The 57,671-nt window shown below is 43.1% G+C and carries 48 protein-coding genes and 1 pseudogene (2 of these 49 running past the window's edge); 19 read left to right on the top strand and 30 right to left on the bottom strand.

What is annotated here, in order from left to right; all coding sequences use genetic code 11:
• A protein-coding gene (gene carB / locus KKZ03_RS01115; protein ID WP_243219449.1) for a carbamoyl-phosphate synthase large subunit crosses the window boundary here: on the bottom strand, nucleotides 1-2,027 show its 5' portion. It extends 1,192 nt beyond the left edge of the window; only the first 2,027 of its 3,219 coding nucleotides appear in the window; the start codon lies at nucleotides 2,025-2,027; the stop codon falls past the left edge of the window.
• A 20-nt stretch (nucleotides 2,028-2,047) separates the two neighbouring features.
• Nucleotides 2,048-3,181 (bottom strand): glutamine-hydrolyzing carbamoyl-phosphate synthase small subunit, encoded by a 1,134-nt coding sequence (carA, locus tag KKZ03_RS01120; RefSeq protein WP_243219457.1) that lies wholly within the window; start codon nucleotides 3,179-3,181, stop codon nucleotides 2,048-2,050.
• Between the two features lie 374 nt (nucleotides 3,182-3,555).
• Between carA and argH the strand changes: the two genes are divergently transcribed.
• Complete coding sequence (gene argH, locus KKZ03_RS01125; RefSeq protein WP_243219459.1) at nucleotides 3,556-4,950, top strand: argininosuccinate lyase; 1,395 nt, start codon at nucleotides 3,556-3,558, stop codon at nucleotides 4,948-4,950.
• 801 nt (nucleotides 4,951-5,751) lie between these two features.
• Here the strand turns inward: argH and KKZ03_RS01130 are convergent.
• A complete protein-coding gene (locus KKZ03_RS01130; RefSeq protein ID WP_243216937.1) occupies nucleotides 5,752-7,248 on the bottom strand; it encodes an ISNCY family transposase in 1,497 nt (498 codons plus the stop codon).
• 247 nt (nucleotides 7,249-7,495) lie between these two features.
• Here KKZ03_RS01130 and KKZ03_RS01135 point away from each other — a divergent pair, with 247 nt between their 5' ends.
• Together KKZ03_RS01135 and KKZ03_RS01140 are read left to right on the top strand one after the other, a co-directional pair.
• Nucleotides 7,496-9,346, top strand: a complete 1,851-nt coding sequence (locus KKZ03_RS01135; RefSeq protein WP_256452038.1) for a S8 family serine peptidase — start codon at nucleotides 7,496-7,498, stop codon at nucleotides 9,344-9,346.
• Between the two features lie 138 nt (nucleotides 9,347-9,484).
• Nucleotides 9,485-9,985: a protease complex subunit PrcB family protein gene (locus KKZ03_RS01140; protein ID WP_243219462.1), complete on the top strand. Its 501-nt coding sequence runs from the start codon at nucleotides 9,485-9,487 to the stop codon at nucleotides 9,983-9,985.
• A gap of 78 nt (nucleotides 9,986-10,063) precedes the next feature.
• Here the strand turns inward: KKZ03_RS01140 and KKZ03_RS01145 are convergent, their stop codons facing one another.
• From KKZ03_RS01145 to KKZ03_RS01170, 6 genes are all read right to left on the bottom strand, one after another.
• Nucleotides 10,064-10,768 (bottom strand): TIGR00266 family protein, encoded by a 705-nt coding sequence (locus KKZ03_RS01145; protein ID WP_243219464.1) that lies wholly within the window; start codon nucleotides 10,766-10,768, stop codon nucleotides 10,064-10,066.
• Between the two features lie 198 nt (nucleotides 10,769-10,966).
• Nucleotides 10,967-12,640 carry a pyridoxal-dependent decarboxylase gene (locus KKZ03_RS01150; protein WP_243219468.1) on the bottom strand — a complete coding sequence of 558 codons (1,674 nt, stop codon included), beginning with the start codon at nucleotides 12,638-12,640 and terminating at the stop codon, nucleotides 10,967-10,969.
• A gap of 778 nt (nucleotides 12,641-13,418) precedes the next feature.
• A protein-coding gene (locus tag KKZ03_RS01155) for an IS630 family transposase (protein WP_243217008.1) occupies nucleotides 13,419-14,554 on the bottom strand; the annotation gives its coding sequence in 2 pieces (ribosomal slippage) (nucleotides 13,419-14,125 and nucleotides 14,125-14,554; 1,137 coding nt in all).
• 442 nt (nucleotides 14,555-14,996) lie between these two features.
• Entirely contained in the window at nucleotides 14,997-15,170 is a 174-nt protein-coding gene (locus KKZ03_RS01160; RefSeq protein ID WP_243219469.1) for a hypothetical protein, read from the bottom strand.
• 49 nt (nucleotides 15,171-15,219) lie between these two features.
• Entirely contained in the window at nucleotides 15,220-15,981 is a 762-nt protein-coding gene (locus KKZ03_RS01165; protein ID WP_243219470.1) for a hypothetical protein, read from the bottom strand.
• 671 nt (nucleotides 15,982-16,652) lie between these two features.
• Complete coding sequence (locus KKZ03_RS01170; protein WP_243219472.1) at nucleotides 16,653-18,917, bottom strand: DNA internalization-related competence protein ComEC/Rec2; 2,265 nt, start codon at nucleotides 18,915-18,917, stop codon at nucleotides 16,653-16,655.
• Nucleotides 18,918-18,992: 75 nt separating this feature from the next.
• On the opposite strand from KKZ03_RS01170, the gene KKZ03_RS01175 reads away from it, so the two are divergent.
• Nucleotides 18,993-19,553: a DUF2062 domain-containing protein gene (locus KKZ03_RS01175; protein ID WP_243219473.1), complete on the top strand. Its 561-nt coding sequence runs from the start codon at nucleotides 18,993-18,995 to the stop codon at nucleotides 19,551-19,553.
• A 187-nt stretch (nucleotides 19,554-19,740) separates the two neighbouring features.
• Here the strand turns inward: KKZ03_RS01175 and lolD are convergent, their stop codons facing one another.
• The 3 genes from lolD to fur are packed head-to-tail and all read right to left on the bottom strand — an operon-like array spanning nucleotide 19,741 to nucleotide 22,103.
• Nucleotides 19,741-20,421, bottom strand: a complete 681-nt coding sequence (gene lolD, locus KKZ03_RS01180) for a lipoprotein-releasing ABC transporter ATP-binding protein LolD (protein WP_243219475.1) — start codon at nucleotides 20,419-20,421, stop codon at nucleotides 19,741-19,743.
• On the bottom strand, nucleotides 20,414-21,661 hold the full coding sequence (locus KKZ03_RS01185; RefSeq protein WP_243219477.1) for a lipoprotein-releasing ABC transporter permease subunit: 1,248 nt from the start codon (nucleotides 21,659-21,661) through the stop codon (nucleotides 20,414-20,416). The genes lolD and KKZ03_RS01185 overlap by 8 nt, the downstream gene beginning before the upstream one ends.
• Nucleotides 21,662-21,686: 25 nt before the next feature.
• Nucleotides 21,687-22,103, bottom strand: coding sequence for a ferric iron uptake transcriptional regulator (gene fur / locus KKZ03_RS01190; protein ID WP_243221725.1), 417 nt, complete (start codon nucleotides 22,101-22,103; stop codon nucleotides 21,687-21,689).
• 150 nt (nucleotides 22,104-22,253) lie between these two features.
• Here fur and KKZ03_RS01195 point away from each other — a divergent pair, with 150 nt between their 5' ends.
• The gene (locus KKZ03_RS01195) at nucleotides 22,254-22,766 is read left to right on the top strand and encodes an outer membrane protein assembly factor BamE (protein ID WP_243219478.1); all 513 of its coding nucleotides are present in this window, start codon (nucleotides 22,254-22,256) and stop codon (nucleotides 22,764-22,766) included.
• A 193-nt stretch (nucleotides 22,767-22,959) separates the two neighbouring features.
• Here KKZ03_RS01195 and KKZ03_RS01200 read toward each other — a convergent pair whose 3' ends face one another.
• The 3 genes from KKZ03_RS01200 to KKZ03_RS01210 are packed head-to-tail and all read right to left on the bottom strand — an operon-like array spanning nucleotide 22,960 to nucleotide 25,030.
• Nucleotides 22,960-23,244, bottom strand: coding sequence for an RnfH family protein (locus tag KKZ03_RS01200; protein ID WP_243219481.1), 285 nt, complete (start codon nucleotides 23,242-23,244; stop codon nucleotides 22,960-22,962).
• Complete coding sequence (locus KKZ03_RS01205; protein WP_243219482.1) at nucleotides 23,237-23,668, bottom strand: type II toxin-antitoxin system RatA family toxin; 432 nt, start codon at nucleotides 23,666-23,668, stop codon at nucleotides 23,237-23,239. The genes KKZ03_RS01200 and KKZ03_RS01205 overlap by 8 nt, the downstream gene beginning before the upstream one ends.
• Nucleotides 23,669-25,030, bottom strand: coding sequence for a sodium-dependent transporter (locus tag KKZ03_RS01210; protein ID WP_243219484.1), 1,362 nt, complete (start codon nucleotides 25,028-25,030; stop codon nucleotides 23,669-23,671).
• A gap of 101 nt (nucleotides 25,031-25,131) precedes the next feature.
• Here KKZ03_RS01210 and smpB point away from each other — a divergent pair, with 101 nt between their 5' ends.
• From smpB to rimI, 8 genes are all read left to right on the top strand, one after another.
• Nucleotides 25,132-25,617: an SsrA-binding protein SmpB gene (gene smpB / locus KKZ03_RS01215; protein ID WP_243219486.1), complete on the top strand. Its 486-nt coding sequence runs from the start codon at nucleotides 25,132-25,134 to the stop codon at nucleotides 25,615-25,617.
• A 95-nt stretch (nucleotides 25,618-25,712) separates the two neighbouring features.
• On the top strand, nucleotides 25,713-26,279 hold the full coding sequence (locus KKZ03_RS01220) for an isochorismatase family protein (protein WP_243219487.1): 567 nt from the start codon (nucleotides 25,713-25,715) through the stop codon (nucleotides 26,277-26,279).
• Nucleotides 26,280-26,353: 74 nt separating this feature from the next.
• Nucleotides 26,354-26,725, top strand: a complete 372-nt coding sequence (locus KKZ03_RS01225; RefSeq protein ID WP_243219489.1) for a HopJ type III effector protein — start codon at nucleotides 26,354-26,356, stop codon at nucleotides 26,723-26,725.
• Between the two features lie 7 nt (nucleotides 26,726-26,732).
• Nucleotides 26,733-27,203: a hypothetical protein gene (locus tag KKZ03_RS01230; protein ID WP_243219491.1), complete on the top strand. Its 471-nt coding sequence runs from the start codon at nucleotides 26,733-26,735 to the stop codon at nucleotides 27,201-27,203.
• 129 nt (nucleotides 27,204-27,332) lie between these two features.
• Nucleotides 27,333-28,073, top strand: a complete 741-nt coding sequence (pssA, locus tag KKZ03_RS01235; RefSeq protein ID WP_243219494.1) for a CDP-diacylglycerol--serine O-phosphatidyltransferase — start codon at nucleotides 27,333-27,335, stop codon at nucleotides 28,071-28,073.
• Nucleotides 28,074-28,361: 288 nt separating this feature from the next.
• Nucleotides 28,362-29,906 (top strand): 2-isopropylmalate synthase, encoded by a 1,545-nt coding sequence (locus KKZ03_RS01240; RefSeq protein ID WP_243219498.1) that lies wholly within the window; start codon nucleotides 28,362-28,364, stop codon nucleotides 29,904-29,906.
• A gap of 119 nt (nucleotides 29,907-30,025) precedes the next feature.
• Entirely contained in the window at nucleotides 30,026-30,724 is a 699-nt protein-coding gene (locus tag KKZ03_RS01245) for a uracil-DNA glycosylase (RefSeq protein ID WP_243219499.1), read from the top strand.
• A 3-nt stretch (nucleotides 30,725-30,727) separates the two neighbouring features.
• Entirely contained in the window at nucleotides 30,728-31,267 is a 540-nt protein-coding gene (gene rimI / locus KKZ03_RS01250) for a ribosomal protein S18-alanine N-acetyltransferase (protein WP_243219501.1), read from the top strand.
• A gap of 120 nt (nucleotides 31,268-31,387) precedes the next feature.
• Here the strand turns inward: rimI and suhB are convergent, their stop codons facing one another.
• Nucleotides 31,388-32,182 (bottom strand): inositol-1-monophosphatase, encoded by a 795-nt coding sequence (gene suhB, locus KKZ03_RS01255; protein WP_243219508.1) that lies wholly within the window; start codon nucleotides 32,180-32,182, stop codon nucleotides 31,388-31,390.
• Between the two features lie 86 nt (nucleotides 32,183-32,268).
• Between suhB and KKZ03_RS01260 the strand changes: the two genes are divergently transcribed.
• From KKZ03_RS01260 to KKZ03_RS01280, 5 genes are all read left to right on the top strand, one after another.
• On the top strand, nucleotides 32,269-32,994 hold the full coding sequence (locus tag KKZ03_RS01260) for an RNA methyltransferase (RefSeq protein ID WP_243219510.1): 726 nt from the start codon (nucleotides 32,269-32,271) through the stop codon (nucleotides 32,992-32,994).
• A 219-nt stretch (nucleotides 32,995-33,213) separates the two neighbouring features.
• Nucleotides 33,214-33,714 carry a Fe-S cluster assembly transcriptional regulator IscR gene (gene iscR / locus KKZ03_RS01265; RefSeq protein ID WP_243219514.1) on the top strand — a complete coding sequence of 167 codons (501 nt, stop codon included), beginning with the start codon at nucleotides 33,214-33,216 and terminating at the stop codon, nucleotides 33,712-33,714.
• Nucleotides 33,701-34,810 carry a cysteine desulfurase family protein gene (locus KKZ03_RS01270; protein ID WP_243219515.1) on the top strand — a complete coding sequence of 370 codons (1,110 nt, stop codon included), beginning with the start codon at nucleotides 33,701-33,703 and terminating at the stop codon, nucleotides 34,808-34,810. The genes iscR and KKZ03_RS01270 overlap by 14 nt, the downstream gene beginning before the upstream one ends.
• A gap of 10 nt (nucleotides 34,811-34,820) precedes the next feature.
• Complete coding sequence (locus KKZ03_RS01275) at nucleotides 34,821-35,147, top strand: iron-sulfur cluster assembly accessory protein (RefSeq protein WP_243219518.1); 327 nt, start codon at nucleotides 34,821-34,823, stop codon at nucleotides 35,145-35,147.
• 466 nt (nucleotides 35,148-35,613) lie between these two features.
• Entirely contained in the window at nucleotides 35,614-37,014 is a 1,401-nt protein-coding gene (locus KKZ03_RS01280; protein WP_243219519.1) for a diguanylate cyclase domain-containing protein, read from the top strand.
• Between the two features lie 297 nt (nucleotides 37,015-37,311).
• Here the strand turns inward: KKZ03_RS01280 and KKZ03_RS01285 are convergent, their stop codons facing one another.
• The 6 genes and pseudogenes from KKZ03_RS01285 to KKZ03_RS21935 form a co-directional block, all read right to left on the bottom strand.
• Nucleotides 37,312-37,785, bottom strand: a complete 474-nt coding sequence (locus KKZ03_RS01285; protein ID WP_243219520.1) for a Crp/Fnr family transcriptional regulator — start codon at nucleotides 37,783-37,785, stop codon at nucleotides 37,312-37,314.
• 310 nt (nucleotides 37,786-38,095) lie between these two features.
• Nucleotides 38,096-40,822: a preprotein translocase subunit SecA gene (gene secA / locus KKZ03_RS01290; protein WP_243219522.1), complete on the bottom strand. Its 2,727-nt coding sequence runs from the start codon at nucleotides 40,820-40,822 to the stop codon at nucleotides 38,096-38,098.
• 248 nt (nucleotides 40,823-41,070) lie between these two features.
• Nucleotides 41,071-42,138, bottom strand: a complete 1,068-nt coding sequence (gene lptG, locus KKZ03_RS01295) for an LPS export ABC transporter permease LptG (RefSeq protein WP_243219524.1) — start codon at nucleotides 42,136-42,138, stop codon at nucleotides 41,071-41,073.
• Complete coding sequence (gene lptF, locus KKZ03_RS01300) at nucleotides 42,139-43,272, bottom strand: LPS export ABC transporter permease LptF (RefSeq protein WP_371744788.1); 1,134 nt, start codon at nucleotides 43,270-43,272, stop codon at nucleotides 42,139-42,141.
• 423 nt (nucleotides 43,273-43,695) lie between these two features.
• On the bottom strand, nucleotides 43,696-44,178 hold the full coding sequence (locus KKZ03_RS01305) for a protein-L-isoaspartate O-methyltransferase (protein WP_243219525.1): 483 nt from the start codon (nucleotides 44,176-44,178) through the stop codon (nucleotides 43,696-43,698).
• A 90-nt stretch (nucleotides 44,179-44,268) separates the two neighbouring features.
• A pseudogene (locus KKZ03_RS21935) lies at nucleotides 44,269-45,628 on the bottom strand (IS4 family transposase).
• Nucleotides 45,629-46,186: 558 nt separating this feature from the next.
• Here KKZ03_RS21935 and KKZ03_RS01325 point away from each other — a divergent pair.
• A complete protein-coding gene (locus tag KKZ03_RS01325; RefSeq protein ID WP_243219535.1) occupies nucleotides 46,187-46,510 on the top strand; it encodes a hypothetical protein in 324 nt (107 codons plus the stop codon).
• A gap of 107 nt (nucleotides 46,511-46,617) precedes the next feature.
• On the opposite strand, the gene KKZ03_RS01330 is transcribed toward KKZ03_RS01325, so the two are convergent.
• From KKZ03_RS01330 to KKZ03_RS01365, 8 genes are all read right to left on the bottom strand, one after another.
• The gene (locus tag KKZ03_RS01330) at nucleotides 46,618-47,904 is read right to left on the bottom strand and encodes a transposase (protein WP_243219537.1); all 1,287 of its coding nucleotides are present in this window, start codon (nucleotides 47,902-47,904) and stop codon (nucleotides 46,618-46,620) included.
• Nucleotides 47,905-48,257: 353 nt separating this feature from the next.
• Entirely contained in the window at nucleotides 48,258-49,679 is a 1,422-nt protein-coding gene (locus tag KKZ03_RS01335; RefSeq protein WP_243219538.1) for a sigma-54 dependent transcriptional regulator, read from the bottom strand.
• On the bottom strand, nucleotides 49,676-51,127 hold the full coding sequence (locus KKZ03_RS01340; protein ID WP_243219540.1) for a sensor histidine kinase: 1,452 nt from the start codon (nucleotides 51,125-51,127) through the stop codon (nucleotides 49,676-49,678). Before KKZ03_RS01340 ends, KKZ03_RS01335 begins: the two co-directional genes overlap by 4 nt.
• Before the next feature lie 161 nt (nucleotides 51,128-51,288).
• Nucleotides 51,289-52,314 carry a lipopolysaccharide assembly protein LapB gene (locus tag KKZ03_RS01345; protein WP_243219541.1) on the bottom strand — a complete coding sequence of 342 codons (1,026 nt, stop codon included), beginning with the start codon at nucleotides 52,312-52,314 and terminating at the stop codon, nucleotides 51,289-51,291.
• Between the two features lie 643 nt (nucleotides 52,315-52,957).
• Complete coding sequence (locus tag KKZ03_RS01350) at nucleotides 52,958-53,902, bottom strand: cation diffusion facilitator family transporter (protein ID WP_243219542.1); 945 nt, start codon at nucleotides 53,900-53,902, stop codon at nucleotides 52,958-52,960.
• 375 nt (nucleotides 53,903-54,277) lie between these two features.
• Complete coding sequence (locus tag KKZ03_RS01355; RefSeq protein WP_243219543.1) at nucleotides 54,278-54,787, bottom strand: NADH-quinone oxidoreductase subunit B family protein; 510 nt, start codon at nucleotides 54,785-54,787, stop codon at nucleotides 54,278-54,280.
• Between the two features lie 8 nt (nucleotides 54,788-54,795).
• Nucleotides 54,796-56,436: an NADH-quinone oxidoreductase subunit C gene (locus tag KKZ03_RS01360; RefSeq protein ID WP_243219544.1), complete on the bottom strand. Its 1,641-nt coding sequence runs from the start codon at nucleotides 56,434-56,436 to the stop codon at nucleotides 54,796-54,798.
• A protein-coding gene (locus tag KKZ03_RS01365) for a hydrogenase 4 subunit F (protein WP_243219554.1) crosses the window boundary here: on the bottom strand, nucleotides 56,433-57,671 show its 3' portion. The gene runs 225 nt beyond the window's last position; 1,239 of the gene's 1,464 nt are visible here — the last part of the coding sequence; its start codon lies off the right edge, out of view — the gene reads right to left on this strand; its stop codon occupies nucleotides 56,433-56,435. The genes KKZ03_RS01360 and KKZ03_RS01365 overlap by 4 nt, the downstream gene beginning before the upstream one ends.

Below are 57,671 nucleotides of genomic sequence, written 5' to 3' on the forward strand. Positions count from 1 at the left end.
CGTTCCCTGTCCTCGGCCAAATCAATTGAATCCGGCGATGTACCAATAATCGGGACTCCGGCAGCTTCCAAGGCTCGCGCAAGTTTCAACGGCGTCTGACCACCGTATTGAACAATCACGCCCTTTGGCTTTTCAAGATGAACAATTTCAAGTACATCTTCCAAGGTTAATGACTCAAAATATAAACGATCCGAGGTATCAAAGTCGGTTGAAACCGTTTCAGGATTACAATTAATCATGATGGTTTCATAACCATCCTCACGCAAAGCCAACGCCGCGTGCACACAGCAATAATCAAACTCAATACCCTGCCCGATCCGGTTAGGACCGCCACCAAGAATAATAATTTTTTCTTTATCAGAAACCCGTGCTTCACACTCTTCTTCGTAAGTGGAGTACAAATATGCCGTATCTGACGAAAATTCAGCCGCACAAGAATCAATACGCTTATAAACAGGACGAATATTCTGCTTGTGGCGCACATTACGCACCTCAATTTCAGAAGCATCGAGCAGTTTCGCGATACGAATATCAGAAAAGCCCTTGCGCTTTAGCTTATAAAGCTCACCGTCTTTCAAGGTTGATAAGGTTTTGGTTGCCAGAGATTGCTCGGTAATAATTAAATCTTCAATTTGCGCCAAAAACCAGGGATCAATTTTGGAAGCATCATGAATCTCATCCAACGTCATACCGATACGAAAAGCATCAGCGACATATAACAAACGATCCGGCCCTGGATGGCGCATTTCCCGCTGCATTCTTTCTCTGGCATCATCGGCGGTCAAATCGATTATCTCATCAAGACCGCTGATACCAATTTCCAGGCCACGCAAGGCTTTTTGTAATGATTCCTGAAAAGTACGGCCAATCGCCATGACTTCTCCGACTGACTTCATTTGTGTCGTCAAACGATCATCGGCCTGCGGAAATTTTTCAAAGGTAAACCGTGGCACTTTAGTTACCACGTAATCGATAGTCGGCTCAAATGATGCCGGAGTTGCACCACCGGTAATTTCATTCTTCAACTCATCCAACGTAAAACCAACCGCTAATTTGGCAGCTACTTTAGCAATCGGAAAGCCCGTTGCTTTGGAAGCCAGCGCTGACGAACGTGACACACGCGGATTCATCTCAATAACAATCATTCGTCCATCAGCCGGATTAATCGCCACCTGAACATTGGAACCGCCGGTATCTACACCAATTTCACGCAACACCGCCAAAGAAACATTACGCAGAATTTGATATTCTTTATCGGTTAATGTTTGCGCGGGGGCTACGGTAATTGAATCGCCGGTATGCACGCCCATCGGGTCAAAATTCTCAATTGAGCAGACGATGATGCAGTTATCTTTGGAATCACGCACCACTTCCATTTCATATTCTTTCCAACCCAATACCGATTCTTCAATCAATAATTCATTGGTGGGAGACAAATACAAGCCGCGCTCACAAATTTCAAGAAATTCTTCTTTATTATAAGCAATACCGCCGCCGCTACCGCCCATAGTAAAAGACGGACGAATAACCGTCGGATAACCGACTTCCTTTTGAGCCGCCAAGGCTTCTTCTATGCTATGCGCGGTTTTTGATTTTGCAACTTCATAACCAATACGCTTCATGGCATCGTTAAACAACTGACGATCTTCGGCCATATTAATGGCTTCTTTGGTCGCGCCTATCATCTCAACGTTATATTTCGCCAGTACACCATTAGCATCAAGATCCAGCGCACAGTTCAACGCGGTTTGACCACCCATGGTTGGCAAAATGGCATCAGGGCGTTCTTTCGCTATAATTTTTTCGACCGTTTGCCAATCAATAGGCTCGATATAAGTTGCATCGGCCATATCAGGATCAGTCATGATAGTTGCAGGATTGGAATTTACCAAAATAACACGGTAACCTTCTTCTCTTAGCGCCTTACAGGCTTGCGTACCTGAATAATCAAATTCACAGGCCTGACCAATAACAATTGGTCCGGCACCCAGTAGTAAAATCGATTTTATATCCGTTCTTTTTGGCATTTTATGATTTTCTAGTCTAATTATTGTTTGCTTGCATGATTCATCATATCGATAAATCCATCAAATAAGGATTCCACATCATGCGGCCCGGGCCCGGCTTCAGGATGGCCCTGAAAACTCATGGCGGGACAATCTGTCCGTTTGACGCCCTGTAAACTACCATCAAATAAAGATCGATAAGTGGCTACCAAATTAACGGGCAAACTGGCTTCATTAACGGCAAAACCATGATTTTGACTACTAATCATCACGCGCCCCGTAGCCATTTGCTGAACAGGATGATTGGCGCCGTGATGACCAAACTTCATCTTTTCAGTTTTTGCACCACTCGCCAAAGCCAACAGTTGATGACCCAAACAAATACCAAATACCGGGATTTTATTTTCCAATATTGTTTTGATAGCCTCGATGGCATAAACACAGGGTTCAGGATCACCAGGGCCATTCGATAAAAACACGCCATCGGGATTCATTGCCAATACCGTTGCAGCCGGAGTTGTTGCCGGAACAACTGTCACACGACATCCGCGATTAACGAGCAACCTGAGAATGTTACGTTTAATGCCAAAATCATAGGCAACCACATGCCTGGTCAGATTCTCGCCTTGGGTATGGCCGTTTTGTAAATCCCAGATATTTTCAGTCCATTCATAAATTTCGGCCGTAGTGACTTCTTTGGCCAAATCCATGCCCTTTAAGCCGGGAAAGCTCTCAATAGCCGCTTTTGCCGTATCCACACAAACCGTCTCACCGGCCATAATACAGCCACGTTGCGCGCCCTTGTCACGTAACAAACGCGTCAGTTTTCGCGTGTCTATATCAGCAATAGCGACCACCTTGTTATCCAGTAAATACTGTTGCAGCGTTTTTTCGCAGCGCCAGTTACTGGCCAATAACGGTAAATCCCTAATAACCAAACCACTGGCAAAAACGCCAATGGATTCATCGTCTTCACTATTTGTTCCGACATTACCGATATGGGGATAGGTTAATGTTACAATTTGCCGGGCATAAGAAGGATCGCTGAGAATTTCCTGATACCCCGTCATTGCGGTATTAAAAACCACTTCGCCTACAGAACAGCCGTCTGCACCTATAGATACACCGTTAAATACGGTTCCATCCTCTAACACCAATATTGCCGACTTAGTCAAACACGTTACCTCAAATGTACAAAACGGGATGAACCTTTAAGGACTCATCCCGTTATAAAAAATCAAACTACATCACTATACAAAATTATGGGGCTTTGGTCATTAACAATTTTTTAAATCGGCTGAGTTATGCCTGCTATTAAAATTGTTTCAGAGAGTCTTCAATACCTGCTCAGACCTTATTATAGCCGCTATATATCAGCCATAACCGACTCTCATTTACAAAAGTCCACTCGATATCTGAATCTTTCAGACTTTTTTAAAAACCCCTGATCTAGAGATGACATCCCGTTTATTTGGCCGCTTTTAGATTCATTCGCTCATGTTTTACCTGTATAATTTAGCTTCTTCAGTTAATCCGCATAAAAATCATCATGACCACAGTTAATTCCGAAAAACTTTCCAGCGCCCGCTTTGCTCAGGCAACTGATGCTTTTGTTGAAGTATTTACCGCTTCTGTTGACTTTGACAAACGCATGGCCGGGCAAGATATTCAGGGATCAATTGCCCATGCAACCATGCTGGCTCACTGTGGCATTCTGACTGACAACGAGCGTGACTTGATTATTAGCGGCCTGCATCAGATCAGTGACGAAATCATTAATGGTGAATTTGTCTGGTCGGTAAAACAGGAAGATGTACATATGAACATTGAAGCCAGACTGACTGACTTAATCGGCGTTGCCGGTAAAAAACTGCATACCGGTCGCTCTCGTAACGATCAAGTAGCCACTGATATTCGTCTTTATCTGCGCGCTGAAATTCAACACATTACCGCTCAGCTCACACGCCTGCAAACCGCTATTCTGGATTTGGCAGAACAACACACCGACACCATCATGCCGGGCTTTACGCATTTACAGGTCGCCCAACCGATTACTTTTGGTCATCATTTAATGGCCTGGTTTGAAATGTTGGTGCGTGACCACGAAAGACTGCAAGATTGCTGTAAGCGCGTTAATATCTTGCCTTTGGGAGCTGCTGCCTTAGCAGGAACCAGTTACCCGATAGACCGCTTTATGACCGCTGACCTGCTTGGGTTTAGCCGACCCTCTGCCAATTCCCTGGATTCAGTCAGTGACCGTGATTTTGCCATTGAATTTGCCGCCGTAGGCAGCATCATCATGATGCATTTATCACGTTTTTCAGAAGAATTAATCTTGTGGTCCAGCGCGCAATTTGATTTTATCGATATGCCCGATGCCTTCTGCACCGGCTCGTCAATTATGCCGCAAAAGAAAAACCCCGATGTCCCAGAACTGGTACGTGGCAAATCAGGACGGGTAACGGGGCATTTAATGTCACTATTAATGCTGATGAAAAGCCAGCCTTTAGCGTATAACAAAGATAATCAGGAAGATAAAGAACCCCTGTTTGACACGGCAGATACGTTAATTAATTGTTTGCGGGCTTATGCCGACATGGTGCCGCATCTTGCCGCCAAAAAAGCCAATATGTACAATTCTGCTAAACGCGGCTTTGCCACAGCAACCGATCTTGCCGATTATCTGGTTCGTAAAGGCATGGCTTTTCGTGATGCCCATGAAGTTGTCGGCTTGGCTGTGCGTGCCGGAATAGAAAGCGGTCGTGATTTATCGGAAATATCATTACCCGAATTACAACAATTTTCAGCGTTGATTACTGAAGATGTCTTTGGGTTTCTAACCCTGGAAGGCTCGGTTGCTGCGCGTAAACATATCGGTGGCACCGCCCCTGACACAGTCAGAACGGCTATTAAAACAGCACGTATGGCACTGTCAGCTTTATAACTTGTTTGCTTGGTTTTAATAGCGCCCTATAATCTCCGGCTTTTTCATAGTGCAATCTGTCAAAAGTATTAACAAATATTACCTAAATAATTAGGTCATCAACTTTAGTTGATTGGGTTCTATCTCCCGAAATCGAGATACTTTTCTTTGCTTGGTCAAAGAAAAGTATCAACAAGAAAGCCCTACCCCCGATTACCTCTTAATCCTTCGCGTTTTTCTTTTAACAAGCGATTGACAAAAAAACTTTACCCCTTTGACATCGTAGTAAGTCCTTCCCATACCGCTGACACGAACTTGTCCTGTTACAAATTTCGGTGCTCTACACAGTAAATGTGATGACAAGGAACCATTACGTAACATCAAGTATCAATCCATATAATTGCAAAATAATGACAAAAAATAATCTTTAATGTATATTAAATATTAAAAATTCGTATACATTTCTGCAGATATAAAGGTTTATGTTAATATTCAAAGATACACGAAAAGTTTTAAACCTGGTTGGCTCAACCGCTATTATATTAACTTGTATGCCGGCTTTTGCTGAAAAACCCAAAGTACCTCACAGCTACAGTGAAATCCAAAAGCAAACATCAAAAGTACTTAGTGCCTGAACGAAAAAGCCACTTTTCAAAAAAACCAGCTCAACATCCGGAAATATTTTTTGGAAAAATCTTTCCGGAGTGGAACAAACGACTTATTTTCTGATTTACCATCAGTTTTTCAGAATTATTTCTAATAATCACAAATTATAAGCGCACCTTTCCTGTGGATAACCTGTTGGCTGTTCTCAAAAAAGCGTCAGGCAGCTAGTTTTTGTTGCTCGTTAACAAGCCTTAGCCGTTCCATGTCGCGTTTAATTGTGCCGAGCTTTTGAATGTTACGCGATAACACGGCTAAGCCAACATAACGCTCGAAGGCTTCAATGCCATGATCAAGGCACTTATCCAGCCCATGTACTTCTAACGCATTAATAGCCGATTCTACGGCGGAATGTTGCTTTTTTGCCTGTTTAAATTCCGCGGTGTATTCACGATTCTGGTCGGCTTTGGATAGCTTGCCTTTTTTGGGTAAAACGACTTGCTCAAGGAGGGCTTTCAGGTCGGTTTGATTGGCCGGACTGTGGAAACCTTTGTCAAAGCTACAGGCGTTAAAACTTGGGAATTTTACTTGAGTCGCTTTAACCATCGGCACGGCGACTTTGTCGTCGGTAGTCTTTTGCATGACTTGACTGTGCAATATAAAGCCCTGATGGTCTTCCATGATACAGACCCGCAAGCCCAGTTCAACCGGGACTCCGGCTTTGCCTTTGCTGATCCATTCGGTGTGGGTCTGGAACAGGGAAAAGACTTTTTCATCATGGGGAATGGTTTCTCCTTGAATAGCGCGACGTCTAATCTGCTCGATTTGACGTTCGGCATGCAGGCTAAAAGTGCTCAGATCGGTAAGCAACACTTCTGGTATGTGAAAGTGATTTTTTAACGTCAACATACTGGCTTTAGTGCGCTCAAGATAAAACCCTGCCAAATCAATATAGTCCTGGTAGGCCTGTTTGATCTCAAGTGCTTTGGCGGCCTTGATAGCGTCATTTTTTGACGTGGAATGTTTGAGTTTTTGCAGCGTGCGATACCGCCTTTTAAATTTAGACAGGTTGTGCTTATGCAATCGCCATTCAGGCAAGGCATGTTGCAAGCTCCATTTGACGCACGTCCGAATCAGAATCCGGATCGCATCATGCAGTAAACTGATATCGGTTGGAAAATGCACGTTGGTTTTTAACACAAAAGAATCGCAACGGCCTCTGATCAGCGCATGAATATCCAGATCCAGTAATTGATAGCCGGCTCGAATAACTTCAGTACTAATACGCGCCATGATCGCTGGCGTAAACAGCTTGAGATTGTCTTTCAAGGTTTGCAGGCGATAGCGTTTGTCGGCATCAAAGCAACCAAGACCGAGCATTTCACGTAGGGTGTTATGCTGATTGGCCAACTCCAGAATGCGATCATAGTCTGTATTCAGTCCTACGCGTAGCGATCCTAACACCAAAATCGACCATTGATTCATACCGGGGCGGCCTTTGTCGATGGCAACGATTTTTGTCACTTCGGCGTCAATTTTAGTAGGCACCACATCCTCCAGTATTTTAAAAACAGCATCCCTTAATGGCTGAGTCGTATAAATGTGTTGCAAGCCCAGCAAGATGATCGGAATGTCATCACGGGAGGAAACATCTATTTTGATATCAGCAATATCGCGTTGACCGATGCTCATTTGTGGAGAAAATACCTTTCTCATCGGGAGTTTTCCAACGAGAATTTGAAAGCTGAGGCGCTTATCCGGGAGGTAGCTTTTGCCAAGCCCTTTTCGATGAAAATAATAATCATAATTATCAGCAAGTTACTTAAATTCAGCATTTTATACGCCAATAGGCTGTTATTTGATTTTCAATAGCCTATTTTATCGCAACTTATTGTTTTGTATTAAATAATTTATTACCGTTCAAACACTACTTAAAACCGAGGAACATATCCCCGATCAGTATATAGTCGTTTTTAGAAATAATGCTGTCGGTAAAAAATCAATTTATTCTACCGGTAACCTTGCTGCTGATGTGGATGACTTGGCAGATACTCTGACTTACAGACACGGTGGTTCACGCGGTAAAACATGGAGTCGTGCCCTTAAAGGCATGGCAGTTCATATGTCTGCCCGACAAGCAGCAAAGCTTGCCAATGATCCCGATGTTGCTCTGGTTGAGCAAGACGGTGTTGTTCACGCTGATACAACTCAAACAACCGCAACATGGGGCCTGGATCGCATTGATCAAACAAACCTACCCCTGAGCACTGATTATAGCTACGCTAACTCGGGTACTGGCGTTACTGCTTTTGTTATCGATACCGGCATTAGAATTACCCACCAGGAATTCGGTAGCCGCGCAACTTGGGGAACCAATACGACAGACACTACTAATACGGACTGCAATGGGCATGGCACACATGTTTCTGGAACCATAGGTGGCACAACTTACGGCGTTGCCAAAAACGTGAAGTTGGTAGCCGTTAAAGTACTTGACTGCACAGGCTCTGGATCCTGGTCGGGCGTGATAGCGGGTATCGACTGGGTAACCAGCCATAAAACTTCAAATTCTGTAGCCAATATGAGCTTGGGAGGCAGTTACTCAGCCGCCATCAACACGGCAGTATCCAACTCTATTGCCGCAGGTATTGTTTATGCTGTTGCTGCCGGCAACGATAGCACGACTACTGTTAATGCTGATGCATGTCTTGCATCACCGGCCTCTACACCTAACGCAATCACAGTAGGGGCTACTGACACAACCGATGCTCGTTCCTATTTTTCAGACATAGGAACCTGTCTTGATATTTTTGCTCCCGGCAGAAACATAAGCTCTGCCTGGAATACTAATGATACCGCAACCAACACCATCAGTGGCACATCAATGGCCACGCCGCATGTTACCGGGGCTGCTGCACTTTATCTGTCTTCTTATCCAGGAGCAACACCCGCCCAAGTTACAACAGCACTAACACAAAACGCCAGCGTCAATAAAGTGACCAATGCCGGAACGGGATCGCCTAATAAGTTACTTTACACCACTATAACGCCTCCTGATTTAATGCCTCCAACGGTAATACTGGATACCCCGACTACAAACTCAACTTTGATGGGCATCACTACTCTTTCAGCAACTGCCAATGACAACATTGGAGTTACCAAAGTTGAGTTTTATGCCAACACCTCGCTGCTGGGCACCTTCACAACAGCCCCTTATAACTTAAACTGGAATTCTCAGTTATTAGCCAATGGCACTTATAATTTAACCGCGAAAGCTAGTGATGCCGGCGGCAATGCTACTTTTTCAATACCTGCCTCTGTTACCGTAGCAAATACTGTTACAGCTTGCACTACCATTAGCCAACAGATTATTGATGGGGACTTCGAGTCAGGATCGACATCCTGGGTACAAACCAATGTAATTTGGAATTTAGGAGCCGCTAAAGCTTACGGCGGCTCTTGGCTGGCTTGGCTAGGTGGATATGGAGTCACTAGCGTCGACAACCTGTATCAAAGCGTTACCATCCCTGCTAATGCTTGCTCAGCAAACTTCAGCTTCAGGATAAAAATTACCACGACCGAAACAACCAAAACAGCAACTAACGACACTATATCAGTCAATGTGACTAATAGTTCAGGCGTTGTATTAAGAAAGCTTGCAACCTACTCCAACTTGAACAAGTCCACTGGCTACGTGCTGAAAAACTTTAACTTATTAGCATACAAAGGCCAGACTATCAGGCTACAATTGCGTTCAATTGAAAATTCTTCTCGTGCAACAAATTTTTTTATTGATAATGTTTCTTTGAATTAAAAAAGTCCACATGTTAAACATGTGGCGCAATATTTTCGCGCCTATGTTTAACTACAGACTTTCAGAAATTAAATTGCCAATTTACGTTGCTGTAAACTCATACAGATAATAATGACTCTTACATTACCTTGAGAACTCATGATGAAGCTCTATTGGATCCCTGCTTTACTAGCGGCAATAATATGCGCAACAAACACTGTATTGGCTCAAGGAAACCAAATCCCTCAGTCAGAAACTTTTACTGTTCTGGCACAAGGAAGTGACAGTCATATTGAGCAGCAACATTTCCAAATTTTACGAGACAACACCGACTTACAAAAACTCTGGGATTCACACTTGGAAGGTGTTTCACCTAAACCTTCTGCACCCGATGTTAATTTTTCCAATGAAACTATTATCGCCGCTTTTGCCGGCACTAAAAATACCGGTGGATATGTATTAAATATTACAGGAATTAACGTATATCCGGATCGAGTCCAAATAGATTTATCATTGATAAAACCTGGTGATAATTGCATGGTTTCGACAGTGCTTACACAACCCTTTGTATTGGTTAAAACCGCGCAATTGACCGACAAACCCGTTAATTTTAATCTTCAGTTAAAAGCCAAAAATTGCGAGACCGGAAATATACAATAAGCCAAAATATTTACTGCTGATGTTGGCGATTTTTTTTAACCTTGAAAAATTTGGTTAAAGCCCGCGTATAAAGTTGTTCTAAGTATTGCTTGGCATTCCTTTCAGTAACCACGAAATAAAGTTTTCACGGTTACGCGAGCAGATAATAACCTTGCCTTTACCTGAAAACTTTAACACCATGCCTTCACCACTGGTAACACTGTTGACCAGCGACCCCAAAAAACCACCCGATTGTTGCGTAGCGACGGAAATCTCATGATGTAACGCACTATCCCAAGCGACCACATGGGCATTATCAATAATAATATCTTTACCAGGCTCCACATCCAGAACAAAACTGGAGCCAAAACCCGATACTGCCAACTTGCCAACTCCCGATGCTTCACAAATAAAAAAACCACCAGTTTGACCAAACATGGCTGTACCCAGACTTTGTGTGCGGACATTCAAAGTAACGCCACTTTCAGCCGCAACAAAGGCACCATCAGTGATGCTGTAACTGGTTGCGCCAATTTCTAAAACCTGAATGGCACCCGGCAATGTTGGTGACAACAAACAATCACCATCACCTCGAACAGCTTCAATATGTTGCTGAAAAAACGATTCCCCATTGGCAAAGCGACGCATCAAGGCACTACCCAAACCGCCCGTCATTTTTCCCTTTAGCTCCAAAGCGCTTTCCATCATCACCATGGCATTAGATTCACAATAAATCTTTTCGCCACGTAATAAACTGACATGCAAAAAGGGATCAATTTCGCCCGTTACTGTAAATTGCGCCACACATTCTCTCCATTAAAAATCAACCAGCCAAAGGGCAAATCGTCGATTTACCTTATTATTTAAAGCCATGATACAACGAAATAGACCTCCGACCTGAACCAGGCTAATTTTATTGACCACGAAGACACAAAGTTTTTCTTCGTGCCCTTCGTATCTTCGTGGCGGCATTCTTTTAAGATTTATCTGTTATTACGGTTTTCAAGACCCCGATAATTGTTCACGAACTTCCATGACCTGATTGACGACGGCATCAATGGCTTTCAGGTCAGTCCACGGACTCATGATAAAAGACTTTAAAGCGGCGACTGCCGGGCCATTCGGGTAATTTGCATACCGATAAGCCAATGTCCAGGAAAGTAATACACCCTCGCCTTGCATGACGCGCTCACAAATCAAATCAAATATTTGGCGATTATACTGATTATGTTCCATTAACTGGCTACGATAATCAGGATCATTAAGCTCGCAATGCAAGGCTTTTTCAGCATCCACACCAGGGGGGTAAACCCGAAACAGGGTTACCGGTCCATAGTTGTAGTCGTTTAGCACCTGAATACAGTCATGTCGCTCCAAACGCTCGCGCAGCATTTCCGCCATTTCTATATTATGCCCAATAAGTACACGATAACCTTGCTTACCCAATAGCGTCATACTGGCCAATGCTGCAAGCGCTCCGGCACCGGAACGGGAGCATTCCAGCGTATAGATGCCGGGATGATAATGTCCGCCCTGATAAAGATACGGCATTTGTTCCGGCTCACGACTAAGTAAAGCCAGTGAACTACGATCTTTTATCAAAATTACACTTGAAATATAAGGCGCATAACCGGTCTTGTGTAAATCAATGCCAATGCTGTCAGCCATCTGCAAGCTGTCAATACGTTCCAACGAATCGGTTAATGATCGTAAGGTTCGGGCATGAAAACCCAAAGGATTATCTTCAAAATTGTAATCCCGAAATACCGACCATGCCCAACCAATCACAGCATCCGCATGCACATGTGGAATGTAATCCAGACCATATTCATCGACCAGATTGTCACGCAAATGCACAATGGCCGCCAAATCATCGATACCAAACGCATCAGTCGTACCGAGCGTGGCAATAATTACGGCGACTTTTTCCCCACGACTTAACGCCGCACGCAGAGCATCCTCCAATGCCGACAACGACATCTCGTTATTTGAGGTCGACGCAACGGCTATCAGGTTTTTTGTTCCCAAACCTAACCATCCTGCAACATTTAATCGTGAATAATGGGATACATCAGAGGAGAAAATTTTAAAATCTTCGCGAATACCTTCCTGCATACCCCGCCCTCCCAATATTTTTTCGATACCTAATTTACAGCCATAAAGAATGGTACCGGTACCACCGAAAGTGAACAAACCACCTGCTTGTTGAGGGTCATAACCGACCAAATTGGAAAGCATCGCAATAGACTCAATTTCCGCTTCAGAAAATCGTCCGGCATATTCATCAGTAATAATGTTGGGATTATAAATCGCCGCCGCAACAAATGCGGTAATACTCGGAATGGTTGGTGGTGGTATAACATTAAGTTGAGCGTTGGGATGAGACCAGATTGTCATGCCCTGACAATAATCGGCCAATAACCCGATCATGTCCTCAATAGAACTGATGGCCTCAGGGAATACCGCCTGCTGACTGGCCTCGTAATGACTATTTTTGATACCGTTACCCAGCAGTGGCTTGGCCGATTTAAGGCTGTCAACCTGATCCAGAAAACGTGAAATAGAATGGACAAAATAACCATCCATAATAGGATCAGATACGGGAGATGGAAAGTAAGTCTTTAGATGCTCAAGCACATCAGCATAATGATGCCATTGTTTTCTCTCAATTGCCATCGTAACCTCCTATTTATTTATTAACCTGGCTAGCCTCTATTGAGAGTTTACCTGACGAATTTGGTTTGAAACAACCTTCTTGTTTCAATATTGTCTTTCAGAAATTAAACTTCCATTCCCGTCGTTATAAGCTCATACAGATAACATCCATTGAAGGGTTGGTATCTGTTGGCATCGAAATTATTTATCTGAAAATCTATAGTAACGGCTTACACTCAAGCTCATCAGAGAGTATGGTGTTTTTTATCCGGGTATTTCTGTTGCAAAAACATCCTGTTAGGGATCAAAAAGAACGCTCCTTGTCTATCACCGCTAAAAATATGCTTGGCTGTTTGCGAAACATAACTGGCTATGGATCATCATTTTATGTTTTAAAACCGAACAACAAGACATTGCGATTTGTTAATTCAAAGCTAAGCTTCGCTTGAACTTTTTGAGTTAAAACGGGGTTGTAATTTGTTGGGGTTCGTAAACCCAACCACGCTGTATCGGAACGAATGTAAGTTGGGCTAAACAACTTACAGCCCAACATTTCAAAGCTTGTTGGACTTGATATATAGATTGCTCTGAAAATCAAATAATCCTGATTTGAATGTTGGGCTTCCTGTCGTCAGCCGAACCTACGGCCTGCCCGAGAATAGCAACCGTAGCGAGGGAAAGCAATTTTGGTCATTTGAGGCAAATAGTTGTTCTATTTAACGAAAATGAGCAGGAAATCTGGCAAAAATAGCTTTTCCGCAGTAGATTTTCTATTCTCGGACAACCTCCTAGTACTCAGTCAATCTGATAATGTCGGATAAAGTTTCTTCAGTTTTATCCGTGCATCCTCCGTGGTAAACCGCCATTTCATAGGCCGAGCAATAGTATTTCTTTTTTCTTGCCACGCTAAAATTTCTGTTTTTAACATTTCTTGATCTGGAATGCGGCGATCCATACATTGCCGTGACAGGATGCTTAATTCTATCTCGGCCATATTTAACCAACTGCCATGCTTGGGCGTGTAGTGTATTTCTAGTTTTTCAAGAATTCTTCTCGCCTCTTTTGGCTCAAATGCCTTATATAAAGAGGCACCAGTATGGGTATTCAGATTATCCATAACCAGGGTAATACGTTTAGCCTGCGGGTAATGGACATCAACCAGGTTACGAATTTGATGCGCCCAATCAATGGCCGTTCTTTGATCGGTTACCTCAACAAACCGTTTGCCCTGCAAGGGTTCAAAAAACATAAAAATATTGCTCACTCCATTACGCTCATATTCCGTGTCGTACCGAGCGACCGTGCCAGGCTTTGCCGGTATTGGTGTTCGCGTGTCTTTAATCTGTTGCTTGCTGCTTTCATCCATGCAAATCAGTGGTTGCGCTTCATCATAAGGTCGCTTGTAAACCTCAAGCGTATCTTCCATAGCACAAACAAACTCAGCATTTTTTTTAGCCGGAATACACCACTCTTTATTTTGCCAGGGTTTTAATTCGTTTTTTTTAAGGTTTGCCGGATAGTTTCATGCGATACACTTTCAATATAACCCAGCTCAACCATCTGCTGTCCAAGTAAACGTAATGTCCAGCGACTACGCCCTTCAGGTGCATCGCCACAACTTAACGCGATCAAACGGGCTTCATTCTCTCCATCAATAGTACGACTTCTAACCCGAATTGACTTTGCCCGGTTTAAAGCCGATTCCAAGCCTTCTTGAACCAGTCGCTCCCGGACTCGTTCAACGGTACGTCTTGAAATACCAAAAGCTTCACTTATTGGCCGGTCCAGCCATTTTTCTCCTAACTCGCTAACATCCGCTTTCAGCAGTATTTCAGCGTGTAACCTTTTATGAGCGGCCACTTTTCCGGTATGAATCAAACTTCCCAAATAAGCGCGTTCATCTTCCGTTAGTCGTACTATGTATTTCTTTTTCAATGGTGTTTATTAATGGCAATGTAAAGACATTATATGGGGGCTATCATTCGACATATCAACGCTGACTGAGTACTAGCTTACGAGTTGCCTTGGTTTAAGTTGATAGCCAAGAATAGGATGGGTAGAGCAATGTGAAACCCATCGCATAAGGAATCAATTATGATGGGTTTCGGCTATCGCCTCTACCCATCCTACAGGCTAACTAATTGAGATAAAAACGTAAAGTACCAACCATTTTTTCAAAAAATACCGAAAGCGGTTATAGGACAAGTTTCCCGTATTTTGAATTCTTTCACAGTCTCTACCGCTAATACGCCCTACTTTTAATCCGTCTTACGGCCTTGCTTTATTGGCATTATAGAAACTTCTATACTCCGTGTGGTCGAAATTGCAAAAAAATAGAAATACATTAACCCATTGTAAAATATGGTGTTAAATGTTTTTAAAAATCAGCAGTAGTAACCACACGTAGTATAACCAGTTGCACGGCACCCCGTTTGATATCCTGCCCCAAGGTGTACTTATACTCTTTGGAGAAATCTTTGGTTATTTCAGAAATTTTCAGAATCAGTTTATAGGTATCCCGGTAAACCGGCGAGTCGTAGTAAAATGCCATCACTCAAAAAATCGCCTGCCTGAAGCGGGAACAGGAAAGGGTTAAATAGTTAAAAAGCTCGAATCGCACGCACTGGGAGCTTGCCGAATTTAGAGCCGCTCCACTGAAAGCCGCCTGGGGTACCAATGGTAAAAAACTGGCGCCACGCACTGTTGTACTCGAACTCAGTAGAACTCCAGTAGCCCATATCAGAAAAACCACCCACAACTTGGTTCATTTTGGCCGCATATAATAAATTTAATTCCTTCATTGACGGCAAATACCAGTCGCCATAGCAGGTTTCAATGAATGATCCAAAATAATCACAAGGTGTAACACCATCGTCTTGTACCCTATAATCAGCAGCCACTTTGGCCGCAAAATTACCGGGTTTACTATCTCCGATTTGAGTCGCCACTATGATTGCTGTATTCATTACGCCAGCACCTATGCCGTCACCGGTAGCACCCGTTACTCTATCAATTCCGTTACACCATTGTATGCCAGCACTTTGATCCCTTTTGGCTGCAATTAAACCATGTTGGCCGTCATCATCTACCCAAAACACAATCCCGCCTTGATAGGTTTCGCCAATAACATGGAATGAACAGCTGGTGCCGTCGGCACCTTTTGGTCCTGCTGGACCAGTTGCTCCGACAGGACCTGCTGGACCTTGTGGGCCTATTTGTCCCTTGTCATCTTTATCGCCCTTATCGCCTCTGCCTCCTCTGTCACCTTGATTAGTTTGAGTAGCTTGAGCGGTGCCTATAGATAACGGCACTAGCATCAATGCTATTGCGATCACCAAGGGTTTTAACATTTGGTTTTTCATAAAATGCATCCTCATCAGTTTTACAAAGATGCAATTCAAGCATTAACTTACTGCGCACAGAACCCAGATTTACTAAAGCATGTAAATTTCCGCAAGCATTGCATAAGTCTCTCAGTCAGCTAATTTATAGTGGAGTTAACCAGATTCGTAACTATGAAAGATAAAAACAAGTCAGAATTTATTAACAGAAAATTAAGCGAACTGTGAGTTGTGTGAAAAAAGATCCCATATGCCATCGTTAGAAAAAACGGCTTAGGTATCATTAAGAACTGGGCTAGGTATCATTAAGAACTGGGCTAGGTAAGAAGTATGATGCTTAAAATAAAAAATACAATCCGTATAAATACCTATAATAACTAGCTAGCAAATTAAGCGGCTTTAATATTGAGCATCGTTCCTACGGTATCCGAAAATTTAGCTACAAAGAGGTCATCACTCCAAAAAAACTGTAGTATAAAATAATTCGCCACGAACATTTACCCATCTACCAGATGCTTCTAATCTGAAGGTGTATTAGAATAATTTCTACCTACAGACCATGAAGGTCTGCTATGGGTAAATGACCTGCACAAAGCCACACTTTCTTTCTTCGTGTTCTTCGTGTCTTCGTGGTGAAAGCATTTAAGCTTTTGCAGATTTACCTGGTGATGCTGCAAGCAAATCTTTGCCGCTTATTTAAAATTCCAATATTTACTGTCTGTATCACGCTGTGACTGCACCAGCCAGAAACCCTCTGCTACGCTAATCGTAAGCGCACCACTGTCAGCGCTGTTGAACCATTTTGCTTTTATTCGCTGATAATGCGCCAAAACATCCTGATGCGGATGGCCAAACTGATTGCGATAGCCTGATGAAATTAACACATAGTCTGGTTGAACAGCCTGAAGAAACGACAGTGTCGATGACGTTTTACTACCGTGATGAGGGGCAATTAATATGTCGGCCTTTAACTTATTGCCATAAGTCTCAACCAGCCAAGATTCCGCTGCAGCCTCTATATCACTGGTCAGCAACACAGCCCCCTGTTTAGACTGAATTTTTAATACACAGGAGTTATCATTTTCCGAAACAAACGGATGCTGTGGCGATAGTAAAGTGAACCTGACACTATCCCATTCCCAGGATTGCCCGGTAGCACAAACAACTGGAGAATAATCGCTTAACTGTTCGGGAGCACTGGTTAATACCTGCTCTGTGGGCATCCCAGCTAATAAAGATACCGCTCCACCAATATGGTCATTGTCACCGTGGCTAATAATAAGTTTGTTAATTTTGCTTACCCCTTGCTGCCTTAAGAAAGGCAATAACGTATTCTTGCCAATATCGCTTTCCTCTGAAAATTTGGAACCGGCATCATAAACCAACCAATGATTGGTCGTTTGTACGACTATAGACAAGGCTTGCCCGACATCCAGTAGAGTCATGTTAATAGCGCCTGATTCAGGTTTTTTTGATGCGGTAAAAACCAAAGGTAAAAACATGACCAGACTTAACCACCGCGCTGGAATACCGCGAGGCGCAAGCAATAATAAAACCCCGGGGATGGCAAGTACCAAAGCCCATAATGGGGGTTGGGCGTGATTTATGATTGCTAACGGCAACTCTGCCAAATGAACTAACAGCCACCATAAGCCTTGCAAGATAATATCAACAACCATAAACAGCTTGCCGGCCAATAACTGCGAAGCAAACATAATAATGACCCCCAGTAATGACAAAGGCACTACCAACAGACTGATAACGGGTACAGCAATAAAATTGGCTAATGGCGAGCAAAGTGAAACCTGTTGAAAAAAGAACAGTAACAATGGCGATAATCCCACCGAGGTTGCCCAATTGATTTTTATCATTTCAAGAAGATAACCCGGATTGCCCAAGCGCCCGGCAACGGTATAAACAATCAAGCTGACAGCAAGAAAGGATAGCCAGAAGCCAACGGATAAAACTGCCAAAGGATCAAATATCAATACGGCAAACAAGGCAACAGCCAGGGTATTAAAGGGCCGGGTATTACGCTGAAGAAAAATGGCCAGCATAACAATGGCAAGCATGATTACCGAGCGTTGGGTTGGCACCGAAAACCCCGCCAACCCGGCGTAAAAGACAGCCATAACCATCGCGGCAACGGTAGCAACTCTTTGCGGTGACCACCCCAGCAGCCCTGTTCTGGCCCACAGGTTAAGTACCAAAAAATAAACCAAACCGGCGATCAGCCCAACATGCGAACCGGAAATAACAACCAGATGCGTCGTTCCGGTTTTACGAAAAACGTCCCATTGATTTTGCGTAATACTACTGCCATCGCCAATAGTTAATGCCTTAATTAAAGCAAGACTTGGACTGTCAGGTAAAGTAAGCGACAGACGGTCAATAATGCTTTGCCGCCACACAGCAATACTGCTCCAAGCTGACTTCCGCCCCAGTAAAACCGGTATTTGACTGGTAGGGCGCACATAGCCGACAGCACTAACACCTTGGGTAAATAACCAGCGTTCATAATCAAATCCACCCGGATTTAAACTACCATGAGGCTGCTTTAATTTAACAGTAAAAGACCAATGCTCACCGGCTTTAATGGTTTGATCAGGAAAATACCAACTTAATCTTATTTTGGAGGGTAACTTTTGTGCTGAGTGGGTCACGACAAAATCAAAACGCGTACTTCTTTCATCCTGCTCAGGTAAATCAACAATAAAACCGTTAACGGGAATATCAATGCCCTCAAGAGATTCAGGCAACCGGTCGGCTAACCGACTCATTGCAAACACTATTGCCCACAATAAGCCGATAACAAAAAACAGCCACCGCCAATACCTCAACCATGCCATAATGCCGGCAGAAGCAGCGACGACTATTAGCCACTGAATTCCCGGCAATGCCGAAAACTGCTGAACGACTAAAAGTCCGGCTAGAAATGACAGGGCAGAAACAATCATTTAGCTCCTTGGCATTTTTTAGGCTGACAAAAATCTGATAAACTGTTTTATAAACAACTTTAACTTTAAAATACGATGGCCAAAAAACTGTTACAAAAACTATTAAATAAGTTTGTCCCTGACCATAACGTAATTAAACAGCACAAAAATCTGCAGTTTCTGGGCGATAAACTGCACGATCCCAATCTCTGGCATTTAAATAGAAGCTCAGTCGCTATGGCTTTTGCCGTAGGTCTTTTTTGTGCCTGGATTCCAACCCCCGGTCAAATGGCAATTGCGGCGGTAGGCGCATTTTATTTAAGGGGGAATTTACCGATTGCTATCGCGCTGGTTTGGATAACCAACCCTGTCACCATGCCGCCATTATTTTACTTTGCTTATCTGGTTGGACTTTCGGTGCTAAATCTCCCCGCCACCTCTTTTTCACTGGATGCCGTATTATCGGGTGACATATTGTTTCCGTTTCTGACTGGTTGCCTGCTTATAGGTTTAGTGTGCGCTACTACAGGCTATTTCGGCATTAACTATTTCTGGCATTATCATGTCGCCAAAAAATGGGCCGACAGGAAACAAACACGCAAGAATCCTTCTTCAAAAAAGAATCCGTTCAAAGCCGTTAGTTACGATAAACAGTAACTTCTGGATAAATTCGCAAAGATATCTTAAAAATTTCTCACCACGAAGACACGAAGAAAAAAATTTAAAGCCTGCCCGACTTGGCTGTTTTCGACTCCGCTCAGCGAAAGATTTAACCTTAAACTGCCCAATTTAGGTAACCCAAAAAAGACCAATTATTTTCTTCGTGTTTTCGTGGTGAATAAAATTAACCAACAATCAAGCCATCTTCCATGTGCAAAACCTTGCCCATACGTGACGCCAGGTCATGATCATGAGTCACTACCAAAAAGCTGACATTCAGTTCCTGATTTAACTCCAGCATTAACTGATAAACCTGATCGGCAGTTTTACTGTCAAGATTGCCGGTAGGTTCATCGGCCAATATCAAACTTGGTTTGTTAATTAATGCCCTTGCCACGGCTGCACGCTGCCTTTCGCCACCGGATAACTCACCCGGTTTATGTTCAATACGATGACCTAAACCTACCCGCTCCAATAATTCACTGGCACGAATACGTGCTTGCTTTACCGTCTCTCCGCCAATCAATAAAGGCATCGCCACATTTTCCAGAACCGTAAACTCGCCTAATAAATGATGCGACTGATAAATAAATCCTAAGGATTTATTCCTTAATTTAGCCAGCTTTCCGGCACTAACTTGATTAATGTTAACCCCATCCAAAACGACCTCGCCACCACTGGCTTTTTCCAGACCGCCCAAAAGGTGCAACAAGGTACTTTTACCTGAACCTGACGCGCCCATAATGGCAACACGCTCACCAACGCCAATATTTAAATTAACGCCTCTCAGAACCTCAACATCCAAACCACCTTGGTCATAGCGCTTGGTTAGTTGGTGACAATGTAAAATGCTGGTTTTATTCATATCTAAGAACTTCCGCTGGATTTATTCGGGATGCCTGCCAGGCAGGATAAATCGTCGCCAATAAGGACAGAAAAAAGGCCATGCCGGCAATCGCATAAACATCCGACCATACCAACTTGGAAGGCAATTCACTAATGTAATAAACATCAGCAGCCATAAATTGAACATGAAATAATTTTTCAATGGCCGGTACGATGGTTTCAACATTTAACGCCAGCAATACTCCACCTAGTGTTCCCAGTGCCGTACCCACTACTCCGATAATCGAGCCTAACACCATAAAGATACCCATCACTGAACCCGAGGTCAGCCCTTGGGTTTTTAGAATAGCGATATCACCGCGTTTATCAGTGACTACCATTACCAGCGTAGAAACAATATTAAACGCAGCTACCGCGACTATCAATAACAGGATAATAAACATCACCCGTTTTTCTGTCTGAATGGCCTTAAAGAAATTGTTATGCGCCAGCGTCCAATCACTGACCTGATATTCGTCATAAAGAGCCGTTGCCAATGAGCGCGTAATTTGCGGCGCATTAAACAAATCATCCAGCTTAATACGCAGGCCTGAAACTGAACCTTCCAAACGAAATAACTTGGACGCATCCTCAATATTAATCAGTGCCATGTTACGATCATACTCATACATTCCGACCTGAAAAACACCCACCACAGTAAAGCGCCGCATTCTTGGCACAATACCTGCCGGTGTAGAATTAATTTGTGGACTGATTACAGTGATTTTATCCCCCGTCATCACCCCTAAATACTTGGCCAGTTCAACACCCAAAACAATACCGTATTGACCGGCAACCAGATCGGAAAGCTTGCCTGACTTCATTTTATCGGCAACCTCGGAAACCCTGGATTCATAATCCGGCAGTATCCCGTTAAGCATGGTTCCACTGACACGCCGATCGGCGTTAATCATAACCTGTCCACTAATAAAGGGTGCTGCGCCCTCTACATGGGGGTAACCTTTTAATTTCTGATCCAGTTCATGCCAGTTATCCAACTGCCCGTATTTACCGGTGACCGTAGCATGTGAAGTCATGCCCAGAATTCGCTCGCGTAATTCAGCTTCAAAACCATTCATCACTGACAAAACGGTAATTAGCGCAGTAACGCCCAACGCAATACCAAGAACAGAAGTTAAGGTAATGAAAGAAATAAACTGGGTACGACGTTTAGCCCGCGTGTAACGCAAGCCTATATAAAAAACAAGAGGTTTAAACATGAAAGCTATAAGTTAGAGAAAAAAATCAGGAGGCCTTGCACTGAGGGCAAAATCCATATAAATAAAGGCCATGATCTGTTAATTCATAACCCAGTTTTAAAGCAATTTCTTTTTGCCGAGTTTCGATAACTTCATCCGTAAACTCATCCACTTTGCCGCATTTCATACAAAGGATATGGTCATGGTGAGAACCGGTATCCAATTCAAAGACCGAATTACCGCCTTCAAAGTGATGCCTGGTCACCAAACCTGCGGCTTCAAACTGGGTTAAAACCCTATAAACAGTGGCCAAGCCAATTTCTTCATCTTCACTCAGCAAAATTTTATAAACTTTTTCAGCCGTTAAATGACGCTCGTTAACCTGTTTTTCTAATATTTGCAGGATCTTAACCCGAGGTAAAGTAACCTTCAGGCCCGCGTTCCTTAAATCATGCATTTCCATCATTAATCTCCGCTTAAGCCAATCTGCAAGCAACTAAATACAAAATAGCGCACATTGTAGCCTTTTTAGATCGCATAAGCATGACAGTTTTATAGGATAATGATTTAACATCCTGTATGATTTTACATTTTGACACTTCCACCGCCTCTAATGAGAAAGTCGCTTTATTATTTAAGCTTATTGACAAGCCTGACACTGGTCTCTTGCTCTACCATCCTGAACAATTTACCAGGCGTCTACAACCTGGAAATTCAACAAGGCAATATTATTGATCAGGGCATGGTTGACCAGCTCCGACCGGCCATGAACAAGCGCCAGGTACTTTACATCATGGGTTCACCTATGCTGGATAATGTTTTCCACAAGAATCGCTGGGATTATATTTATTCAATCGAGCCTGACGGTGAAGACAGGATACAAAAACAAATCTCGTTATTTTTTGAAAATGACCAAATAGTCGGCATTCAGGGAGATTTCAGGCCGGGAGCGGCACCTGCCATTAGGTCATTGGGTGAAATATCCATCAACGTGCCCAAACGTGACCTTGATAGAACATTATGGGAAAAAATCACCGGCCTGTTTGGCTATGATGACGTTGAGGACGCCCCTAAACCTGAGGCAAAATCATCACCCGGACCAGAATCCGTTAAATTACCACTTTAACAGCTTGGGCAATACCAGGGATTGGCTTATCTAATCTCCGGTGTAGAATGGGTAAAGTGCAGCGTGCCCATCAAACGTACACCCTACATTTAGTCTTCACCACACAATATTGATGGGCACGGCATAGCCTTTACCCATCCTTATATCTATACATTACACGGGTTTATCTGAATACTGCTTATCAAAAAACAGCTCAGACCTTTACTGCCCGCTGCCTTCTGGCTTCCTTTGGGTCATGAATTAAAGGTCGATAAATCTCTACCCTGTCGGCCTGTCTCAATAGTTGATCAAGCTTGCAAACACTACCAAAAATACCGACTTTTAGATCAGTTGCCGTTATTTCCGGGAAACGGCTCAACAAGCCGGATGCCTGAATGGCCTGTTCGGCGGTAGTACCGGTCGGCATGTTCAGAGCAACAAGCACTTGTTGTTCATCATTTGCATAAGCCACTTCTATAGCAATCAACATTTCATCCATAGACTTGCTTGGCCCTGGCGGTAAAAGAGCTGACCATGGTATTACATATCTGGTTAAAGACCACACCAAAGGCCAGACTGGCCAACATTCCCGACATTTCAAATTCCAAATCAAGGGAAATCTTGCTGGCATCTTCGCGTAAGGGCATAAAAGTCCATACACCTTCCAGATAAGAAAAAGGCCCATCCAGTAAAGATACCGTTATTACCCCTCCCCCATCAACGGTATTTCTTGTTGAAAAAGACTTTTTGAAACCACCCTTGGAAATAAGTAATTCTGCTTCAACGATATTGTCTTCACGCTTGATAATTCGACTGCCACTACACCAAGGCAAAAATTTTGGATAATCTTCAATATTATTAACCAAATCAAACATTTGCTGTGCAGAAAACTTAACCAGTGCACTTTTTTGAATAACCGTCATTTAAAGCACCCCAATGACATGCAAAAAGACAAAAAATACAGCGGCTGGTGCCACATAGCTAATTAAAATTTTCCATAGCTGATAACTTTCTGCATTAGGCATATCCAGCTCTTCTTCGCTATGTTGCTGCTTCATAATCCAACCGGCAAAAATCGCAATACAAAAACCACCGATGGGAAGCATTAAATTAGCCGTTAAGTAATCCAGCAATTGAAAAATACTTCTATCAAAAAACTTAACCTCAGACCAACTATTGAAAGAAAATGCCGTACCCAAACCAAGTAACCAGACTGTTAACCCCGACCAAACACAGGCTTTTTGCCGACTAAAACCCTTACTTTCAACCAGCCAGGCAACGGCAGGTTCAATCAAGGAAATGGATGAGGTCAACGCTGCCGTAGTCAGCATCACAAAAAATAATATCCCCATTAACCAGCCGCCAGTCATCGTGCCAAAAGCAACAGGCAAGGTTTGAAAAATCAGTCCCGGCCCGGAATCAGCCTCCAGATTATTGGCAAAAACAATAGGAAAAATAGCAATACTCGCCAATAAAGCCACTACCGTATCCGCACCTGCAATCAAAATTGCAGTTTTGGCAATCGATATATTTTTAGGTAAATAAGAGCCGTAAACCATAATTGCCCCCATACCTAAACTGAGAGTAAAAAATGCATGACCCATCGCCGACAATACCGAGTCGCTGGTCAGCTTGCTAAAATCAGGCACGAATAAAAAATATAGCCCTTGATTATAGCTTTTTGTAGTCATCGCATAAGCGACCAATAACAGCAGCAAGACAAACAAAGTCGGCATTAAAAACTGCACAGCCTTTTCCAGACCTTTATTAATGCCGCGAACCACGATTAACATCGTTGTCACCATAAATAGCGAATGCCAGAAAATCAACTGCATCGGACTGGCAACAAAATCATCAAAAATCTTTTTTATGGCAACACCATCGGCATCAAAAAAACTACCTGTAAAAGCTTTTAATACATAAGCCGAAGCCCAACCGGCAATGACACTGTAGTACGATAAAATTATCAAGCCTGCGATAACACCCATCCAACCTAAATAATGCCAGTTTTTATCTGCACCCGCTTCTTCAGTTAACAAGTCCATCGTCTCAACAGGATTTCTCTGACTGCGTCGTCCCAGCATGGTTTCCGCAATCATGATTGGAATACCAATTAGCAATACACAGAAAATATAAACGATAACAAATGCGCCACCACCATTTTCCCCGGTAATATAGGGAAACTTCCATATATTACCCAAGCCCACTGCTGAACCGGTTGCTGCCAGAATAAAGGCAATACGTGATGACCACGCCCCATGCTCTGATTTTTTTGTATCCGTCATTTTTTATTGCCCATTAAAAACTCACCTTATTAGTAATATCGAGTAAAATAACAAAATTATTCCTTTACGTCAGTTTTAAAATTAAAAACCAGCCCACTATTATGGCCGAAAAAAATCCTAAAAAAAATAAAACCCAGCAAAATGCAACGATTGCCGTTAATCGCCAAGCCAGGCATGAATATTTTATTGAAGAGCGATTTGAAGCCGGAATTGTTTTAGAAGGCTGGGAAGTTAAAAGCCTGCGAGATGGTCGTGTTCAACTTAAAGAAAGCTATGTCATATTAAGACGTGGCGAAGCATGGTTATCTGGTGCTCATATTTCTGCGCTGTTATCAGCTTCCACGCACATTAAACCGGATGCTATCCGCTCTAAAAAATTATTACTAAACCGTCATGAGCTGAATAAACTGATTGGCTCGGTAGAACGCAAAGGTTACACACTGATTCCCTTATCCATGTACTGGAAAAACGGACGAGCCAAGCTGGAAATCGGCCTGGCAAAAGGCAAACAGTTGCACGATAAACGCGCAACCTCAAAAGACCGCGATTGGCAACGAGAAAAAGGCCGTATTCTGAAAAAGGGTTAAATTGCTGTCATAAGGCATTTCCTGCCGAGAATATAAATCCCAAGCATTTTGTATAGATTTTTTGTGAACTGCCTTATAAAAAAGACCATCCAGCAATGAATAAACTACCTGCCCTATTGTCCGCAGCAAACAGCCTGTTAATTATCGTCGATTTACAGACTAAATTATCAGCGGTTATGCCTGCAACTGAAGCAAAACTGATAACAGAAAATGCCGGTAGCCTGGTTGAAGCTGCAGCAATACTTAATATTCCGATATTGGTAACCGAGCAATACCCCAAAGGTTTAGGCACTACCGATACATCCATCATCCAAAAACTGCCTGAAGCAACACCGATTTTTGAAAAAACCGGTTTTTCTTGCTGCCTGGCTGAAGGTTTTTGCAATGCCTTGGAAAACAGTGAACGTAAACAGATTATTCTAACCGGAATTGAAGCGCATGTTTGCGTCTTACAAACCGCACTGGAGTTGCGCCATAATGGCTATCAGGTTTATGTCGTCGAAGATGCCATTTGTTCACGTAAAAGCGTTCATAAAGTCTATGCTTTGCAACGTATGCAACAACAAGGCATTACCATTATCAATTACGAGTCAGTCTTGTTTGAATGGCTGAGAGATGCCAACCATCCTGATTTTAAAAATATTTCAGGCTTGCTTCGGTAAATTAAACCGGTTTAAGCTCAGCCGTCAAAAAAACTGCTGCTTAAACTTTTTATCCTTTTTTTAAGCTTTCATCCATGTCACTTAATTCATTCCTTGAAAAAATAAACCAGTCTGACGCCGTCAGTTTTGATGAAACCATCGCTGTTATTACCGAAAACTATCATTATCAAGCCACTGAATTTAGTAATGGCCTCAATGAACACACCTTGATCAGCAAAGCCGGAACTAATGAGGGCTCGTGTAAAATTTTCGCTTTTGCCGAGATTCACCATCTGGATCCACAAAAAACGTTAAACCTGTTTGGCGATTATTATCGGCTGGATGTTTTAAGCAATCCACAAGGCTCGGACCACAAAAACATCAGAAATTTCATGATCTGTGGTTGGGAGGGTATTTGTTTTAAAGGTGAGGCATTAACCTCAATTCCGGCAGTAGCTAACCATTAAAACAACCATGACTGACATCACGATAAAGACAACTGAATCATCAAAACAGGTAGTAAATAGCCGCCAAAAACCCGACACATCTCGAGCTGATCAGAAAATTATCGCTATGCCTGCAAGCAGTTTTCTGGTGCCGTTAACGAGTAGTAAAAAATTGGCCGCCATTCGTAAGCAATCGCAATCAGTACAGGTGCTTGAAAAAAAACCTGTGCCAAGCAGTCAAATCAAGCTTTCAGGGCAGCATAAAGACACGGACGCATTGTTAGTCGAAGCACAAGAGCAAATTAATGCCAAGATAAATGAACTTATGGCTATTTATCCGCAAGGCAGGAAAAATAAAATGTTCGCCATTAAATACGGCACTCCTGAAAGTATCAAGCAAATGACCATAAAGGCCATCTTTACACGCTTGGCTATGGTTAAACCCAAAAATTTTGCAGCCATTGAAAACCTGGATTATTTTGGTAATGCTACGTTATAAGTTGAGATACTTAATCCAGTCCGAAATACCTGAAGAACAAAACGTGAAACAATAGGTACAGTTACACCCTCATTGTATAATTTAAACCCACGCTCTTATTGTCTATAACAACTAAGGATTAATTGAGATATGACTCCAGAAAAACGCTCTATTCGCCGTCGTGGCATTTATTTATTACCCAATTTATTTACTACCGGAGCCTTGTTTGCGGGTTTTTATGCCATTACTTCAGCAATGGGCGGGCATTTTGAAACAGCGGCTATTTCAATTTTTGTAGCGATGATTCTGGATGGACTGGATGGTCGTGTGGCCCGATTAACAAATACACAAAGTGAATTCGGCGCGCAATACGATAGCTTGTCGGATATGGTCTCCTTTGGTGCAGCGCCTGCTCTGGTCATGTATTTGTGGTCATTTTCCACTTTGGGGAAATTAGGTCTTTTTGCCGCCTTTGTCCACATGGCTGGCGGCGCATTAAGACTGGCCCGTTTTAATACACAATTAACTTCCGCTGATAAACGTTATTTTCAAGGCTTGCCCAGTCCTGCAGCCGCCGCTATTCTTGCCGGATTTATCTGGATTTCTCTGGAGCACAATTACCCTGTTGAAATAGTAAGATATATCGGTATCGTATTAACCATCAGTACCGGCTTGTTAATGGTCAGTAATTTCAGGTATTCCAGTTTTAAAGAAATTGATTTAAAAGGTAAAGTGCCATTTTTTGTCGCTATTACCGTTATGCTGGGTATCGCTTTTGTAATGGCGCAACCACAAACCATGCTGTTCCTGTTGTTTCTTGCTTATGCAATTTCAGGTCCGGTTGTCACTCTGGTGATGCGTAAACGTAAATGGCAAGGACGTAAATCTTAAAATCTGCTTGAGGGCAAATTATCATTCGCGTATAGTCAACGCCATGATTATTCAATACACCCCGCATTTTAAAAACACGCTTGCCGGCACAATAACTGCCAAAGCAAGCTTGTGCGCGTGGCTGCCCTGCTTTTTAAGATTCCTGCCCTGAGGGCATACAATCTTTTTCATTTATATTAGTTAAATCCCCCCTTATTTATATCAACCCAAACGTTGATATCTTTTCATCGACTGCAAGGATGCAGAAAGAAGAATAATGCAGGAGCACAAACCGAGAATGGAGTTTTTATGAAAGACAAGTTAATTATATTTGACACTACCTTGCGCGATGGCGAGCAAAGCCCTGGTGCATCAATGACCCGCGATGAAAAAGTCAGAATTGCCAAAGCACTGGAACGGTTAAAAGTTGATGTTATCGAAGCCGGATTTCCTGCCGCCAGCCCAGGTGATTTTGAATCCGTTCAAGCCGTTGCCAATGTTATAAAAGACACTATCGTCTGTGGTCTGGCCAGAGCCTTGGATAAGGATATAGATCGTGCCGGCGCTGCACTTAAAGGTGCTAATCGCTCACGAATTCATACCTTTATCGCCACGTCGCCAATACATATGCAAATGAAATTGCAAATGTCGCCCGAGCAAGTGATTGACTATGCAGTTAAAGCCGTTAAACGTGCACGGCAATATACTGATGATGTCGAATTTTCACCTGAAGATGCCGGGCGCTCTGATGAAGATTTTTTGTGTCGAATACTGGAAGCCGTCATTAATGCCGGCGCTACCACACTGAATATACCCGATACGGTAGGTTATAGCGTACCCCAGCAATTTGGCGCAACCATTGCCAATTTGATGAACCGCATCCCTAATTCAGATAAAGCCATTTTTTCTGTGCATTGCCATAATGACTTGGGGTTGGCAGTGGCCAATTCCTTGTCTGCAGTGATGAATGGTGCACGTCAAGTTGAATGTACCATCAATGGTTTAGGGGAGCGTGCCGGCAATGCTTCTTTGGAAGAAGTGGTGATGGCTGTCCGTACCCGTCATGATGTCTTTAGCTGCCAAACCGGTATAGATACCCGTGAAATTTTAACCTGCTCAAAATTGGTTTCTTCCATCACCGGCTTTCCCGTGCAACCCAACAAAGCTATCGTCGGTGCCAATGCGTTTGCTCACGAGGCAGGCATTCATCAGGATGGCGTATTAAAAAGCCGCGAAACTTACGAGATTATGCGTGCTGAAGACGTAGGTTGGAGTGCCAACCGCATGGTATTGGGCAAGCATTCCGGTAGAAATGCCTTTAAAAGCCGGATTACTGAATTGGGTTTTGAGTTTACCTCGGAAGAAGAATTAAATGATGCCTTTTCACGCTTTAAACAATTAGCCGATAAAAAACACGAAATTTTCGATGAAGATTTGCAGGCACTGATTTCAGAAGCCGGTTTTGAATCAGAAGATGAATATGTCAAGCTTATCTCTTTAAAAGTCTGCTCCGAAACCGGAGAAATACCCAACGCAAAAGTCACCTTACGAGTAGACAATAAAGAAGTTGTCGGTAGTTCTGATGGCGGCGGCGCTGTTGATGCGAGCTTAAAAGCCATTGAAAAGCTGGTTAAGTCCAAGGCTACCCTGGAACTTTATTCGGTTAACAATATCACCAATGGCACCGATGCCCAGGGAGAAGTCACTGTGCGCCTTGAAAAAAATGGCCGTATTGTTAATGGTTTGGGGGCTGACACCGATATAGTCATCGCCTCGGCAAAAGCCTATATCAACGCGGTAAACAAGCTGAACAGCCCTGATCAACGCCGACATCCACAGAAAGGTGATGTCTAGCCTTAAGATGCAAACAATGAATAAAAAGACCAGCGACTCTGGTATATTCTTCGCAAGAAATTGCTTAAGTTAATGGATCTTTATGTTTGTCCGACTATCAGGCAGTCTGGAGTTTGATTTTGGATAATATACTGCGCTTGCAATATTTAGAGGCTATGGGTATTGATGTCTGGCTACCCAGAGCATCAATACCGGATGGACAAACGCCGGAATTTGAAGCGGCTGTTGATAATATTGGATCAGAGACAATAACATCGGCAACCGATAACTGGGATGACTTACAAGCCGAAATTACTAACTGCACAAAATGTGCTTTGTGTACCACACGATCACAAACAGTATTTGGCTCAGGAAATAAACAGGCTGACTGGATGTTGGTGGGTGAGGCTCCCGGACAACATGAAGATAAACAAGGTTTACCTTTCGTCGGTAATGCAGGCTTATTATTAACAGAAATGTTGCGGGCTATTGGGCTGAACCGGGAGGAAGTCTTTATTACCAATGTAATAAAATGCAGTCCGCCCAATAACCGCGACCCTCATGTTAATGAAATTGAAAGCTGCAGCGATTATCTGTACCGGCAACAACAACTTGTTAAGCCGAAAATCATTGTCGCACTGGGTCGTGTTGCCGCACAAACCTTGTTAAAAACAAATGAACCTTTAGCCGAATTAAGAGGCAAAGTACACAACTTCAATAACACACCCGTTGTTGTCGTTTATCATCCAGCCTATTTGCTACGGTTCTTGCCGGAAAAGCGCAAAGCCTGGTTGGATTTAACACACGCTATACAAACATTTAAAAATAACGAAGGTTGATTTATGCGGGGATTGATGGACAAAATAAAAAACTTGGTGATTTATGATGCCGATAAGGAATTCTATGCCAAAGTATTTCCCGACTCCGTGACCAAAAAAGATTTGCTACGCATGCGAATAATGACGCATGGGGATTTACCCCGTGTGCTCGAAATTGAAAGAAAAAACTATCCCTTTCCTTGGGAAGAAGACATTTTTACCGACTGTTTTAAAGCAGGGTATAGTTGTTGGGTCTGCGAGTTGGACAATAAAGTATTGGGCTACTGCCTGCTTTCAATGGCAGTTGGTGAAGCGCATATACTTAATATTTCCGTAGACCCTGCCGAGCAGAAACAAGGCTTGGGCCGTAAAATGCTGGAGCACTTGATTGAAGTCGCACGGGGACGCGCAGAAACAGTTTTCCTTGAAGTCAGACCCACTAATACTTGGGCTATCGCACTTTATGAAGATATGGGTTTTAACGAAATAGGCATTAGAAAAGGCTATTACCCCGCCGAAAACGGCCGAGAAGATGCCATCATGCTGGCGTTGCAGTTGTTTTAATAATAATCAAAGACTTTCCAACATTTACTATTCACCACGAAGACACGAAGTTTTTAACTTAGATTTCTTCGTGGTGATATAACCTTAAGTTGAGCTTACTGCCCGCCCCCTAAAGCAAGCTTATTTCAAGTTATCAGTGACATGTGGCTCAATAAGCTGATACATGAGCTGATGCATCTTTGGACTGCCGACAATCACATTGCCTGATTCCAGGTAATTGTCATTAAAAGAAAAATCCGTGATAACACCGCCAGCTTCTTTAACCAACAAGATGCCTGCTGCCATATCCCATTCCATTAAACCGATTTCCCAAAAACCATCCAACCGACCGGCGGCAACATAAGCCAAATCAAGTGCCGCTGAACCGGCGCGGCGAATCCCTGCACATTCGGGCGCTAATGCTTTAAACATACCCAGATAAGCGTCAAGGTGTTTATCGGTTTTAAAAGGAAAACCGGTACCAATTAGTGAGCCGTTTAAACTATTTTGATTAGTTACTCTAAGGCGACGACTGTTTAACATGGCTCCACCACCACGCTTGGCCGTGAATAACTCATCACGCAGAGGATCATAAACCACAGCTACCTCAATCTTGCCTTTATGTTTTAAAGCAATGGAAACAGCGTACTGAGGAAATCCATGCAAAAAATTAGTAGTACCGTCCAGCGGGTCTATTACCCAAACAAAATCGTTACCTTGATGTTCGCCACTTTCTTCCGCCAAGATAGCGTGGTCAGGATAGGCAGCTCTGATAATGCCAATTATTTCTCGCTCAACGGTACGATCAACCTCGCTGACATAATCATTTTTACCTTTTTGATCGACGTGCAGACGGCTAACATTATCAGCTGAGCGAAGGACTAAGTCACCCGCGCTTCTGGCAGCACGGACGGCAATATTTAACATGGGTTGCATAAGCGAATTTACAATGAGCAGATAAAGTGTCAATGATAGCAAATCTTTTGGTAAAATTGGCTTATTTTTAACAAAGGACGATACCATTGCTGTCACATATAAAAATTGTTCTGGTCGAAACATCGCATCCCGGCAATATCGGAGCGGTTGCTCGCGCCATGAAAAACATGAACATAACTGATCTTTGCCTGGTTTCGCCTAAACTTTTTCCCAATGCCGAAGCCACATCCAGAGCATCAGGTGCCGATGATATTTTAGCGAAAGCTACCGTATGTGACAGCTTGCAAGAAGCCATCGCTGACTGTGAGATGGTCATCGGAGCCAGCGCCAGATGCAGAACCATTAGTTGGCCGGAAATGACGCCTCGGGAATGTGCAGAGGCAGTCGCGATTAATGAATCTGACAATAAAGTCGCCATTGTTTTTGGCAGGGAAAATTCAGGTTTAAAAAATCATGAGCTGGATTTATGTCATTTTCTGCTACGAATCCCCTGCAACAGTGAGTATAGCTCTCTGAATATTGCCGCTGCAGTACAAGTCATTTGTTATGAGTTATTTGTTACAGCCGGTATGCAAGAAGCTATTAATATTGGCGATAAAGGTAAAACACCGAAAGCGACAGCCATTCAAATGGAATCTTTTTACACACATTTATACGAAGCGTTAACTGATATCGGCTTTATGCACCCTGATAAATCAAAATCTATTATGCGGCGTTTGCGACGAATTTATAATCGCGTACAACTGGATATTAAGGAACTGGATATACTCAGGGGTATTTTACGAATGTCCCAAGACCATCAAAAAAAGTAACTTATATTTAGAGTCATCTATATTAATTTTCTGCTAATTCATCCTGTTAGAAAGCCATCTTTTAATAAAGTTGAAAATCTCCAGCCAACAGCAACAGAGAATTAAACCATAAAATCATTAGATGATCGTTACTTTGTAATCCATTAGCATAATAGTTGACTATTTTGGTAGGTTAAGTATAGTAACGCTAATATACTTATTTTTTTGAGGGATTATCTAGTGCGATTAACTACTAAAGGCCGTTATGCTGTAACAGCCATGCTCGACTTGGCTTTTCACAGCCAGACAAAACCCGTTACTTTAACCGATATTGCGGCCCGCCAAACTATTTCCCTGTCTTATTTGGAGCAATTATTTGCACGCTTACGTCGCGCCAATATGGTAAAAGGCATTCGTGGACCCGGTGGCGGTTATACTCTGGCAGGTAAGGCTTGTGACATCAATATTGCAGATATTATTGCAGCTGTCGATGAACCGATTGATGCCACCAAATGTGGTGGTGAATCCAATTGCCAAAATGAAAAGGCGTGTTTAACTCACGATCTTTGGATGGGCTTGAGTGAACAAATCAGGGATTATTTAAAAGGCATCACTCTGGCTCATCTCCTGGAAAAGCATCGTGTTCAGGAAATTGTCAAAAGACAAGAACAGGATGCTCTTCAGGTTATTGAAATACATCGCCAGACAAAATCAATCACTAACCTGAATGATCTACTTTGATCATAACGCAACAACACCCATCGATGATCGGGTACTGGAAGCAATGTTACCCTTCCTGACGTCTTTTTACGGCAATCCTTCCAGCTTATATCGTCACGGCAGAATAGTGCGAAGCGCCATTGATACTGCCCGCGAGCAGGTTGCATCACTGGTCGATGCCCCCATATCGCAAGTCGTTTTCACCAGCGGTGGTACTGAGTCAAATAATCTGGCATTAGCCATATTACCGGCCCGAGGCAGACTCGCTATTTCTGCGACTGAACACCCCTCCATTACTGAACCTGCCCTGCGTTTAAAGCAGCTTGGCTCGACGTTAAGCATCATCGATGTCGATGCCAACGGACTTGTCACGCAAGCGGCCATTGAAGAACTGATTAACAAAAAACCGGACCTGGTTTCAATTATGATGGCAAATAATGAAACCGGAGTTATTCAGGACTTGGCGCCCTGTGTCCAACAGTTAAGAACAAACGACATTATTATTCATACCGATGCCGTACAGGCATTGGGTAAAATACCGGTCTCATTTAACCACCTTGGGGCTCATTTGATGTCACTATCCAGCCACAAAATTTATGGGCCTAAAGGCTGTGGCGCCCTACTATTTGAAAAAGGCCTGGAGATAACCCCGGTCTTTCTTGGTGGTGGACAGGAACAAGGACTAAGAGCTGGCACTGAAAATGTAGCCGCTATTGTCGGCTTTGGCAAAGCCGCAGAACTTGCAAAGACAGAACTGAGCAAACGCAGTGAACAACTATTAGCTTTACGAACACTACTGGAGGCGCATTTAGCCACTATTCCAGGCTTAACTATTTTTGCCCGACAGGCAAACAGATTACCGAATACCATCCAGTTTGGCATCCCTGAAATTGATGGTGAAATGCTGCTAATGAAACTGGATCAAAAAGCAATTGCCGTTTCCAGTGGCTCGGCCTGTGCCAGTGGCGGTAGAATACCCAGCCCGATACTTATCGCGATGGGTGTAGAAGCCGAACTTGCAAAAAGCGCCATACGCATCAGTTTAGGTATGGCTAATACTGAAATTGAAGTACTTGAATTTATTAATCAATTAAAAGCCTTGGTTTACCAAGCATAAAGAGGATGTTATGTCTGTTTCATTAACTGAAAGTGCAGCTCGTCAAATAAAAAAACAGCTGGAAAAACGTGGACAGGGAATCGGTTTAAAATTAGGTGTAAAAAAATCCGGTTGCTCGGGCTATGCCTACGTACTGGATTATGCCGACGCACTAAATGAAAATGATGCCGTATTTGAAGGTTTTGGTGTTAAGGTCATCGTACCGGAAAGTGACCTGGAATTTGTTGATGGCATAGAACTGGATTATCGCAGAGAAGGTATTAATGAAGCTTTTAAATTTAACAACCCGAATGTTAAAGGTACCTGCGGCTGTGGCGAGAGCTTTTCGGTAGGGTAAAAAATCCCTGTAACGCTGACCCTTTACGGGAATTTTGATCGTAACAAGTAAGCCGCTATGGACCATCACAAAATACATAGGGGCTTCAGTGTAAAAAGACCTGAATTCCATATACTCCATCCAGACCTCTCACTGCTTTCATAAAACGTTCATTGGATAACTCAAGAACGTGAAAAAACTGCACTTATCCTTTCTGCTTCCTGTATCATCTCAATTAATTTGAAATTAACACACCAGTGCTAATCGACCAGAAAAGCCAGACGATTACTTAGTCTTTTCAGGGATACGAAACAGTGGCCACAAAAAAAGAAAAAACGACTTGCTAAATATATTCAAGATAAAATCCTTCTGGATTTATGGCCTCGTCTTTCTGGGATGGACTTTAGTAACAGCCGTCACTATAAATATAGCATCCAAATTTGTATTAGATGAAGCTGAAGTCGCTTTCAATCAAAGAATCGTACAATTGCACGATAGTATCGAACTCATCGCCCGTGACAATGAGTCAATTTTGGAGGGTTTTAGTGCATTTCTTAGCGCCATTGAATATGCCGATAGAGAAAGCACATCCCGTTACGCACGACTAATTCTTGCCCGCTACCCGCATGTTTATGGACTCGAGGTTGCGCTTACCGTAAAACAAATTGATTTAGCCGAATTTATCGCCAGACAAAAAAAATCCTGGTTTCCCCAATTCAAAGTGAAAGCGTTTAGTTATATGGCTGATCCCCGCATTTGGGAATCTGTTAAAAAAAAGCCTGTATATAATCCGATTATTTTTATTGAACCAATGTCACCTGATACCAGGCAACTAATTGGTGCAGATATGGATTCAGCTAAGTTTATGCGCGAGGCATTAAATCAAGCACAAAAACTACATTCCCCAGTTGCTACCATCCCGTTTAACCTAGTCGAGGGGCCTCGCGGCTATATTCTCTATCACCCTGTTCCCGATCCTCCCAGAGGGGATAATTCCAAGCGAAAACAAGCGCTGGCGCTATTAATAGTCAGCGCAGAAGCAATCCAAAAGAAGATCGCTGTTTTGGTAGAAAATCTGGATTTTCGTCTTTACCACTCGAACTATTCAAGTGATGATCCTGAAGGCTTGTTATTACATATTTCAGCATCTTTGCCACCGAATGAATTAGGAGCCAGCTTATTCCCCAAACTCACCTCCGAAAGAAAACTGTACAGCAAAGGCCAGCCGTTCGCCATCAGTGTTGAAAAAAAACTGGGCTGGTCTGATCTCGACTTGCCACTGGTAATATCAACAGGCAGTACTTTGCTTCTGTTCCTGATGCTCATGCTACTTTTTCTAAACATCTATCTACGCAAGGAAGAACAAAGGACCCTGTCAGCCAATCATTTGCTTTATATGGCAACACACGATGCCTTGACAGGACTACCGAACAGGTCCTTATTGACTGATCGATTTAGCCAAGCCTGTTCGCGAGCACAGCGTCGCAACTTAACATTTTCGACCATGTTTCTCGATCTGAATGAATTCAAAAAAGTCAATGATACTTATGGCCACGAAGTTGGTGATCAGCTACTTAAGACTTTGGGCACTTTGCTAAAAAATTGCATCAGAAATGAGGATACTTTAAGCAGAATCAGCGGCGACGAATTTGTAATCCTGCTGGAAAACACGTCTTACGAAAATGCGCAAAAAATTGCGCAGAAAATTCAAGCCCAGTTTACACAGCCGGTCTTTATCCAAGGCATTGAATTAAACGTTGGTATCAGCTTGGGAATTGCCGTTTATCCTGACGATGGCACAGAAATGAGTGAATTGCTTATAAAAGCGGATACAAGAATGTACAACGCAAAAGAACAAAGTAAAAGCATGATGAAAAAAAGCACATAAGAACCTAATTTTATTTTTGAACTTACCGGTAACAGGCTTGCTATGCCAGAACCGCCTCCTAAGGTGGTATCCAAGAATTAATATACCCAAGTGGCGCAGAATTTTTGTTTATTTACAATGACTGCAAGGATACAGGCGTTAGAGCACCAACAGTAGGCCCCTTAAGAGTAAGAGACCCAGGAGCAGTTGCCGAGGCAGAAAAATAAGCGCGTAGGTAGCTGACTACATAACTATTTTGACAACGCAGTCAATGAATAAAAGACTAGCAAGCTGGGTATATTATTTGCAAGAAATTTCCTAAGCAAACCCCGCCGGATTCCATTCCTCCATCATCTTCTGACGAGCAGCATTAAGGCCCACCGACATTAATACGGTAAATCTCTTTAACAACTGGTAGCCGAATTTTGGTTCCTGCTCGCACTTTGCCAATATGGCTGCCCCATCAAACTGGAATAATTCGGAATCCTCTTCAGCCTTGGTTTGAAAATTCCACTTATAGGGTGATATCAGCCAAGACCATCCCAATACCTCACCCTTACCCAGAGCTTGTATCTCAAGAGCCGGACCTATTATTGCCGGTATTTGCATGGAGATACATCCACGGTAAATTACATAAAAATTGTTTGCGTTTTCGCCTGGTCGAAACAGAATATGCCCTTTTTTAAGCTCACAGGTGCTCGAACATTCACACAAAAATTTCAGGACATCATCGCTGAGCCCGGAGAAAAACTCGTGGGCCGACAGGTACTCGGAAATTGATTGATTATTCATGGCTTACCCCACAAATCAAGTTTTGGTGTCGATGGCAGCAAATTCTAACGTACATTTTCAGGTAACGAAAGTACTTTGACCGATGACAGCTGTTCGAACCGCCATTATTGTGATTGCAACAGTATTCGCCCAATTCAACAGGTTCCTGCAATATTAAAACAAACACGCATATTTGCCGTCTACAGTTAATTCAACTATTTAACCCAACCATCCCACAAACAAAAATGGCCGGAAACAACTGGTTACCCTGATATTAACGAAAGGGTAACCAGCTGTTTCCGGCCACTATATTGACCGCTGGTAAAGCTTTTTAGCTTAATTTACCATGGCATTGCTTGTACTTTTTACCTGAACCGCAAGGACATGGGTCATTACGACCCACTTTATCGCCATCCCGGACAAAAGGTTGCTCTGCTACAACCTCATTTTCAGGCGCTGCAGCATTAATCAATGCTTCATCATAATTCTCCGGAACAGGTGCAGCTGCATGTTCAAAATGCATTTCTTTAGGCGCCTGCATTTGCTCATCAATTGCCAGAACGTCTTCTTCCTGCCGAACCTGCACTTTAAACAGAATCCCGATCACTTCATATTTAATATGTTCCAACAGATTGGTAAACATCTCAAAGGCTTCGCGTTTGTATTCCTGCTTGGGGTCTTTCTGCGCATAACCTCTAAAGTGAATACCCTGACGCAAATAATCCATCGCTGCCAGATGCTCTTTCCAACTGGTATCCAACACTTGCAACATCACTGATTTTTCAAAATGCTGCAATACATCCTGAGTAATTTGCTGCTCTTTTTCTTTGTGATTCTGTTCCAGAATGCCAATAACTCGGGTACGTAAAGAGACTTCCTGCATATTATGATCGTCATCCAGCATTTTTTGGACGGCGACTTGAACATTAAATTCCTGCTGCAAATGCTCTTCCAAACCTTTTATATCCCATTGCTCAACCATGGTTTTTGCAGGAATGTACTGGGTAATCACGTTATTAACGACATCTTCGCGGATGGCCGTAATAATGCCGGAAATTTCTTTGGCTGCCATCAACTCGTTACGCTGAGTGTAAATCACTTTACGCTGGTCATTGGCGACATCATCATAAGCCAGAATTTCTTTACGTATGTCAAAATTGCGCCCTTCAACCTTACGCTGCGCATTTTCAATAGACCGTGTCACCCACGGATGCTCTATCGCCTCGCCATCGCCCATACCCAGTTTCTTCATTAATCCTGCGACACGGTCAGAGGCAAAAATGCGCATCAAATCATCTTGCAGGGATAAATAAAATCGTGTTGAACCAGGATCACCCTGGCGACCGGAACGGCCTCTTAATTGATTGTCGATACGACGCGACTCATGACGTTCCGAACCAATAACATGCAAGCCGCCATTGGCAAGTACCTGATTATGTCTGTCCAGCCAGATGCCACGCACTTTTTGTTTTTCAGCATCACTGGCATCTTCACCTAAAAGCTTAAGCTCGGCATCCAGATTACCACCCAAAACAATATCGGTACCTCGCCCTGCCATATTAGTAGCGATAGTGACTGCGCCCGGCATACCTGCCTGCTCAATAATATGGGCTTCACGTTCGTGTTGCTTGGCATTAAGTACTTCGTGGTTAATACCCTGTTTTTTTAGCAACTCAGACAAGAGTTCAGAGTTTTCAATGGAAGTTGTTCCCACTAAAACAGGTTGCCCACGACTAACACAACTTTTAATGTCATTGGCAACAGCGATGTATTTTTCATCGGTAGTCAGATAAACCAAGTCACCCAAGTCTTTACGAATCATGGGCCGATGCGTTGGTACAACAACGACTTCAAGACCATAAATCTTGTTCAGCTCAAACGCTTCAGTATCGGCAGTACCGGTCATACCTGAAAGCTTATCGTACAAGCGAAAATAGTTTTGGAAAGTGATTGAAGCCAGTGTTTGGTTTTCACTGTTAATGGCCACATGTTCTTTCGCTTCAATGGCTTGATGCAAACCTTCAGACCAACGCCGTCCCGGCATTATCCTTCCGGTAAACTCATCAACGATAACCACTTCATTATTTGCGACAATGTAATCGACGTCTTTCTTGAATAAGACATGGCCGCGTAAAGATGCATTAAGATAATGCATGAGACGAATGTTGGCAGCATCATAAAGACTGGTTCCTTCAGCCATCAAACCATGCTCAAGCATTAAACGTTCTACACACTCATGACCGGCTTCAGTCAAATAGACCTGACGCGTCTTTTCATCAACCGTATAATCACCAGGATGCTCGTCATCATCCTGCTTTTTTAATAACGGGATGATTTCGTTGGCTTTGATGTATATTTCTGTGCTTTCTTCCGTTGGCCCGGAAATAATTAGCGGCGTTCTCGCTTCATCGATAAGAATGGAATCCACCTCATCAATAATAGCAAAGCTTAAATCGCGCTGGACTTTTTGCTCCAGGCTAAAAGCCATGTTATCGCGGAGATAATCAAATCCAAATTCGTTATTGGTACCGTAAGTAATATCTGCCGCATAAGCATCGCGCCTTGGTCCATTATCCATCTGGCTAATGATAACGCCTGTAGTCATGCCAAGAAAAGCGTAAAGCCTGCCCATCCATTCAGCATCACGCTTGGCCAGATAATCGTTCACCGTAACAACATGCACACCACGCCCCGGCAGGGCGTTTAAATAGGCTGCCAACGTTGACATCAAAGTTTTACCTTCACCGGTTTTCATTTCGGCAATTTTGCCGTCATGAAGTATCATGCCGCCAATAAACTGAACATCAAAGTGACGCATGCCAAAGACTCGTGAAGAAGCTTCCCTGACCGCTGAAAATGCTTCCGGGATCAGATTATCCAGCTTTTCACCTTCCACCAGACGATCACGAAACTCCTGAGTTTTTGCTTTTAATGCCTCATCAGATAGCTTTTCATATTCTGAAGCTAAAGAATTGATCTTTTTGACCAGTTTCTTTTTCTTCTTTATTAGCCTGTCGTTACGGCTCCCTACAACAAATTTAACCAGCTTACCCAGCATGTTTTCTTCCGGTGTGAATTTAGTAAATGATTGACTAAAAACATTGGATTATATACTGTCTGGTGTTTTAGTTACAGATAAAAACACCCAATATTGGTATATTTAACTCTAAAACGAGCCAATGTTCAGGCTGTTATTAACAAAACATGGCAATAGAGAAGTTAACCCAGGCAGGTGCCCAAAATAAAATTGATCATTAAAACTGATGTGGTAAACCTCAAAAATACACCACGGCAAGTTAACATCAATTAGTCCTGCACCCGCTTCAATGCCAACAATGCCAGCACCAAAACAGTCAAACTGGGAATAAATGCCATTAATGGAGGACTCAAGTCATAAATCAAGCCAATATGCCCTACAATTTTATCGATAATATTAAACCCCATGCCGATGACAACACCTATCATCATTCTTTCACCAACACTAACACCTCGTTTAACACCGATCACAAAAGGCGCAGATAACAATAACATAACCAGGGTAACCAAAGGATTAACTACGCGTCCCCAAAAAGCCAGCTCAAAAACATGGGATTTTTGATGGTTTTTCTTTAAATAGTTTACATAACTGAACAAATCAATTATCGATAAATTATTGGGCTTAACCACGACAATTTTTAATAAATCAGGCGCAATTGATGACTTCCAGAGTTGGTTATCTTGGGCACTGATGCCCATTTGTTGTGTTGAAATTTCTGATGTTTTGGTATTCTTCAGGCTCCATTGCTGCTTACCCAAATAAACCGCTTGGTCAGCATGCATAGTCTGATGCAAGTGCTGTTGATCGTTCAATTCGTAAATACTAATATCTGCCAAATTACCGTTATCCACTATTTGCCGAACATTAATAAACTTTTTGTCCTCACGTAACCAAAGTCCATACTTGGCATTCATGATAACCTGCTCATTACGGGAAGAAATCCTGACCATTTGCGCCATTTGTTGAGTGACCGGAGCAACAAATTCACCGATAAGTATTGAAATAACAACCAATACCGCCCCAGCCAGCATAACGGCCCTAATAATGCCGAACACCGATAATCCGGCAGCTCGCATGGCAATCAACTCACGATTATTACCCATCGCTCCCAAAATGAACAAACTGCCCAATAATGCAGATGCTGGAACCAATTCATAAAAAACACTAGGCGAAGTCAGCGCAAGATAATAAAAAATTTGTTTTAAGCCATAACCATTACCCAAGTCCTTTAGCTCATCACTAAAAGTGAATAAATTAAACAGGGTCAATAACAATAACAGCGCAACAAATGAGCCTTTTAGAATTTCTCTGACAATATAACCAGTTAAAACACGCACTTAAGATACCCTTCCTCTAACTTTCATTACCAGCCACTGCCAGCCATACAATCTTGCCAATAAGAAACTACCAATCAATAATAATAATACATTAACACCCAAACCACCCAACCATGCAGGGATAGTCTCACTCATCACCCAGCTTTGACTGACACGCACAAGATTTCCATAACTAAAATAGATTAAAAAGCCTGCAAACATATTTCCATACACACCACTGCGAGGTGAAATTTGGGCTAACGGCACAGCAACAAAACTTAATAGCATCGCTCCCAAAGGAATGGAAAAACGACGTTGTAATTCAGCTACATATAACATCACATCGGAGCCCCAGAGCAAATCGGCAGAGAGTGCTTGCCTGTTGACTGCAGCCACGGATACTTTTTCTTCTATTCTTACGGCATACTCTACAAACTGTTCAATCACATAATTTAAGGTGCCTGGTTGCCCTTGTACTTGCTCGCCATTCTCAAAAATTATATATTTTCCGTCAGGCAAGTCTTTTAATCGGGCTGATTCAGCATTAATAATAGCTACGTTGGTATTATTTCTATTCTGCACAAAAACATTATGCATCTTTTTATCGTCGCTAATTTTTTCCACATAAAAAACCAGATCACCCTGGCTATACTCACTAAATTTTCCGGCAGCAACACCTCGCAGATCAGCCGAATCTTGACCTTGTTGCATTAACTTGTCTACCTGAGATTCTGCCCATGGCGAAACATATAAAGATAAGCCAACAGACAGCACGCTTAATGGAAAAACCAACAAAAACACAGCCCGATAAATAGTTCCTGCACCACCGCCAGCTGACGCGACCGCTGCCATTTCCTGATCACGGTACATTCTGCCCATCACCATTAACACCGCCATAAATAGTGCAACCGGTAAGAATTCAATACTGGCTACAATGGTTTTTAGCCCCAGAATACTCAACAAAGTTTCATTTGACACCTGCCCGGCAATAGCATCATCAAGAACCCTGATAAATTTTCGACTGACAATAATCACCACAATTACCGTTAAAACAGACAGTAATGTTTTCATTAAGTCTTGGACAATCATTTTATCCAGAACAGTAACCAATTTACGATGTTCTGTTTTATAACCTTTTGGCCAATCTGCTTCCAAGTCTGTCTCCCTAATCAAAGTGAATAGCTTTATATCCCAGATAATATCCAAGAATTAATAGTCCCAAGTAGCGCAGGATTTTTGTTTATTTACAACGACTGAAAAGATGCAGAAGTTACGTAGCCATGGATGGCGGAGTTAGAATCGAGCCCGGAACAGCGATCGAGGGCACCAACAATAAAGTCATTAAGAAACGCAAGAGCAGTTATCGAGCCGAAATTAGACGAGTAGCTGACCACATAATTATTTTAACAACGCAATAAATGGATAAAAATACCAGTAAGCCGGGAATATTATTCGTAGAAAACCACCTCAATACTTTAGCCTGAAATAATCGCCTGTTAAAAATTTTACCACAACAGCGACAAATACAGGCCTTTTCATCACACACAACAATCCTTGTGTAAGCTGAGCCAATTCGACTTAAAAGTATGCGCATGATAACTTTAAATATCGATCCAGAACGATGTCAAGACTAATGCCCGCCGGTAAGTGGCACAAATCTGACACCAAGAATCTTTCGGGTTTCAATTTCACCCTCGGCTTTTTTTCTACCACCATCAGCTCTTGATAACGATAAGGCAGACCAACCGGTATGATAAGACGTGCGCCTTCACCCAATTGATCAATCAAAGGTTGGGGAATATGCGACGCGGCAGCGGTAACAATAATGCCATCATAGGGGGCGTGTTCCGCCCAACCAAAGTAGCCGTCACCCTGACGAATATCAATATTATTATATCCAAGTTTATTAAGGCGTCTGCCTGATGTTGTCACCAGATCTTCAATTATTTCCATGGAATAAACCTGCTGTACCAACTGAGACAATATGGCCGTTTGATAACCGGAACCGGTACCTATTTCCAGAATGACATAAGAGGATTTAGTGTTCAATAAATCGCTCATTAAAGCAACCATATAAGGCTGGGAAATTGTTTGTTCTGAACCAATAGGTATCGGACTGTAATACTGCTACCGCAAATATAAAAAACAAAGTCAGAGGCTTAAACATGCCTCGTTTCTTGGCACCATCAGCAAAGGAAAGGGTTTTGGTCGGCGTTTGACTGCCCTTGGCTGGCTCTTACGTTTTTGTTTTCCAATGGCCGTTGATGCCATCGCTTTTAATAATTCACGCAAGGCGCTTATGAGTTGGTTCCCTGTCAAGCCTACCATCTGCTTGGCGGCTTGAATGACCAGTTGCACTGCTGACCTGAAACTCAGTTGGCGGGGTATCTTCTCATGCAGGCTGGCTGCCTGTGCCAAATTGCCACGAATGATGTTGTATGCCAATAAGTGGATAGCTATCTCCTTGCTTACCATGTCAGGTTTTTTGCACCGTAATATTTCCATGCCCATATTGGTTTTGATGGAACGAAAATCCAGCTCAATTTTCCAGCGCTGTTTATAAAGCATAGCCAGCTCTTGCTTATGAAAGCCCTTTGCATTCAGTAAGGTGGTCAAATAGATTCTGCCGTTTACCGCAAACTCTCGGACGGTAATCGATTCCGGCAAGTCGCTATAGTCCTGCTTGGACACCCACACCGGTTTCCGTTTGGGTTTCGTCCAGTCAATCAAATGATCTCTTGCACCCAGGTAGACACCCAAGCTGAAATCTACTTTTTTCCGGGCATGTAGTGGAAATAGCACAGGAATTCCACGAGCCTGCAAGAGCGCAATAATGGCGAAGGTACAGTAATAGCGGTCTGCCATCAGCAAGTCTCCAGCTGACAAGCTGCCAAACAGTTGACTGAGTAACGATGTTTCGCCAGTTCCCTTGCCTTAATAGGCTCCCAAGCTATAGTCGAGCACGGTTCCTGCAGCCAAAGAAATCAACACAACCATGCGAGCAATCGGAAAGCCCAAGCCAGGCTTTTGACTATCCAGCTGAGGAAAGTCTGCCTGATTCTCTGGTGTATCTGGCATTTGCACCGTTGCTCCATCAGTAAGGACAACGTTATAACCCTTCCATCGCCACGCGGCCAGAGACTGGTTATGAAGACGCAAACCAGCAGCTGTGGTGGCTGCTCTGAGTTCCTTTAGTGGTAAGCGTTGCGGGCTTTACAGTAAGGTCCCGTGTTAACCGTATTGGCTGATTGTCCATCGACGATACGATCAATCAATACGCCTGCCACTGCCTGTTTACAGGAACGGTCATCACTTAATACTTGGAAAATGAAAGCTTTAAGCGTGACTAAGGGCAAGAACACCGAGGAGCGTTTATGCGGGGTATTGGCGATAATGTTGGTAATGCTGTCGGCTGAAAAAAATCCTCAACACCTAGTCCTTGGGATTGCAAAAATGACTTTTTGAAGCGGTCAATTTGCTGCTGAATACGGTTTTTTTTAATAGCTGGCATGGTTAAGTTATTGATCAGACTTTGTAATACTCAAAATTCTACCAGAATAGTGCTTGATCTTTATCTTATTATTTGCGTATCTAACTGTAACTTATAGATTAATTACATTTGCGGTAGCAGTATTAGGGCATAAGGAGTCATGGCTATCCGTGTTTTCAGAGGTAGATCGCTATTTTAACCTTATCAAGGCCAAATTCTATATCGACTATTTAGGAAAGATGTCTATTAAATGTGAAGTACCGCATGGAATAACCGATATTGACAACAGGAGTGCCAGCGACGGATAGAGGAAGTCTTTGCGTTGCCGGACAAAATAGATCAGCGTTAAAGGAATGCAATAAAAGGCAAGAAGCAGTTAGCAGATCTGAACCAACATGCAGCCAAAGTAAGATAGAACTCCACGACAGACAATAACCGTGAGGAATGAGATCTTTAATACCAAAAAAGTCAATTAAGGGTTGCATTTTTGGGTCAAATTACCAGCCATTATTAATGGCTGGTTTACGATAAAAGTGTTATGGTGATTTTTCTATAACAAAAAGTGTAAGAGGTAATGTCGTGAAAAAACTTGTTAAGCTAATCGCAATTTTGGCACTCGTTTCTTTAAGTCAGATCAGTGTAGCAGGTGATCCGGTTGAAAAGAAATCTGAAATGAAAATGGATCATGCCATGGGCACTATGGATGAATCAAAAATGATGGAACATTTAAAAATTAGACAGGAAGAGATGCTTAAGATGCATGACCTTTCCAATAAAATTCTTGCAGAAACCGATCCAAACAAAAAACAGGCATTAAAAGATCAGCAGCTTGAGTTGATTAAAGCTGAGCATATTCAAATGATGAGTATGCATCATCCAAAAATGATGAAAATGGATAAATAAAGTAAAAATAATCCTGAGACATCAGGTTTATTTATTAAAAATACTTGAACGGTTGTATAACTCGATGTTCAAGTTTTTAAACTCTTTACCGTCTTATTTTTGGCAAATCATCCAGCAGCACGGTACTGTAGCGAAGCAGTCGGTTCCAGTCGGCCTAAATCTCTACCAACCATATGCTTACCGGAAGGCATTAACTGAAAAACATCGTCAACAAGTACAGCCAATTCTTTAAGTTTCTCTGCTGGATTCTGGTGCTCCAGCAATGTTTTGATAAATTCAATCAGCACATCCATTTGAGACTTTCTTTGCAGGCTGCCTACGGTATACGCGGGCAGTTTGTTTTCTATACGGGCCGTCTGCTCTGGGTGAAGGAGAAGGCAATGATCAAACAACAGACTCAGAATCAGGCCACGGCTTGATCCCTCTTCATCCAATTGTTTGGCCTCACGCCCCCATCCTTCATAAAGCTTCCAGTCCTCAAAGAAAACCTCTACAAGCCACCTCAACGTGTAGGCTTGAATAATATCCATGGTACGCCACGTCATATCGGTGGCCACTAAATAGCGGTAATCGCTTTCGCCTTCATATTTCACGGCAACAACCAAGCGTTTTTTACCCTGCGCAAGTACTTTTAATCGCGCACTACTCACGGTCGCTTTAACCTGTTCACCGCCACGCACCTGCAAAGTCACCTCTATGCCTTTGTTGATGGTATTGAAATAGGCCTTCAAATTCCTTTTCTTGCTTTTATATTCAATGATCTGGTTCTCGCGTAACTGGCTGATAACCTGGTTAATATCAAATATCCGTGAAGCGGTATCCATAAAACCCGCTTCGCCGTACAAGGCATCAGCCAACACGGGTTTGATTTTGATATCGCCATGGGCATCCTTAAAAGCTTGCAGTAGTCGTAAAGCAAGCTGCGTTTTTGTTGGATATCGACTATCGCGCACAGGCTGAACAGGGCGATCTTTTTTCGCCATGCCCGCTTTTTTCAAGCGTTTATCTTCCTTACTCCATGCCGTTAGCGCCGGATCGGGTCGGTAAAAAGCAAAGCCTACCGGAAGCGTGACCGTCTGCATCACCAGCAATAATAAAACCACCGTCTGTCCGTTGACATAGCCCCCTGAAACCTTGTGTTTTTGCTTATGAACGCCATAAATTCGCTTAGTTCGCTTTGAGCGTGCCCGATCCGATTCATCAAGAACCAGTACGCCTTCTGTAATCCCGTGCCGCTTTAAAACCAATGCACACTCGCCAAAAGCAAATAATCCCAGGCTACTTTTGCTTCGCGAAACATCCACGAAAGCGCGGCGATCTTGCGTTCTCCCAAGCTCGCACGCTCGAATTTCGCCCAGCATACCGAATTGGTCAGCAATATTCCCGTCAAACAAAATCCCAACCAAATCTCTTGTAGTGGCGTCAGTTTAGCCGTGGGCTTTAGCTTTCCCAAAGCCGCATCTAAATCAGTGATAAACGATTTTATAAAGTGTGCCGGTTCGGACATCAACATGGTGTTGAAATACGCTCAATTCTAACACTGATTGGCTTACCCGTTTTCCTGCTGTTTTTCTAAGCTTAAAAACTTGAACATCGAGTATAACGAAAATTAATAATGGTCAGGTTACGATTGCTGTCATATTGTAACCTGGCTTTTTATAAAGGTTTTGCACTCTCGTACATCCCTGTTAACGCGAAATTTTAAAATCAAGTAAAGTTCACCGTTTTAAAGTATGCAGAAATACCTTCAATCTACTGTTTTCAGATTGTATTTTCGTACCCGGTAGCGCAGTGTTTCTCGTGTTGCACTCAGTGCTCTCGCAGCGGCAGTCAGATTATTATCAGCTCGTTCCAACGTAGTTTTAATGATAAATCGATCCATATCATCCAGCGCCATACTGCCATCCAAAGGCAAATAAATACCTTGCCCACTCGATTTTGCCTGAGATTGGGTATCTTTTTGATCCCGATCATTTGATTCTGTCCGGGATTGCTGCCCAGGTAATTGTAACCATTGCCCTGGAAATGTGGTGCCATCAGCAAATAATACACAACGCTCAATAACATTGCGCAGTTCCCTGACATTACCCGGCCAGAAATGCGCTTTAAGTTTTTTCCAGACATCATCAGGAATATCTTTTACTTGTCGTCCGGCTTTGGCATTGTATTCGGCAACAAAGAGTGGCACCAGCTCATCAAGATCTTCAACTGCTTCACGTAGCGGCGGTAAAATGACCTTAAATACGCTCAAACGATGATATAAATCGGCACGAAAACTACCATCCTGTGCCATTTTTTCCAAATCACGATTACTGGCAGCGACAATCTGGACATCAACACTGATCTCTTTTTCCCCTCCCAAACGCCGTACTTTATGATCTTCAATAGCCTTAAGCAGCTTGGCTTGTAAATCCAGCGGCATTTCACCAATTTCATCCATGAATAAGGTGCCGCCGTCTGCCTGTTCCAACAAGCCCCGGTGCCGTCCTGACGCACCGGTAAAGGCACCCGGTTCATGCCCAAATAATTCGGATTCCAGTAATTCGCGTGGTAATGCGGCACAATTAACTTCAATCATGGGTTGTTGGGCGCGAGGACCACCATAATGCAGAATACGTGCGGTTAAACCTTTCCCGGTACCGCTTTCTCCACCGATAATCAGGGCGCTAAAGGGTACTTGTGTCAGTTTTGCCAATAATTGCCGAATATCTTGTGCTTGCCGGCTATGACCGATATAAGCTTCCGGTGAGTAGCGTCTATGTCCTTGCTTGGTTTGATCAATAACACGACGTTGTATTGAGGCACTGCGAGTCGCGCTGGTAACAACCAGGTCAAGACGCTCCAGATCACAAGGTTTTTCGAGAAAATCATAAGCACCCAAACGCAGCGCTCTTACCGAATCAGGAACACTGCCGTAGCCGGTCAAAAATAGCCATTCGGCGTAATTGACATGTTTTTTTACCGCTTCCATAAAATCCAGAGCGTTACCATCCGGCAAATTCATGTCGGATAGAATCAATAGCGGTTCTATACGATCTTTAAGTAGCAAGGTCTTCGCTTCAGCTAAAGTACTGGCCCATACCACATCCCAGCCTTGTGCGCGGTAGTGGCGTGATAATTCTGAACCCAGCAGCTTTTCATCTTCAATGATGAGCAAGGTTTCTATCATGATTTTTCTCCAGGAAAGCATTCTTTTGGTACCAATACCTTGACACAAGCGCCATGAGGTTGTTGATTGTTTAGCTTGATCGTGCCACCGATGTCTTTGATAAAACGTTGTACCATAGCCAATCCCAGGCCTGTGCCGCGTGGACGACTGGTGCGGAACGGTCGTATGCCGTAGTTAAGCATATCGTCAGAAAAGCCGGGGCCATTGTCAAATACATCAATGCGTAAGCCTTGAGGTTCAGTATAAGCTTTTATGCTAATTAAGCCCGAACTGCCCTCCAGGGCATCGGCTGCATTTAATATTAAATTTAACAAAGCCTGACGGATGCCGCTTTCGGGCAGATGCACTGGCAATGTATCGGGGGTATCGCTGTTCAGTGTGATGGCTTCTGCGATTTGATAGCGTGTCAGGGCCAGTAAATCCCGAATGAGTATTGCCATATCAAAATCGGTTGCTGTCTCAGGCGAATGACGGCTTTGATCCAGCATCTCGTTTAACAGACGTGCCAAGCGCTTTAGCTCGCTACTAATCAGATCCATTCGCTCACACTGGTATTCATCATCAATTTCACGACGTAAATTAGTAAAAGCCATTTGAATGCCGGCCAATGGGTTACGAATTTCGTGTGCCAACTCGGCAGCAACTTCTCCAATTGCCGCCAAACGTTCTGCTCTGGCTAAGCTATATTGCTGCTCCAGCAGGGCTTGTGTGGCTAATCTGACTTCTCGTTGCAATGATTGGGCATACAAGCGTTTGGCTTCTTCGAGATCGGCAAGATGCATAACCAAAGCGTTATAGCTGTTAAAAACCGGAAACAGCAAAGGGTCGAGGTGATCTGTGGTAATCGGTATATAGTTTTCTTCCGTCAATCGTTCCAATAATTGCCTCAAGTCATTAAGCGGATGCAATATTCTATAGTGTAAAAATAACATGGCTCCCAATAAAATTAAGGTGAAGGTGACTAATGCAATATACAGTTCGGTTTGGGTATCAAAAGTAATATCCTCCAGTAATTTTTCCCGTCGTAAGGCTTCTTCACCGAGTGTCTGACTCATTATTTCAAGAGCCTGTATCAGCCGCGCATTTTTATCTAACTTGTCCAGTTTGTTTATATTGGTCAGGAGGCTACTGACAGTTTCCAGACTTTTTCTGGTCGAGGGTAATAAATAACGATTATCATCGATTAGTGCCTGCATTTCACTCAGGGTTTTAGTTAAAATAACCGGGTGAGAATCGGGGATAGTCTCGGTCACATAACCAATCAAGGATTGCTGTAAACCTACCGACACATTTTGAATGCGGTGGGAGTAGTTTACATAGGATAAAACGGTTTCAAAGTGATGCAGGTTTCGCCAGATCATGCCGCCAAGAATCGCAAGAGCCAATAACAACAGGCCAAAAAATGCCAAGGCACGAATTTTTGCCGGCCGGTAGAAAATTGAGGTCATGGCATCCCTTTTGAGTCGTTAAACTGGTTTGGTTGTGGAGACAGGCCGCCGCCGGTGTTGATGGGCAGAAATATAAGCAAGCCATTAGCCGTTTAGCGGATGGAAATTGTCGGGCGGATTACATCTAAAAAACTTTTTGTTGGGATATCTGGAAGCCTTGTTTACAGATAAAGCTTTTTAAAATTAGTCGCCTGTTTTGAAAAATTATCATTACTTTGTATCAAAGCATCTAGTTCGGCGGTTAGTAAGGCGTTGATTTTAAATTGACGTACAACATTTAAATCCTGTGATTTTTTTACCATACCAGCAGCTCCGTCGTCATAGCCTTGTAAAAAAAGACTTATTGATAAGCACAGGTATCCATAACTTTTTTTCTCGTCCAAAGTTGTTAACTCAACTCCCTTGCCGGGAGCAATTTCAAAATGCCAGGCATCTTCATTTTCCGCTTCGGCCATAAGGGCTTTATCTTCCAGCCACTCAATTGCTTGTTTTTGATAGCTTAACGCCTGACTTAAATATTCAAGACGCCAGTAAATTTTGGCACTTTCAAGTGCGGATAGTGGGTATTGCTTATTTCTTGAGTATTCCCCAATGGCCTGGTCGTAATTTTTTTCTTTAAAGTAAATGGTACCCAGATTATTTCGATATTTGGCTGTTGGTGACAGGTTTATTGCTCGCAAAGATTCAACTTTGGCAGCTTCGTAATTCCCTAACTGGTCATAAAGTAAAGCCAAATTATAATAGGCATCAGACAGTCGCCAATTTTGTCTGATGGCAGCATTATAATGTTGCATGGCTTTATCTACCTGATTATTGGCGACATAAAACTGCCCCAAAAATAAATTAACATGGGCATCGTTGGGGTCTTGTTGATAAAGAATATCGATGGTGTCTTTAAACTCTGGTTGGGCTAATGTTTGTCCAATCTTGGCTATTTTCAAGCTCCATGCGGCTTGCTTGTTTTGTGGATTATTTTTTAATTCAGCTTCAAAAATTCGTTGAGCATCGCGATAACGACCTATATTTAAAGCATTATCACCTTCAACGATTAACTGTCTGGCAGACGTAGGTGCTTTGGCTATGTCATAGTGATTGGCTATCCAGCCACCGCCAATTAACATTGTGATTAAGGCAACGATAAGTCCCAGTTTCTTTATAAAATTCCAGCAATCAGCTAAAAAATTCATGATCTTATCCTGACCGGAAATGATATGTCCTGTAAATTATGCATTAGGATTCGTCATGGCTTTTTATTTTTACAGGTTATTGCAAGCATTAAATTCGCCGTATAATCAACAAGATAGCTTATTTCTAAGGTTAGGTTCTGTTATAAATGGCTCTATTAACAGTCCTTGAAGAGGACACAAGTAAAGACCTTATATTTTTCATCGTTTTTCCAAGAGGGCATTATAATACGAAGTGGCCGCAAGTATGGCATGCCATGCGACTCTCATCAAAGGAATGATAGTGGAAATTGAAAGCCAGGAGTTTTATCAAACGGGGATGGCTGGTTTATTAATGGCTAATTCCTTTGTCAGTCAATTTTTTTCCCAATAGGCACATGACAAAATAAACAGCCTCCTAGGTTCTGTTGACGTTTTGTCTAAAAAGTTAATCTATATTTTTCAATTAGATAAATTAAATAACGATTTTCTTAATCGTAATTCAGGCAAGAATTACGATTAGTTACAAGCCATAAATGGCATCCTATCATCTGGATGCCAGCATTTAGTAACGACATGTCGATAACCCATTGATTTATTCTTTTTGAAACGTCAACAGAGCCTGGCAATCAGGGTCAACAGCATGGACAGTGTCAGGCGTTTAAACCTAATGATGATGGTGCAAAACCGGCTTTGTTATCGTAAGAGAACAGGTATGATCAGTGCTGCCGAGTTCAATTTGTAGAGTACAGTGATGAACGGAATGCTGTTCTTCAAGTGTCCTTACACAATCATCAATAAAGGCATCGCCAGGGTGGCCGTTGGGCATGACCAGATGCACCGTTAGCGCATTTTCGGTGGTACTTAAACCCCAAATATGTAGATCATGAATGTCTGTTACCCCTTCCAATTGGTATAAGTAATCGTTTACTGCAGTTACATCAATATTTGCCGGTACTGCATTCATGGCCAGTTTCACCGATTCACGAAACAAGCCCCAGGTACCAATCACGATAACGATTACGATAACCAAGCTAATAGCCGGATCAAGCCAATACCATTCGGTGTAAAGCATAGCGATACCCGCAAGTACTACAGCGAGTGATACTGCTGTATCTGCCGCCATATGCAGGTAGGCACTGCGAATGTTTAAGTCGCCTTTACTGCCTTTCATTAACAGTAACGCAGACAGGCCATTGACGACAATGCCAACGGCGGCCACTACGGATATGGTAAGTCCGGCTATAACAGGGGGTTGTGAAAAGCGTTCAATAGCTTCCCAGGCAATGGCACCCGAGGCTACCAACAGCAACATCGCGTTGGCAAGTGCGGCCAGAATTGATGTACTGCGCAGTCCATAGGTGAAGCGTTCGCTGGGTTTTTTACGCGTCAAAATAATAGCGCTCCAAGACAACAGCAGACCCAACACATCTGAGGTGTTGTGTCCTGCATCAGCTATGAGCGCAGTTGAATTAGTGAGAAATCCATAGCCAAATTCAACGGCAACAAACAGTAGATTTAGAACAACGGTGATCGCAAAAATCGGTCCATAGTTTTTGGGGACAGGGTGGTGATGTTTTTCAGAATGATTGTGGTTGTGATGATCGGCCATTATTATTTCCCTATGCCAACAAAAAATAACTTGTTAACACGGTTAACTTCTTGTGAAATTTAATTGACGACAATCATATCTTAATTTGGCAGTTAAGTAAGCTGATACCCCTATTTTGAACTGGAATCAGTCAATCAATGTTCATGAAAGATACTGCAGACGGCTACTATTTGCGTTTTTTGACAGCGTTTTCCAGAAGGGAGAGGGCGTCAAAACCGTAATCTGTGTCCATTTTTATTATAATTATGGCTGGAATATGGACCTGATTGGCAGGAGAATCTTGCCAATCAGGGCTCTAGCTATTCATTTTTTTTCGTGCTTTTCGTGCTTTTCGTGTCTTTCGTGGGCTATAGCTTTTATTGAATATGGCTAACATCAGTTATTAATCAAGCCCAGCAACCCTTTCAGTAATGCCAGAGGTGTAGGCGGGCAGCCGGCTATGGTCATATCGACAGGTATAACATTGGCTACTGCGCCGCAACTGGCGTAAGAAACGCCAAATTCACCACCGCAAGCGGCACAATCACCAACGGCAATAACCCATTTTGGATTTGGTGTTGCTTCATAAGTTCGTAGCAATGCTGTTTGCATGTGCCGCGACACAGGACCGGTCACCAATAACACATCGGCATGCCTTGGCGAGGCGACAAAATGAATACCAAAACGCTCAATATCATAAAACGGATTATTAAGCGCATGGATTTCCAGTTCGCAACCATTACAGGAACCGGCGTCGACCGCTCTTATGGCAATGCTGCCGGAAAAACTTTTGTCAATGTGACGTTTAATTTGTATACCCAGCTGTTCCAGTTCATCGTCCTTGGGAGCTTTGTACTTTTCAGTGACAACACCGGTTGTCAGGATTTTTTTAATAAGTTGCAGCACACAGCCTCCTATAAATCGTTGCCTGAATAAGAGCCATTCAGGGATTTGTTGCAAACAGGAAAATCCGGCACAATATTATTGAGCACCAGTTTTTCTAAAGCAGGCCAGTTTAAGGTGCTGGGGTCGCGTGGATAAAAACGGGTGATTTTGTTATCGGTATCGAAACGAATATGAGTGACGATTTCTCCGCGCCAACCTTCAACGATTCCCAAGCCTTCACTGCCAGCTTTTGGTGGCTGCCATTCGGTGAGTATTTTACCCTCCGCAGGTTGTGCTATAACAAGTTGCGCTATAAATTGTTCAATAAGTTTTAACGAGGACAGAATTTCCTTGTATCTGACCCAGAATCTTGAGGCAATATCGCCTTGGTTTTCCACCGCAACTTTAAAAACGACTTGATCGTAAGGTGAATAGGGCGAATCTCTGCGGACATCAAAATTTTGCCCGCTGGCACGGCCAACATAACCCAGCGTACCAAAAGCGGCAGCGATTTCCGGTAACAGATAACCCGCCGTGTAAATCCTGTCTTCCAGGGATGAGTTAAGGTCTACCGCAGGCATGATTTCTGACAGCTCAATTCTTAGTTGACTGATTTCCAGGGAAACCAAGGCACAGGAGTCTAACGATAAATCACTGATGACGCCGCCCGGAACAATTCTGTCCATTAACAAGCGGTGGCCAAAGACGGTTGCATTGGTGCGTAACCATAATTCACGCAAACGGGTGAATTGCATTTGGGCAAAAACAAAAGCGACATCATTACAAATCCCACCCATATCACCTAAATGATTGGCTATCCTTTCGCGCTCTGCCAAAATACCGCGTATTAAGGCGGCCCGTGGTGGGATTTGAATATCTGCAGCTTGCTCCATTGCCATGCAGGCTGCCCAGCAATGGCATACCGTGGTATCGCCAGAAACTCGACCGGCTAAACGAGCCAAAGACTCAGGTGTCCGGTCTTCTGCAATTTTTTCAATACCTTTATGGGTATAACCCAAGCGTTCTTCCAGATTTAATATCAGTTCACCTACGGCCTGAAAGCGAAAGTGTCCGGGTTCAATAATACCGGCATGAACGGGACCAACGGGAATTTCATATACCCCCGCACCGTAGGATTTAACAAAAGGATAATCCATATCGGGCGGGGTAACAGCTTGTGGCTCGCCTTGAACAGGAAAGTCTTTGCGCAAGGGATAACTACCCTCAGCCCAAGCTTTATGTTGCGTCCAGCGTCGATTATCAGGATGGCCGATAAAGTTAATGCCAAACATGTCTTGAGTATGACGTTCACTGCGATTAGCGGCTGGATAAACGGTTGCTTGTGAGGGTAATTCAGGGCTCTCGTTATTGACGTGGGTACGTAACAATAAATAAGTCCCTTCTTTTTCAAAGCAGGTATTGACGATAAATAGTGTCTCGGCATGTTCTGCCCAACCGGCTACCCAACGCAGGTTTTGTTCAATTGCGTGCTGACTGAACTGTTGCCAGTGCTTGCTTTCAATGTTCCACAGCACGGCATTATTGTTTTTGATATCTTCGTCTGGTTGTCCGGCAGTCGTTAAATGTCGATTCATCAGTGTCGGAACGATAAAAAATTCTGCGTTATTGAGTTGGTTTAAAAAATCTGTCGCCCAGTTTGATGAACTCATAACGGTGTACTCCCCGAGATTAACAAGGTTGCCTGTGAAAACCAGTTGGCCAGAAACTCCGGAATAGCCAGACCTAGCCACAATACCAAACCTAAATGAATGATCACCGGCCATAAGTTGGCTTTAACGGGGTTTTGGTCTTCGGGTTTGTCACCATAAACCATGGGTTGTACATGTCTGAACAGTCCGGCAAAGGCGATGCCGATACCTAACAACAAGAATGGTGCCAGCCAGGGATAGCTATGCATGGTGGCCAGCAAAACCAGAAATTCACTGGTAAATACGCCAAAAGGCGGGAACCCGGCAATGGCCAGTGTGCCTATCAACAACCCCCAGCCTACGCGGGGTTGGGTTTTTATCAAGCCTCGTATTTTATCCATGCTTTGAGTGCCGGTAATTTGCGCAGCATGACCTACGGTGACAAAAATAGCCGATTTTGTCAGTGAATGTACAGTCATGTGTAGTAATGCGGCAAAAGTTGCCATGGGGCCGCCGACCCCAAAGGCAAAAGTCATCATCCCCATGTGTTCAATGGATGAATAGCTGAATAATCGTTTAATGTCTTTCTGGCGATGCAGAAACAAGGCGCCAACAAGAAAAGACAATAAGCCAAAGCCCATCATTAAATAACCGGCCATGTTGTTATGGGTTGCACCATCCACCAGCATCTTGTTGCGTACAACGGCATATAAGGCGTCATTTAACAATAGGCCGGATAATACTGCCGACATGGGGGTAGGGCCTTCGGAATGGGCATCAGGTAACCAGTTATGTAAAGGAACCAGGCCGATTTTTGTACCATAGCCAACCAGTAAAAAAACAAAGGCAATTTGAAGTATCTCCGGATTTAATTGCGTGGCATTTTCATAAAGTACTGACCACAGTAAGGCATTTTCACCATCGCCGATCTGAACTGCCGCGTAATAAAGCAAAATGGTACCAAACAGGGCTTGCGCAATACCTACGCCACAAAGAATAAAGTATTTCCAGGCGGCCTCAATAGATTCAGGAGTGCGGTATAAGCTGACCAATAGCACGGTCGCGAGGGTCGCACCTTCCATGGCTACCCACATAATACCCATGTTGTTGGTGGTTAATACCATATACATGGCCAGCATAAAACCCTGATACATCGAGTAATAAAGCTTTAACCGGTTGTCAGTCAGCTTACCCAGTTCCTTTTCATGCGCCATATAAGATGACGAAAAAATAGACGTGGTCAGTCCGACAAAAGC

This window comes from Methylobacter sp. S3L5C, from assembly GCF_022788635.1.
GTDB lineage: Bacteria > Pseudomonadota > Gammaproteobacteria > Methylococcales > Methylomonadaceae > Methylobacter_C.

Bases quoted from the DNA above. Each gene is read 5' to 3' on its own strand.
- fur (WP_243221725.1), bottom strand. From the start codon at position 22,103: ATGGAAATGCATGATTTAAGGAACGCGGGCCTGAAGGTTACTTTACCT.
- KKZ03_RS01160 (WP_243219469.1), bottom strand. From the start codon at position 15,170: ATGGCATTTTACTACGACTCGCCGGTTTACCGGGATACCTATAAACTG.
- KKZ03_RS01285 (WP_243219520.1), bottom strand. From the start codon at position 37,785: ATGAATAATCAATCAATTTCCGAGTACCTGTCGGCCCACGAGTTTTTC.
- KKZ03_RS01220 (WP_243219487.1), top strand. From the start codon at position 25,713: ATGAATAAACTACCTGCCCTATTGTCCGCAGCAAACAGCCTGTTAATT.
- KKZ03_RS01165 (WP_243219470.1), bottom strand. From the start codon at position 15,981: ATGAAAAACCAAATGTTAAAACCCTTGGTGATCGCAATAGCATTGATG.
- suhB (WP_243219508.1), bottom strand. From the start codon at position 32,182: ATGCAACCCATGTTAAATATTGCCGTCCGTGCTGCCAGAAGCGCGGGT.
- KKZ03_RS01335 (WP_243219538.1), bottom strand. From the start codon at position 49,679: ATGATAGAAACCTTGCTCATCATTGAAGATGAAAAGCTGCTGGGTTCA.
- KKZ03_RS01230 (WP_243219491.1), top strand. From the start codon at position 26,733: ATGACTGACATCACGATAAAGACAACTGAATCATCAAAACAGGTAGTA.
- KKZ03_RS01360 (WP_243219544.1), bottom strand. From the start codon at position 56,436: ATGAGTTCATCAAACTGGGCGACAGATTTTTTAAACCAACTCAATAAC.
- KKZ03_RS01205 (WP_243219482.1), bottom strand. From the start codon at position 23,668: ATGACGGTTATTCAAAAAAGTGCACTGGTTAAGTTTTCTGCACAGCAA.
- KKZ03_RS01195 (WP_243219478.1), top strand. From the start codon at position 22,254: ATGAGAAAGTCGCTTTATTATTTAAGCTTATTGACAAGCCTGACACTG.
- lolD (WP_243219475.1), bottom strand. From the start codon at position 20,421: ATGAATAAAACCAGCATTTTACATTGTCACCAACTAACCAAGCGCTAT.
- KKZ03_RS01340 (WP_243219540.1), bottom strand. From the start codon at position 51,127: ATGACCTCAATTTTCTACCGGCCGGCAAAAATTCGTGCCTTGGCATTT.
- KKZ03_RS01270 (WP_243219515.1), top strand. From the start codon at position 33,701: ATGATCTACTTTGATCATAACGCAACAACACCCATCGATGATCGGGTA.
- secA (WP_243219522.1), bottom strand. From the start codon at position 40,822: ATGCTGGGTAAGCTGGTTAAATTTGTTGTAGGGAGCCGTAACGACAGG.
- KKZ03_RS01210 (WP_243219484.1), bottom strand. From the start codon at position 25,030: ATGACGGATACAAAAAAATCAGAGCATGGGGCGTGGTCATCACGTATT.
- KKZ03_RS01130 (WP_243216937.1), bottom strand. From the start codon at position 7,248: ATGAGAAAGGTATTTTCTCCACAAATGAGCATCGGTCAACGCGATATT.
- KKZ03_RS01200 (WP_243219481.1), bottom strand. From the start codon at position 23,244: ATGGATGAAATGTTGATTGCTATAGAAGTGGCTTATGCAAATGATGAA.
- rimI (WP_243219501.1), top strand. From the start codon at position 30,728: ATGCGGGGATTGATGGACAAAATAAAAAACTTGGTGATTTATGATGCC.
- KKZ03_RS01240 (WP_243219498.1), top strand. From the start codon at position 28,362: ATGAAAGACAAGTTAATTATATTTGACACTACCTTGCGCGATGGCGAG.
- KKZ03_RS01305 (WP_243219525.1), bottom strand. From the start codon at position 44,178: ATGAGCGATTTATTGAACACTAAATCCTCTTATGTCATTCTGGAAATA.
- smpB (WP_243219486.1), top strand. From the start codon at position 25,132: ATGGCCGAAAAAAATCCTAAAAAAAATAAAACCCAGCAAAATGCAACG.
- argH (WP_243219459.1), top strand. From the start codon at position 3,556: ATGACCACAGTTAATTCCGAAAAACTTTCCAGCGCCCGCTTTGCTCAG.
- KKZ03_RS01345 (WP_243219541.1), bottom strand. From the start codon at position 52,314: ATGAATTTTTTAGCTGATTGCTGGAATTTTATAAAGAAACTGGGACTT.
- KKZ03_RS01150 (WP_243219468.1), bottom strand. From the start codon at position 12,640: ATGGCAATTGAGAGAAAACAATGGCATCATTATGCTGATGTGCTTGAG.
- KKZ03_RS01170 (WP_243219472.1), bottom strand. From the start codon at position 18,917: ATGATTGTTTCTGCCCTGTCATTTCTAGCCGGACTTTTAGTCGTTCAG.
- pssA (WP_243219494.1), top strand. From the start codon at position 27,333: ATGACTCCAGAAAAACGCTCTATTCGCCGTCGTGGCATTTATTTATTA.
- KKZ03_RS01175 (WP_243219473.1), top strand. From the start codon at position 18,993: ATGGCCAAAAAACTGTTACAAAAACTATTAAATAAGTTTGTCCCTGAC.
- KKZ03_RS01185 (WP_243219477.1), bottom strand. From the start codon at position 21,661: ATGTTTAAACCTCTTGTTTTTTATATAGGCTTGCGTTACACGCGGGCT.
- KKZ03_RS01225 (WP_243219489.1), top strand. From the start codon at position 26,354: ATGTCACTTAATTCATTCCTTGAAAAAATAAACCAGTCTGACGCCGTC.
- KKZ03_RS01275 (WP_243219518.1), top strand. From the start codon at position 34,821: ATGTCTGTTTCATTAACTGAAAGTGCAGCTCGTCAAATAAAAAAACAG.
- KKZ03_RS01140 (WP_243219462.1), top strand. From the start codon at position 9,485: ATGATGAAGCTCTATTGGATCCCTGCTTTACTAGCGGCAATAATATGC.
- KKZ03_RS01350 (WP_243219542.1), bottom strand. From the start codon at position 53,902: ATGGCCGATCATCACAACCACAATCATTCTGAAAAACATCACCACCCT.